A 57,671-nucleotide genomic window follows, 5' to 3' on the forward strand; every position below is an offset into this window, starting at 1 on the left:
CCATATCGGGCAATGCACTTGTTTTTATTGCTGCGAAAAATCGCCAGCAAAGTGGATAGCGAAGGCTTTGGACTCTCATGATGCAGTGGCGTCATGGACAACAGACCGGACAAGAAGCGCTTTTTAGTGCTTATCCAATACCTTACAGGCGCAACTACTTTATGCTTTCGAAACGGGGCAGGCAAGGGCAGGGAGGCGGGACTGAGGGATGCAAACGAGAACGAGACAAACAAAAAGGGATGCCGCAGCATCCCTTTTTTTCGCACTATCTGAACGAGGTCAGATTATTGCTGAACTTCTTGTACGCCAGATACGCGAACTTCTACGCGACGATCCGGAGCCAGGCAGGAGATCAGCTGAGCTTTAGCTTTCACGCCGTTGCACTTGGTGCCGGTAACCGGGTTGGCTTCGCCACGACCTTCGATGGCAACTTTGCTGGCAGCCATACCTTTGCTCACCAGGAAGTTGGCAACGGTACGGGCACGGGCTTCAGACAGCTTCTGGTTGTAAGCGTCGGAACCGATACGGTCGGTGTAACCAACAACAACAGCGTTGCCATCTTTCGGCTGGAACTCAACGATTTGCTGATACAGAGCGTTCAGGGCTGCAACGCCTTCCGGCTTCAGGGTGTCTTTGCCGAAGGCAAACAGCACGTCTGAGTTCAGAGCGAAGTTCTTCTCTACCACTTGCGGAGCAGGAGCCGGTGCTTCTTCAACAACCGGAGCAGCTACCGGAGCTACGTAGGAAGTACGGAACGGGTGGTACACCGCTTCCAGGGTAGCAACGCTCTGGTTGGAACGATATTGAACATTGTTATCGGTATGCAGGTTAGAAACATACCACATATAGCGGTAGCGAGCTTGCAGATCCAGCGCGTCGTTCACCTTGTAAGTTACACCGGCACCTGCCAGTGGGGAAACTTTAGTGTCGCTTACACCCAGACCGTCGGTGTGAGCCCAGTAAGCGCCGCCTTCAGTGAACAGTGAAACTTGGTTGTTCAGCGGAAAACGAGCGATACCGGAGAGAGTCACGCCTTGATTTTCGTAACGGTTACCATCGGTGTTGCCACGACCTGCATACTGGTAGCCCAGTTCGGTGCCCAAGGTTTCTGTGAAGTTATAACCAACGAAAGCATTTGTGGCAGTTGCATTTTCTTCACCATCTTTAACGCCTTCGACCTTGTTCAGGCCGTTGAAGTGAGTAGCACCGACACCGGCACCGAAGTAGATGTCGTCAGCGGCGTGAGCAGCAGTAGCACCCAGAGCAGCCATGGCGATGGCGATCATGGAAGGAGCCATTTTCATCATAAAAAAATCCTCGTTGAGATCGCACGTTATTCACGTGCTTCACACTTTGTAATTTATGTAAGCTGCAGGCTCCGCCGTACGGCTGGCGTCGAGTCTGGCAGATGACCCGGCAGAACCGGGTTGCACACTCTCCTGGTGTGTCGAGTGCGCTGGCATGGCACGCAATGCGTGAGAAACCACTGCCAGGCAACTGATGTCATTCCGATGACGAGGCGCACTCTATGCCGATTTTAAAACATGATCAAGCTCACAAATGAGCCTTGTGGCAAATTGTGTCGTGCCCTTAACTGGCTGTTTATTTTGATTAATTAGTGATCCAGATAGGCCCTGTGCAGTTTCTTCTCAAGCTTCATATAAGCCTGAACCCAGTCGCTATGCGGGCTGGCAGGATTCGCTCTGGCGGCAAAGACCGCGAGGTAATCTGCCTGGGTTGCGCTCTGCAGCAGGGGGGTAAATGTCATCAAGAAATGTCGGGCCAGATAGGGGTCAAGGGGCCAGATGTTGAGGATGGCGCGAGCCACAGGCTGAACCGCAGCTGAACAGATGAAGTGGCGGTGTCCCGCCTCCAGCCAGTCGGCCATCTCGCACATACCCGATTCGGGCACCAGACCACCATCACCTTGAGTGGTTGCCAGAGCAATTGCCTGACCGTTTACCGTGATGAGCTGCTCATTGTTATGCAGGGTGCCGTCGTGGCTGCGCAAGGCCAGGTCCGGGCATGACTGTTCAAGAAACAGGCTGCAGCTCTCCGGCAGGGCGGCCAGCAGTTCGCTGGTGTGGCTGGACATCAAGGCCGGAAGCCAGAATGCTTCGGCGCGATATTGTTCACCTTGCAGGCGCTGTTGTGCCAGTTCTTCTGTGCTGGATACGGGGTGCAGGCGAGAGATAATGCCGGGAAACGCCATACTTATTCCTCTTAATGGGTATCCGGCGGATTATACGAGTTATTGGGGGGGCCACAATAAAGGTTTCTTTTCGAGACTGTTTACCTGAGGCGGCTGAGCGATTACCATCCCCCCTTGAAGGCAAGGGTTGTCGCCGAAAGGCGCTCATAAGATAGAGGCTCGACCATAACGAGTCCGAACAAAACTGATACACTTGACTACGAGTCGTCGCGAAAAATAAAAGGCGGAGTAAATCCGCCAAACGGAGTATGGAACATTATGAATTCAAATATCGTCACTGTTGGCAAGAAGATCCGTCAGATCCGTGAAGCGGTCGGTTTGAGCCGTCCGAAGTTTGCAGATTTGCTGGGTGTTCCTCCCACCACGCTGAAAAACTACGAGCTGGGTTACCGTGAAGTTGGGGGCGCCTTCCTGGTTGCCCTGGCGCACCACCCGGATCTGCACAAGTTCACCCTCTGGCTGCTGGCAGACAAGAAAGTCGCCGAAATCGGCCAGATTGGCCCGGATGACCTCGCCAAGGCGTGATCATCGATGTGAATAGAAATGCCGCCTTCGGGCGGTATTTTTTTGGGTTGCCGATCGATATTTTGATCTAACACGCTTTGAATTATCCATGCAGGCCAACGAGAATAAGCGGCCCCCTGGTGGTATCTGGCCACCTGAACACTATTACATTCAGGATGATATGAGCAATCGTATGGAGTATGGGTATGAGCAGTAATGAGTTGGATAAACGTTATGGCCTGATGACTGCCATTGCGATGGTGGTCGGCGTGGTGATCGGCTCCGGTGTTTTCTTCAAGGCCGATGATGTACTGCGTCTGACTGGCGGTAATCTGGCCATTGCGCTGCTGGCATGGGCGCTGGGGGCATTTTCGATGATCTTCGGCGCGCTGGTGTTTGCCGAGTTTGCCCAGCGGATCGAAAAGTCCAACGGTATCGTCGATTATGCCGAAGCGGCATACGGCAAAATGTTTGGTTATCTGGTGGGGTGGTTTAAAGGCGTACTCTATTACGCCCCTCTTTCCGCCATCCTTGCCTGGGTCGCCGCTCTGTACACCATGATCTTGCTCGGTAGTGATAATCCGACCAACTCTGGTGCGACCTGGATACTGGCGGCTGTCTATATGACGGTCACCTATCTGATCAACTTCTACACCCCGGTCCTGGCGGGCAAGCTGCAAGTGGGCTCTACCCTGATCAAGTTGATCCCGCTGATCCTGGTTGCCATTGTGGGCACCATTTCAGGCTTGCTCAATGGTGTCACCGTGACCAACTTTGTGCAGGCTATGGATGGGATAGGAAGCACCGGAGGCACTCTGGCCACGGCCGTGGTTGCCACCGCCTTCGCTTATGAGGGGTGGATTGCCGCCGTGACCATCAACAGCGAAATTCGCGATTCCAAGAAGAATCTGCCCAGAGCGCTGGTGATTGGCACCCTGATAGTCTTTGTGGTCTATGTCACCTATTTTCTGGGGATCGCCAGCGTCTTGCCGACGGACGAGATAGTGGCGCAAGGGGATAACGCGGTAAATCTCGCGACAACCAGCCTGTTTGGCGGGACTGCCTCGACCATTTTGACCGTGTTCGTGATTATCTCCTGCCTCGGCACCCTCAATGGTCTGGTGTTGGCGACCATGCGCATTCCCTACTCGCTGGCGATCCGCAATCAGGGGCCAGCCCCCAAGTGGATGAGCCGTATCGAACCGCATCACCACATGCCAATCAACTCGGCCCTCGCGGCAGCGTTGTTGTCGGTGATCTACTCAGTGTTGTGGTACTGCAGCATCAACGAGACATTCGGTCGTTACATCGCTCTGGACGAGATGCCGATCGTGCTGATTTATGGCCTCTATCTGTTCCTCTATGTCTGGTACATGCGCACCTTTACCGAGTTGGGCTGGATAAAGCGGTTTGTGATCCCGACCTGCGCCACTCTGGGCGCGCTCATCATTCTGTATGGCGGTATCACCAATCCCAGTCTGGGGCTCTATCTGCTGGTCTCTGTGGGGGTGATTCTGCTCGGGTTGCTCTTCTACCGTAAGGAGTAACCAGGTAAGTAAGTTGAAAAAAAAAGCGCCGAATGGCGCTTTTTTTCATGTGTAAACCGCAGCATGCCGACAACTAACTGCCCAGCAACCCGAGGCGGCCCAGTTCATCCTTGAGCTGATCGAGATTGCGCTCGACGCAGGCTTCCCCCTCGTTGATGGCATCGCTGGCGCGATGAAAATCCATGATGGAGAAGCTGCCAAGGCGCGGGCAGAGCTGGATCTCCGGCGGGTCACCGGCCATCCGGGCGCGGGTGATCCGCTCCTGCATGATGTTGATGGAGCCACTCATCACGCTCCACAGACCCGGGGTGGCTGGCGCGGATTCACCGCGATTGAGCCACTGGCTGAGCAGACCGCCGCTGCCGGGTTGATCCGGCTCGTCGGTCCAGGGCTGGTGCATGTCGGTGTTGAGGTTGACCGCAATCACCACCTCGGCCCCCATGGCGCGGGCCAGCGAGATGGGCACCGGGTTGACCACGGCGCCATCGACCAGCCAGCGGTCGTTGATCCGGGTCGGGGTGAGGATCCCCGGCATGCCGCAGGAGGCGCGCACCGACTGGCGCAGCGGGCCCTGTTGCAGCCAGATCTCGCGGCCGGTATCCAGCTCGGTGGCGATGCAGGCGAAGGGGATGGGCAGGTTCTCGAGATCGGGATCCCCCAGATGGCTGGCGGCAAGGCCAAACACCTTTTCGCCGCGAAACAGACCGCCGGAGAGGGCCGGGTCGAGCAGGCTGACCACCTGCAGGCGGGTAAAGCCGCGCACCCAGGTTTCCAGCCGATCCAGTTCTCCGGCGGCATAGGCGGCACCGACAAAGCTGCCGATGGAGCAGCCAGCGATCAAATCCGGTTTGATGCCGAGACGTTCAAGGGCGCGGATGACGCCGATATGGGCCCATCCTCTGGCGGCGCCGCTCCCGAGAGCGAGCCCTACGCGGGGTTTACGTGGCACGACAGTCCTCCAAAAAAGGGGTTGAGGGCTCAGCTTACTCCGAGAGTCAGGAGGCGTCACCCTGCCATCTTTCGCTGCGGTTGCGACCGTTGGCCTTGGCCTGATAGAGCGCCACATCGGCGCGGCGCACCGCTTCGTGCAGGGGAAGGTTCTCCTGGTGGGGCAGATAGCCGAGACTGATGGTGACCTCCAGCCCGGGCTCGATGGCGGCCCAGTCGTGATCCGCTACCGCCTTTCTCAGCCGCTCCGCCAGCTCGCCGAGCTGCGTTGCATCAGCGCGGCCAATCAGCAGCAGAAACTCTTCGCCCCCCCAGCGGATCAGGCGATCAGTGGGTCTAAGCTGCTGCTGGCAGATCTGCACCAGCCGGATCAGCACGATATCGCCGACGGCATGGCCGAAGTTGTCATTGACCCGTTTGAAGTGATCCGCATCGAACATCAGGATCCCCGCTTGCAGCCGGGCCAGATCGCCCGCCTGTTCCAGCAGCACCAGATAGTGGCGGTTGAAGGCGCCGGTGAGGGCATCGTGGCAGGAGAGGTAATTGAGCCGCTGGTTGAGGCGATGGGATCTCAGGTTGGAGAGGGCGGCCAGCAGCATAAAGAGAATGGCGAGCAGGGTCGGCGTGGACTGGCAGAGCATGGCCCACACCAGCGGCAGCAGGGTGACGCTGTGCACCAGTCGCAACGGGGTATCTGGGATTGCCATGGTCAGCTGCAATGCCCCTTGTTGCCACTGGTACTCGTCGGTCGGCTCGGGGTCTTGCGGCACCACGGGCTGGTGTGCGCTGCTGGCCAGCACCTGATGGTACTGATTGAGCAGCAGATACTCACCCAACGCTGGCGCCAGCTGATTGAGCTGCGATTGCAAGCGTGAGAGCAGGATGTCCATGCTGATCATCCCTACCAGCGAGCCGTCCTTGTAGAGAGGCTGGGACATGGTGACCATGGTGCCCAGTCCGGCAAAATCTTCGTAAGGGCGGGAGAGAATGGTGTCCCGGCTTGGGTTGGGTGACATCAGCGCATCCTGCCAGTAGTGCTTGTCATAGATGCTGCGGGCAAAGCGAAACTGGCTGGAGGGGATCCAGGGATAGAGGTAGATAAAGTTGTCCACCCCGGTGAAGTAGGCCCAGGCGATCTCGCTGCCAAGGCGCTGGCTGGCGGTGGACAACAAGGGGGAGAGGCTCAGGGCCAAATGAAGTTGCGCCTCCCGCGCACTGCCGGGGGGCGGCAGCGGGCCGTCACCGGTGAGGTTGCCCGCCAGTCCGGCCGGTAAATCACCGGGGAGCTTGTCGAGGGCCAGCCCCTCTGGCAGCGCCTCGATATGGCGATAGAGCTGGCGGGTGAGCACCGACTGGGGGTCGCTGCGCAGTCGCTCTTCGGCCTGCCCGCGCATTGCCTCCAGAAATACTTCGGTCTGTTTGAAACGATCCCGCAGGTAGATGGCGCTGTTGAGGGTATCACTCTGGTAGAGGCGTTCTATCTGTTTCAGGCTTTGCCGCAAGGTCAGACCAATCAGCAGGATGACCACGGCGAACAGGAGCCAGGTCAGGCGTGTGAGAAAGCGGTGGTCAGACATTTTGGGCATAGGCAGTCAGTCGGGTTGCGAAGGAAATTGTCGTTAGTGTATGCGATGTGGCGTGAAAACAAACGGCGCGACCTGAAACAGAGTGAGCTTATCCCGCTCTTGTTACGTTTTGTCACATTTATACATAGTCACGGCATAGTCTGGGGCTAAAATGGCCCCAATCTGGATTTACCCTCTCACTCTTCATGGACTGTTCGATGAAAATGCGTATCTGGCTCGGCTTGGGCCTTCTTCTAATCGTGGTTGCCGGCGTCTGGGCGCTGCGTCACAGCGAACCCGCCGCCAAAGCACCGACCAGACAGGTCAATATCCGCACTCAAACCGTCAAGCAGAGTCTGGCCGAGCCGACCCTCAAGCTGGTGGGTAAGCTGGCCGCCAATCGATCCGTCATCATCAGCCCCGAAGTGACCGGTCGCATCGTCAAGATTGCGGTGCAATCTGGCCAGAGTGTGGCGAAGGGGGAGACCCTGATCGCGCTCGATGCGGGCAAGCAGCAGGCGGAGCTGGCCGAGCAGAGCGCCAGTCTGCGCGACGAGAACCGCAAGCTGAGTGATATGCGCAAGCTGGTGGCCCGTGGCGCCGTGACCCAATCCGAGCTGGAGGGGCAGGAGGCCACCGTGGCCCAGGTGCAGGCACGCCTCGATGCCGCCCGCTACGAGCTCTCCCTGCGTACCTTGCAGGCACCCTTTGCCGGTACCGTGAGTCTGATTGACTTGAGCGAAGGGGCGCTGGTCAACAGCGGCGATACCCTGCTGCATCTCGATGAGCTCGACAAACTGCGCCTCGATCTGGCGGTGCCGGAGCGTTACCTCTCCCTGCTGCGCCCGGGCATGGCAGTTACCGCCACCAGTACTGCCTGGCCGGATCAGCAATTCAACGGCACTCTGACCACTCTCGATAGCCGCATTTCCAACGATACCCAGAACATCAAGGCGCGGGTGATGATCCCCAATGGCAACGGCCAGTTGCGCCCGGGCATGTTGCTCAATGTGGAGCTGGCGCTGCCGGCCCAGCAGCTCACCCTGATCCCCGCCCAGTCGGTGGAGTATGCCGGTGAGCAGCGCTTTGTTTACCGTCTTGAGGCCGATGGCCGGGTCAAGCGGGTGCCTGTGGTGCTCGGTGAGACCGAAGGGGAGACCGTCTGGGTCACCGAGGGGCTCAAAGTCGGCGATCGCATCGTGGTCGAGGGGCTGGTCAATCTGCGTGATGGGGTGCAGGTGCGTGATCTGGCTGAGGTGAACGGCTGATGTGGCTCTCCGATATCTCAGTTCGCCGCCCGCTGGTGGCGGTGGTGCTCAGTGCCCTGCTCACCGTGTTTGGTCTGGTCGCCTTCAGCAAATTGACGGTGCGGGAGATGCCCGATGTGCAGATCCCCTCGGTCTCCATCACCACCACCTATGAGGGGGCCGCCCCCTCGGTGATGGAGAGTCAGGTCACCAAGCCCATCGAGGATCAGCTCTCCGGCATCAGCGGCATCAAGAACATCAACTCCATGACCCGCAAGGGGCGCTCGATGATCACGGTCGAGTTCAAGCTCGGCTGGAACATGGTGGAGGGGATCTCCGATGTGCGCGATGCCCTCTCCCGCGCGCGGCCACGGCTGCCTGATGATGTGGACGAGCCGCTGGTGACCAAGGACAGCGGCAACGGCGATGTGGCGATCTGGCTCAACTTCAGCAGCAGCCAGATGGATCGCACCGCCATGACCGACTACGCCAACCGGGTGCTGGTCGACCCCCTGAGTCTGGTGGACGGTGTGAGCGAAGTGGCGCTCTCCGGCGATCTCACCCAGGTGATGTATGTGCGGCTGCGCCCTGCCGACATGGCCGCCCGTGGCATCACGGTGAGCGATGTGGAAGAGGCCCTCAAGCGGGAGAATATCGAGCTGCCGGGTGGCGAGATCCGCAACAACTCCATGACCATGGCGGTGCAGATCGCCCGTCTCTATCACACAGCGGAAGATTTCCAGCAACTGCAAGTCACCACAGCCGCCAACGGCCAGAGCGTCTATCTGGCCGATATCGCCGATGTGGAGGTAGGAGCCAAGAACGAAGACAGCGCCTATCAGCGCAACGGCAAAGAGAGTCTGGGTATCGGTATCGTTGCCCAGTCCACCGCCAACCCGCTGGCGGTGGCGCAGGGGATCGAGAAGAAACTCGGCGAGATGCAGCGCTTCCTGCCGGAGGGGGCCAAGCTCGAGGTGGATTACGACTCCACCATCTTTATCAAGCAGGCCATCGACGAGGTGTACGAGACCCTGGCCATCTGCGCCGTGCTGGTGGTGGCGGTGCTCTATCTGTTCCTCGGGCAGGGGCGCACCACGCTTATTCCGGCCATTACGGTGCCGGTATCGCTGATATCAGCCTTTATCGGTGCCTGGTATTTCGGCTTTTCCATCAACCTCATCACCCTGCTGGCCCTTATTCTCGCCATCGGCCTGGTGGTGGATGACGCTATCGTGGTGGTGGAGAACATCCACCACCATCTGCAGCGGGGTGAACCGCCGCTGCTGGCCGCCTGGCACGGCACCCGCGAGGTGGGCTTTGCGGTCATCGCCACCACCGCCGTGCTGGTGATGGTGTTTGTCCCCATCGCCTTTATGGATGGCATGGTGGGGCGGCTCTTTACCGAGTTTGCGATCCTGCTTTCGCTCGCGGTGCTCTGCTCCTCGCTGGTGGCGCTGACTCTCACCCCGGCCATGGGCTCCTGGCTGATGCGCCCGCTGGATAAACCGAACCGGCTCACCGCCGGGCTCGATCGCGGGCTCGGCTGGCTGGAGGGGCACTATCGCCACCTGCTGGCGTGGGTGCTGCGTCGCTCCCGCTGGACGCCGCTGGTGCTGCTGCTCTGTCTGGGCGGTATCTGTGCCCTCTTTACCCAGCTGCCGACCAGCCTTACCCCGACCGAGGATCGCGGCGTCATCTATGTCTTCGTCAAGGGGGCAGAGGGGACCAGCATCGAGCGGATGAAGCGCAACATGCAACAGGTGGAGTCCGCCATCATGCCGATGCTGGGCAAAGGGGTGGTGCAGGCGCTGAGCTTCAGCACCCCCGCCTTTGGCCGTGGCGGCGATCAGACCGGTATGGTGATCATCCAGCTCACCGACTGGGCCGAGCGCGACGTCACTGCCACCGAGTTCTCCCGCTCGCTGGGTGCCAAGCTCTCCGGCATTCCCGATGTGATGATCCGCACCTTCCAGCCCGGTTTCCGCGGCGGCTCCACCGCGCCGGTGCAGTTCGTGCTGCAGGGTAACGACTATGCCGAGCTCTACCAGCAAGGGTTGGCGCTGCAACAGGCAGCGCAGGGCAGCGGCCTGATGCTGAGCCCGGATCTCGACTATGCCGAGAAGACCCCCGAGCTGCAGGTGACCATCAATCGCGACAGCGCCAGCCAGCTTGGCATTCCGGTCTCCACCGTGGCCAACAGCTTGCAGACCTTGCTGGGCGGGGCGAGCAAGACCACCTATGTGGACAGGGGTGAGGAGTATGACGTCTACCTGCGCGGCAACCAGACCGAGTTCAACGGCATCTCGGATCTCGGTCGCATCTATCTAAAGGCCGCCAACGGCGAGATGGTCAGTCTCTCGACTCTGGCCACCGTCAAGCAGGTGGCGACCGCCAACCGCCTCAACCACTACCAGCGGCAAAAGGCGATCACCCTGACCGCCGATGTGCACCCCGACCACACCCTGGGTGAGGCCCTCGATTTCCTCGATGGCTGGGCCAACGCCAACCTGCCCACCGGCATGACGGTGGATTACGCCGGTGATTCCAAGGATTACCGCGACAATCAGGGGGAGATGGTGCTGGTCTTTGGCCTCGCCCTGCTGGTGGTCTATCTGGTGCTGGTGGCCCAGTTCGAGAGCACCCTGACCCCGGCGGTAGTGATGGTGACGGTGCCACTCGGGATCTTCGGCGGCCTGCTTGGCCTCTGGCTGACGGGGCAGGAGATGAGCATCTACAGCCAGATCGGGATGATCATGCTGATCGGCATGGTGACCAAGAACGGCATCCTCATCGTCGAGTTCATCAACCAGCTGCGCCAGCGCGGGGAAGGATTCGAGGAGGCGATCATCGCAGGCTCGGTGCGCCGCTTGCGCCCCATCCTGATGACTTCGCTCACCGCTATTATCGGCGCGGTGCCGCTGATGCTCTCCATGGGGGCGGGCTACGAGAGCCGGATGGCGGTGGGGACAGTGGTCTTCTTCGGACTGTCGTTGGCAACCCTGGTCACCCTGCTGGTGGTGCCCGCCATCTACCATCTGATCGCCCGTCACGCCGGCATGACTGGTGCGCGGGATCAGCAGGTAGACGAAGCGCTGGCCGCCAAGGGGGCAGGGGAGTCACACCCTCCGGCGCCCTGATCTGCGCCTTGGCCTGAACCCAAGCGGGGGCCAGTTATCAGCCTCATCATCACAAGGGTGCCTGCGGGCGCCCTTGCTATTGCGGGCGGCGGCCTATTCCGCGGGATCTATAGGGACAAAAAGCCATCGCCCCCCTTGGCCGCAACCGGTATAATGCGCGACCCGAATTTTTCCAGGTGTTTAAAATGCAGCCGGTACCCAACCTTTTCTCCTATCCCCGCTATTGGGCCGAGTGCTACGGCACGGCGCCCTTCCTGCCCATGTCCCGCAAAGAGATGGACAAGCTGGGTTGGGACAGCTGCGACGTCATTCTGGTGACGGGGGATGCCTATGTGGATCACCCGAGTTTCGGCATGGCGGTGATCGGCCGCATGCTGGAGGCGCAGGGCTTTCGGGTCGGCATCATCGCCCAGCCGGACTGGTCATCCAAAGATGACTTTATGCGTCTGGGCAAACCGAACCTCTTCTTCGGGGTGACCGCGGGCAACATGGATTCCATGATCAACCGCTACACCTCCGACAAAAAGCTGCGCCACGACGACGCCTACACCCCGGGGGATGTGGGCGGCAAGCGGCCGGATCGCGCGACTCTGGTCTATACCCAGCGCTGTAAAGAAGCCTTCAAAGAGGTGCCGGTGGTCATCGGCGGTATCGAGGCGTCGCTGCGCCGTATCGCCCACTACGACTACTGGTCCGAGACCATCCGCCGCTCCATCCTGCTCGATGCCAAGGCCGATATCCTGATTTACGGCAACGCCGAGCGGCCGCTGGTCGAAGTGGCCCACCGCATCGCAGCGGGGGAGACCATCGAGACCATGCAGGATATTCGCGGCACCGCCGTCATCCGCAAGGAGCCGCTGCCGGGCTGGAAAGGGGTGGATTCGAGCAAGCTCGACCAGATTGGCCGCATCGATCCCATCCCCAACCCCTATATGGAAGGGGCGCCCTGCGCGGACGATGCCAGCGAAGCGGCACCCGCCGCGCAGGAAGCCCAGCCCGTGTTGGTGCAGCCGGCCAAGCCCAAGCCGTGGGAAAAAACCTATGTGAAGCTGCCGGCGTTCGAGCGGGTGAAAGAGGACAAGGTGCTCTACGCCCACGCCTCGCGCATTCTGCACCACGAGACCAACCCCGGTTGTGCCCGCGCCCTGTCGCAGGCCCACGGCGATCGCATCGTCTGGGTCAATCCGCCCGCCTTCCCGCTGGAAACCGAGGAGATGGACGGCGTATTCGGCCTGCCCTACCAGCGGGTGCCGCACCCGGCCTATGGTAACGAGAAGATCCCGGCGTTCGAGATGATCAAGACCTCGGTCAACATCATGCGCGGCTGCTTTGGCGGCTGCTCCTTCTGCTCCATCACCGAGCACGAAGGGCGCATCATCCAGAGCCGCTCGGAAGAGTCGATCCTGAAAGAAATCGAAGATATCCGCGACAAGGTGCCGGGCTTTACCGGCGTCATCTCGGATCTCGGCGGCCCCACCGCCAACATGTACAAGCTGCGTTGCAAGAGCCCCAAGGCCGAGCAGACCTGCCGTCGCGCCTCCTGTGTCTGGCCCACCATCTGCCCGCACATGGACACCGACCACAGCCCGACCATCAACCTCTATCGCAAGGCGCGCGACCTCAAGGGGATCAAGAAGATCCTCATCGCCTCCGGCGTGCGTTACGACATCGCGGTCGAAGATCCCCGCTATATCAAGGAGCTGGCCAAGTACCACGTCGGCGGCTACCTCAAGATCGCGCCGGAACACACCGAGGAGGGGCCGCTCTCCAAGATGATGAAGCCGGGCATGGGCAGCTACTACCAGTTCAAGGAGCTGTTCGACAAATACTCGAAAGAGGCGGGCAAGCAGCAGTACCTGATCCCCTACTTTATTTCTGCCCACCCGGGCACTACCGATGAAGACATGATCAATCTGGCGCTCTGGGTCAAAGAGAACCGCTTCAAGCTCGATCAGGTGCAGAACTTCTACCCGTCGCCGCTCGCCAACGCCACCACCATGTATTACACGGAGAAAAACCCGTTAAACAAGGTGAGCCGCACCGGTGGCGATGTGTTTGTCGCCAAGGGCGAGCGCCGTCGCCGCCTGCACAAGGCACTGCTGCGCTACCACGATCCGGCTGGCTGGCCGATGATCCGCGAAGCCCTGCTCGCCATGGGCAAGGGCCACCTGATTGGCAACGGCCCCGGCTGTCTGGTGCCAGCGGAAGGTCGCAACGAGCGCGCCGCCACTGGCAAGGGGTTGAAACCGGCCCTGACTCGCCACAGTAACATTGCCCATCAGCGCGGCAATGGCGCAGGCAACAAGCCGGTGGGGTCCCAGCTGCACAAAGGGGCGGCTAACGGCAAACCGGCCGCACAGGGCGAAGGCAAGAATGCTGGCCAGAATGCTGGCAAGGGCAAACCGACCGGCAAACCCGCCCACAAGGGCAAGGCGCCGACCCGTGCTGGCTCTGCCAAACCCGCTGCTCAAGGCAGCAAGCCTGCGGTCAAAGGAAATGGTGCCAAGCGACCGGCTCGGTAATATTTCCTGATTGGAAAGCGATAGAAATAAAAAGGCGACCGGATGGTTAATGCCAGTCGGTTAAGCACTTTTATGACTAAATATTCGAGATGTTGAATATCAAAAGTAGCTCCATGATTGAAGAGTCATTTTGGCTCCAACCCTTGCCCTGACTGGCATGCAATAAAAAGAGGGAGGCATCATGCCTCCCTCACTCTTTAGCCCTTATACCCTGCGGGCTGGGACTCAAATTCTCTTAACTGACTTGCATTACGACCGGATGGTCGCCTTTTTATTTAAGGTAATCATATCTGTAAATTTATTAACAATGTTTACTCACAAGGGTTCTCATCACTTATTTTTGTAACGACTAGGTCTGAGTAAACAGATGAGCGAGATATGCTTGAGCCATCGTGTAACTCGATACCAGTTGCTTGTGTACCAATCTTTATTTTATCTAGGTTTATATTTTTAAACTCTATCTCAAGGCTTTTCCCAACATGCATCTTGACTCGTCCGGATGAATATAAATCATCCATAACAGTCCTGTACTCATTATTAAAGTAACCCTTATTCAAAGCATTGCCACATACATATGTAGCTTCATAATGGCGCTCATTTTTTAAATTTTGTGGGTAACAAATTTTTCCATTGGAAAGCCACCAACCATTTTTATCCTTATCTACTTCTATTACATAGTGCGCTCTTCCGTCCGAGAATTTTTTGTAGAAAGCTTGCTCTGGTGTTTTATCAACGATATTTGTAATGTTGCCTTCTAGTTCAATATATGTAATGGCATAGGCAGGGGTGATAATAGGTAAAAAGAGTAATGGTATGTATCGCATGTTATATCCTTTTTAGAACGCCATTCTGTAAAAATAAAGAATAAACTAACTTTATTTTTGATTCTTATATCTACCTAAGGTTGGTAGGATCGAAGCTCGTGATCATCGATAGATTACAAATTTCAAGAATTTTTTATCAACTAGGTTGTAATCTGTCGCTATTGCTAGGCTTCGTATGGGTATCTTACTGTAAGTGCAGCAATAAAAGCGAGAAAAAATAACACTTACCTCCATATCTAACCACTGCTTTGTTATTACTGGGGCGACTCTGTTAAGAATAAATTATCCTAGAAGAGAAAAGCATGAGCGGTGCTGACTGCCATGACGCAGGGGGGGCTAGTATGTGGACAATGGGAATAATACTCAGCGATCGGCGTAGTGATGTTTTTTGATTAGGAATGTGTTGTAAATAAAAAGGCGACCGAAGGGACGCCTTTTTATTTGAAATATTGTTATTACTTAAAGTTAATGAATATAAGCATATGCAGATCAACTAATCCCCTAGGAATATTTTTGTTTCATTTTGTGCTTCTACTTCATTAATTAAGTCTTCCCATGGCCAAGTAATGGTTACATATTTCCTATAGAATAATAATGTTCTATCAATAGTTGTTATATCATTGGTCGCAGTATTAAACGCTAAAACCAATCCTCTTCCATCCGCATCAACCTGTAGATCTTCTAGTTTTTGAAGGATAGTTTTTAAGTTTTGCTTTTGGATTCTTGGCTGTCTCTTATTTACAATGTGAAATATTTCATCTAGGTTGAAACCGTTTAAAAGTTTGTTATCGTCAGCCATTATAATTGCAGCCATTGCATGGGCATATATACCTGTTGAGTCCTTTCTTGTTCTTATTCCTGTGGAAATATCAGTAGCAAATTTTTGGTATTTAGTATTTAGTTGTTCAGCATAACTAATCGCAGCTAGTTGGTTTTTTGTCTCATCATCTAAGTGAGTTGTTGCCCCAAGAGATGCTTCATATATTTTTTCTTCATCTAAGTAGGCTAGCGTGAGTGCTTGTAATAGACCCACATTATGATAAGCATCTGCTATTATTTGTTTCTTTATATTTGTTGAAAAGTTTATGTTTAGCGCTAAACTCCCTTTGCTTATAACTTTTTCTAGGTCGCTATCTGACCAAGAAACAGGAATTTCAATCATTCTACCGCTTAAATCTGGGTTTAGGTGTATTAATAAATTGGATTTAGTCCAAATTCCAATTATTACAAAAAAGCATTGATAGTCCCACAAAGCTTTTAGATCAAATGATATATTTTTCCTTTCTTCAACAGATAGATAATGAAAATCTTCAATAACAACTCGTCTGTTAGAATTATTTATTAATTTTGCAATAAAGTTTAAGTCATTAATGTCATGTCCTACAATCTGGCCCTTGGTTGTGTTTTCTTCTTCAATATTCAGGCCTAGTGATAATTTAAGTTGAGTAATCAGTTTTATACCTATACCACCAGATGCTTCAACCTTGCCTTTGATTGTGTTTTTAGTTGCATCCTCAATGATTAAACGTATTCCCAACTGAGAAAGGATATCTGTATAGATATCAACGTGTGTTGTTTTTAGTCTGCATTGTACAATAATTGGATCGTCTATTGTTTTTTGTCTTAACCATGACTTACCACATTTTGACTCACCTCGAAGAGCTATATGAGTTTTTCTTTTAAGTTGCCTCGATATTTCTTCATCTAGATCACCTCTATCCACATATGAATATGAAGAAACATTAGGTGATACACCGAAAACATCACTACATAGTAAGGTTGGAGCCATTTTTAATCCTCATGTTAAATTTTCAATATAACTCGCTAAAGCTAAACATAAAAATCTGGGTCGTCTACTTTTCTGAGTGAAGAGAAATATCATGAAGGATCCACGCTACGACAAGTGAATTACAGCTTCCAATATGCTCCCTTGACCCGCGCTGGCAGCAACCCATCGCAGTTCAACAGGTTCTGAATGGCCATGGTAATCCAAACGAAACTGTCGAGGCGAGCCTTAAAGTGACTTAACTATCAGAAATTAATCGTTTTTTGAGCTTGATCAGCAAATGGAGCCGGAAGGCGGCTTTATCGCCATATCCCGCTTTGGCAAGCAGGAAAGGGGTGTGAATTGGGGCGACCTGCTGGTCGCCCCTTGTTATTGCCATATCCGGCGCGTGAAGGGTCAGCCGTTATAGCTGTAGCAGCGCTTGAGCTCCTCGAAGTCGTAGTAGTGGCTACCGCTTTGGTAGGGCTGGCAGCCCGCTTTAAAGGCGATCTCCTTTTCGTTGTAGAGCATCTTGACCAGTACCTGTCGCTGCCCGTTCTGGTAGATATCCCACTGAATATTGGCGGTATAGGGGGAGACCCAGCCGCCGCGCCACTCGTTGTTCTGCTGGCTGAACAGCTGATCCGCGCTGGCCCCCTGACGGCTCCCTTCCAGCTTCATCAGGGCGGCGAGGGGGATAATGGCTTCGGCGTGGGCAAAGCGCAGGGTGGCCCGTCGGCTCTGCTCGCCCTCCACTACCTGACGCTGCACCTCGCCAAACAGGCCGTCGAGCAGCGGCTGGGCAATGGCGTAGGGGGCGCTCTGGTTGGCAAAGCTCGGCCCCTTCTCGTAGAAATCTTCCGCATCGGAGAGGTAGGAGAACCAGGCAGACTCTTCCGGGGTGAGGAACTGCTCCAGCGCCCAGGGTTCGCTGCCCTGTGCCTGCGCTTCGCGGATCATGCCGGGGCCGATGATAAAGAGGTTGTAGAGCATCAGGGCCGCATCCACTTCGTCGCGCACATAGGTCATGCCGCCATCTTCCGGGTTGACGGCGACAAACTCGACGCCGCCCGCCAGATAGTCGACAAACCCCTTGCTGTAGATACGCTCCAGCATGCTGCGGGCCATCTCTTTGGTCTTGCTCAGGTTTTTAAGCTGATCCAGCGCTCTGGCCAGCTCGGGGGCCGGGGCGATTCCGGCATCCTCGTCACCGATAAAGCGCTGGTAGCTCTCATAGGCGGGCAGGTAACGGGCGTAATCCCCCTCGGGCGTGGTCTTGTGGAAGTAGAGTTCGAACTTGTTGACCAGCTTTTTGTCGATCTTCGAGGGGTCATCCTGCGTGAGGTAGCACTGTGCCGAGTCGCTGACATAGTTCACGTCGCGCTTGAGGCTCTCCATAAAGTAGAAGGCGCTTTCGTTGGCCCTGTCCTTGCCCGAGGTGACCACTTTGATGCAGTGGGGCTCGCTGCTGTTGAGCAGGGTCGGCAGCCGCGCCGCCAGCCGGGTGGCGAGATTGGCGTGCTCCTCCTTGCCCAGCGCCGAGAGCAGGCCATAGCCCAGTTTCTGGTTGGCGGCCGTCACCAGATCGACCTTGCCTCCCAGCCCCTGCCCGAGGGTGGTGAGCGCCCCCTGACGCTGCGCCTCTTCCCAGACCAGCTTGGTCAGCACGTCATATTTCGGGCTGGAGAGGGAGCGCGAGCCGTGGCGCGCCACCATCTCGGTAAAGACCGGGCTGAACCCCTGGGGCGCTGGCTCGTAGCTCTCCGCCTGCTGCTGCGGGCTGTAGACCGCTTTGGTGCTGTATTGGTAGGCGGTTTTGCCCTGGCTGTCGGTAGACGATTCGTTCTCTGACTGGCAGCCGCCAAGCAAGACCAGCGAGACGGCCAAAGCCACATAAGAAGAGCGCGGGAAAGTCATGATGTTCCTTATCTATCCATATGAAAAATAAGTGAAAAACTCTATGGCTTGAAAATGACCGCGGGATGTCAGCCAGATGACAGGAAGGTGACTGTTGTGAATGCCATTAGTAGGGGGACAGACGTGGCGAGCATGCCCATCAGGGAGCGCTTCTGTTATCTTGGCCTGCCCGATAGATGGGCTTGGAGCCCGTTCATGACGTGTTTGGCAGGCGCAATCAGATGGCAATAAAAACGCGATCCCGCAGGGAGAAGGTGGGCAGTGGCCTTGGGCTGCTGCTCGGGATCATCGGCTTCAACCTGCTGGTGCCCTTCCTGTTTGAAAAGCAGGCGGGTTTTGATGGCAACCAGATGCTCTGGGCCGCCGTGACAGCTCTGGTCTGCTCCGAGCTGGGGGCCAGAGTGGGCAAGTGGCTGGATTGCCGGGAGCAAACGAGGGCAGGCGACTAACTCAGGAGGCGGCCGACAGGTCGCGGGTTGCTCTGAACTGGCTGGGAGTCAGGCCGGTGATGCGCTGAAATTCGCGATTGAAATTGGATTTGGTCTGAAAACCGGCGTTCATCAAGATCTGGGTGATGCTCTCATCCGTGTTCAGCAGGGCCTGCCTGGCATGGGCAATCCGATATTCGTTGATGACCCTGGGGATGCTCTGCTGGCGCACCAGATTGACGGCACTGGAGATCTGCTTTGCGGGAATGCCCAGTTTGCGTGAGAGGCGGGCCAAGGTCAGCTCAGGATCCAGGTAGCAGGCTTTCTCCTTCATCAGGTTATCGAGCAGAGCCACTATCTCTCGGGCGCGATCTTCGCTCAGCAGCGGCGCTTTCTCAGTAGGCTCGGGAACGGAGGTGGATATCTCCTCCTCTTCTGCGTCAGCGGTATTGACCCCCACCATCACCACGGCTGCCGCCAGCATGGGCACCAGCATCAGGTGACCCAGCGACAGGATATAGGGCGCCAGCTGGCCTTGGTTGAAGGCGAAGTCGAGGGAGACGGCGGCGTCGATGGCCGCCGAAAACAGCAGCATCCAGCCCGCGATATGTTCTGCCCGCCTGACCCCCTCCCACTCATTGAACGAGACATAGAGCAGCTGCTGTGTCTTATCGGAGAAGCGCACCAGCGCGATGCCGTAGCAGAGATAGATGGCGGTCAGCAGGCCATCCAGTGGCAACCAGTTGTGGGTCAGCATGCCGAAGGCAACCAGCGCGGGGCCGACGCCGTGCAGCCAGGAGAAGCGGGCGCTAGGCGCCTTGGTCCGGCTGAAGATGTGCCAGGCGGCCACCGGAATAAGCGAGGCGAGGATCGGCTGCACGAGAGTGAGCTGCGCCAGATCGAAGGTCCAGCGCAGCCCCACCATGCCGGTGGTGATGGCGCACAGCAGCAAAAAGAGGGCGGTCATTCTGGCCGCTCGCCCGAGGCGCGCTAGCAGCACGGCAGCCAGCAGTGCCAGCAGCAAGGAAACAATAAAGGGTATGGGTATGGCCAGCATCATGTATCCCGTGTGCAAAGAGAGGCCGTTGACCAGCCGCGGCATGCCAGCATAACGGCTCGGGTCAGGTGAATGAAGCCCATGATGGCGCAGGCGCGATTCGAGGACGACCTGAAACCGGTTTGAGGACGCTTTGGGGCGCTTTGCTCCCCATGATAAGGGCTCCCAATCACCATAAAAGGCAGGTATCCATGTTCTCTTTCTATTGGCTGGCGTGGCAACGCGCCCTGGATTTCTCGGGTCGTGCCACCCGGGCCGAGTGTGGGTGGTTCATGTTGTGCCATCTGCTTGTCACCCTGATCTGCGTCTGGCTGGACGTGCTGCTTGCCAACCTGGGCTGGCTGGATCTGAGCTACGGCCTGGTGAGTAGTGTGCCCCTGATTGCGCTTATCGTGCGTCGCTTGCACGACACCGGCCGCTCCGGTTGGTGGGGCTGGGTCTTTCTGGTGCCGGCCGTGGGACCCCTGCTGCTCATTTATTTCCTGGCGCAGCAAAGCGGGGCAACTAATGTTGGCAAGGAGGCATCGGCATGAGACAGGCACTCGGGTTGTTTATGCTGTGCTGCTCGCTGACGGTGGCTGCCGTCGACAATCCCCACGATTTTCCCAAGGGGGCACTGGGCCTGCTGCAGGTCGACAGCCTGACCCGTGGCGAGCTGCTGTGGATGCAAGGGCGGGTGGGGGAGGGAACCTATACCACCACGGATGCCGAGGGGCGCCACTGTGCCATCCGGGTGCCGGTGGCGGTCGGCAAAGTGGCGAGCAGCGGCCTTGGCATCGACTCCGCCGCGGGGCTGGCTATCGTCGTCATGACGCCGAGGCTCGATGCGGCGCTCAGCAAGGGGGAGCGGGTGAACAGCAGCGACTTCACCTTCTCCCGCGAGGCAGCTGACCCAGCGGCCGACGGCTATATCGTCAGCGGGATCGCGGCCGACGAAGGGTTTGTGCTGAACTCGCGGCGGCGCTGGATAGCTTGGCTGCTGGAAGACAAACCGGCACTGCGCTGTCAATAAGGCCTCCCTCGTCGGGAGGACGCGCCGGCCAGGAAAGAGCCGCTGGCCGGTGCGCTTACTGCCACACCTCCTGCCCTTTGGCATTGAGCAGGGTGTGGAAGAGATAGTGATCATCCCGATCGTAATAGACGGTAATGGTGTGGTGCTCGGTGTAATCCGCCGCCACGCCGGCCACCGTCATCGGTATTAGGATCAGCTCCCCCAGCCCCATGGTCACGGCGCTTGCCGTGGCCTGGCCATTGCCGTCAGCGCGCTTGTGGATCTTGCCGAGCACGGTAAAACGATCGCAGCCCTGCACCTTATCCTCGGTCAGAAAGGCGGCCTGCTGGCAACGCTGGGGCTCGCCCAGCTCGGCGCGAATGGTCGCGCGGGTTTCCCCCGATACCAGGGTGTTGCGAAAGCGCCCCGCGTAGTGATCGATGGCGGCGGCGCAGCCGCTTAGCAGCCAAATCAGCAGCAGCGGTGTGAGCCGCAGACAGGCGCGTATCATGGGCGAGCCCCGCCCTCTGTCATAGGCGCATCACCCCGTCGCCCGGGCTCGCTGCGATGCAAAAAGGTGGTCAGGGTATCGCGCGGCGGCGTGATGCCACACTGCACCAGAATCCGCCCGATGGCTCCTCTGTGATACCCGCCATGAGTCACCAGATGGAACAGCATTTCATCGCGGCTCATCTGCCCCTTGTCACCATCGACAAAGCGAAACGAGAGCGGGGTTCCACCCTCTTGCGGGCTCAGCGACGTGACGTAATCTACCAGCCAGTTATCCAGCTTGGTGACTGTGCTGCGCAGGGCGGTGAGGGTCGGTGTCTCCGGCGTATTGGTGGCGGTAAAACCGTGGCGTTCCCCCAGCAGATTGGCCTTGAAGATGGTATCGACCACATGGATATGGTTGAAGATCCTGAGGCAGGTGTGGTGTGCCTCGCCATATTGCTGCGCATCGAGTGTGGCGATCGCATCCAGCAGTTCGCCATCGGCCCAGCGTTTGTAGTGAAAGAGAGATTGCAGTGTCTTGTTGCTCATCGCGTCCTTGCCCTTGTCGCTTCGTGAAGTGCGGCATGTTAGCCAAAATGGGTTCAATACGAAACCCGTTCTGCTGCTGTTCTGCCCCCCGCCATACAAAAAGCCCCGAGAGCTGGCGCTTTCGGGGAAGAGGAAAAACATCGACAAGGAATTACAAAGGCATTGGGTTCACACCTGAACCGGATCAGGCATCGACATAGAGCACCTGACCGCTAATAAAGCCATCGACGGAGCGCTCAAACGCCTTGCCGACCAGGGCGCCCGGCACCGGCTGGAAGCCTGGCATCATCTCGCCATATACGTCCCACGCCTCTTCCAATACGGTCGGGTTGACCACATTGATGCGGATGCCACGGGGCAGCTCGTGGGCCACGCACTGGACAAAGGTATCGATGGCGCCGCTGGTGGTGGCATCGGCAATGGCCAGCGGGATCGGCTTGATATTGAGGATGCCGGAGATCAGGGTGAAGGAGCCGCCCTGATTGATGTAGTTGAGGCCGATATTGACCAGATTGATCTGCCCCATCAGCTTGCTCTGGATGGTGGTTTGCCACTGCTCGTCGCTCATCTCGCCAAAGGGGGCGTATTCGCAAAATCCTGCGGTATTGACCACCGCATCGAAGGAGCCCACGTTTTGGTAGAGCCGCTCGATAGACTCTCGGCTGGTGATATCCACCTGAAAATCACACCCCTCGCCGGAGCGGCTGGCGGTGATCACCTTGTGCTTGCCCAGACCACTGAGGGCGGCTTGCCCCATTTTCCCCTGAGCACCAATCAGAATGACAGTTTTCATCGTTAACCTCGCTTTGCTGGAAGAGCTGCAAGGTTAGAGAGCTACTGATACAATGTAAATCATGGGTGATTTGTATGTGATACAACTGAAATTGGTGAGGTGGGGGTGGAGAGGATAGATATCAGGCAGATGCGGGTGCTGGTGCTGCTGGTGAGATACAAGAGTGTGTCGCGGGTGGCCGAGTTGCTGGAGATCTCCCAGCAGGGGGTGAGCAGCCATTTGAAAAAGCTGCGCGACCTCTTTCCCGCCGAGCTCTTTATCCGCCAGAGCGCCGGGTTGCAGCCGACCGACTACGCCTGCGAGCTGGCTGCCAGGTTCGAGCAGATCCTGGCCGATATTGACGGGGTCTTTGTGGCTGCCCCCTTCGAGCCCGCCAGCAGCGAGCGCACCTTCAGGGTGATGGCCAACGAATATGCCCAGCTCGCCATTATCCCAAGGCTGGCGAGCGCCCTGCGCACTCAGGCGCCCTCCATCCGGCTCGATGTGGTGGACTTTCAGGCCGAGCAGCATCTGGAGGCGCTGGCCAGCGGAGAGGTCGATCTGGTGATTGGCTTTGATGCCTATCTCGACCCGGGGTTGCTGCGCGCCACCCTGCGCCGGGATCACTACTGCTGCGTGCTGCGCCGCGACTCCCGATATCTGCCGGACAACGCCCCGCAGGATCTGGCGGCCATCCCCTTTGTGCAGTTTGCCAACAGCGTCGGCAATTTCGAAGGGCAGATGAGCCCGCAGCAGGTTGCCAGCGCGGCGGTGGCGACGCTCCCCTGTTACACCTCGCTGCAAGCCTTTATGTCGGTCAATGACGTGGCGGCCTGCATTCCATCAGCTATCGCCGCCCTCGGGGATTTTCGCGTGCTGGAGCTGGCCGGAGCGCCGCAGCCGTTCGAGGTGGTGGTCGGCAGACACCGCAAAAGTCAGGGCAATCTCGCCATCGAGTGGCTGGCCGAGGTGATCAAGTCGGTTTGCGATCTTGCCATGCCCGGATAACGCCGCCGTTTGCACAGAGCTGCACACACCAGCCAGTGCGCTAACGGCAGGCTGGATCTGCGGGACAAATCCTGCGATGGTGCGGGCAGTTATCCGCTTGTCCCGTTATCGAGTGAAAAGGAGTTGAGATGCGCATTGCCATGATTGGTCTGGGGGATATCGCCCAGAAAGCCTATCTGCCGCTGCTGGCGAGCGATGAGCGGGTTACCCCGCTGCTCTGTACTCGCAATCCATCGGTGCTGGAGAAGCTGGCCCGCCAGTATCGGGTCGCCGAGTGTTTTACCGATGTGGCGGCCCTGCTGGCCAGCTGTCCCGATGCCGTGATGATCCACGCCGCCACCGCCGTTCACCGCGAGCTGGCCGAGCAGTGCCTGCGCGCAGGGATCCCCACCTTTGTCGACAAGCCCCTGTGCGACAATCTGGCCGAGGCAGAGGGGCTGGCCAACCTTGCCATCGCGCAAGATTGCGCCCTCTTTACCGGCTTTAACCGCCGTTATCTGCCCGCCATGGCCGAGGCGCGGGCCCAGCCGCTCACCGAGCTGAACTGGCAGAAACATCGCTTTGCCCTGCCCGGCAAGGCGCGGGATTTTATGTTCGACGACTTTATCCATGTGCTCGACAGTCTCTGTTTTTATGGTGGCGTGCCGGTCGGCGACTTTCATGCGGTATTGCGACCGGATACGAAGGACAGCAGCCTGTTGGCCGGGGTAAGCGTCAGCTGGCAGAGCGGCGATCGCGCCATCAGCGGCAGCATGAACCGCAGCGCCGGGATCACCGAGGAGCGCATCGATGCCTATGGCGACAATCTCTCCCTGCACCTTGAGAACTGCGCTCGCGGCAGCATCGCCCGCGACAAGCAGGCACAGATGCTTAGCCCCAGCGACTGGCAGCCGGTGCTGGCCCAGCGCGGCTTTGCCGCCATGCTGGCGCACTGGTATCAGCAGATTGAAATCGGCAAAGCGGATAGCGAGCTGATTACCTCCTACCTGCACGGCCACCGGCTGGCGGAGCAGCTGGTGGCGCTTGCTGACAAGCGGAGATAAGGCTGGCTGGAAGTCTCAGAGATATGAATACGAGGTGCGCGAAGATAGCGCACCAAACACAACGGGGGGCCGCAGTTGTGGCCCCCCGTTGTTATGGGATGAGATGCATGGGATCAGATGCACTTCACCGGTTTGGGCAGGCCGCCAATCTTGGTCGCCTGCTTGGCTGGCCCTTCCGGGAACAGCTTGTAGAGATAGCGGCTGTTGCCCTTCTCGGGGCCGTACTGCTTCTCCATCGCCTTGACCAGCGCGCGGATGGCGGGGGAGGTGTTGAACTCCAGATAGAAGGCGCGCACAAAGCGCACCACTTCCCAGTGCGGCTCCTCAAGCGTGATCCCCTCCTGCGCGGCCAGCACCAGCGCCAGCTCCTCGCTCCAGTCGTTGCTGTTGAGCAGGTAGCCCTTGGCATCGGTCTCGATGAATTGGCCGTTGAATTCCAGCTGATGTTTTTCGGACGCAGACATGGGGGCTCCTCGCTAATGGGGCTATCAGGATTGGGCGGGCATGGTAGCGCCTTGATCCCCGGTGAGCAACCGGCTCTCGTTGGCCAGATGCAGCAGCTGATCCGCCAGCTCGCTGATCAGGTTGAGCTGCTGGGTCAGCATCAGCTGCTCCTCGCTGCTATCCGGACTTATCACCGGACACTGACCTCCGATGGAGCTGGAGGGGTTGCCTGCCAGATGGCCAGCGGCCTGCTCCAGGGTGTGGCAGATATGGTGGCGCACCTCATCCAGCCCGCTGATGGCCTCCAGCTTGTCGCGATGGGCCCCCAGCGCCGAGATGTAGGAGAGCAGGGCGTGGTTGCGCCAGGTGAGGGTAAAGCAGAGCTCGAGGAAGCGGCGGCGCTTTTGCGGCTCCACCAGCATGCTCTGCCAGGCGGTGGCCAGTTCGCTGTCTGCCAGATGGGCGCTCTTGCGCGCCACCCGATAGTCGATGGACTCGTCCCGCTGCTGCTTGAGGCTCGCCAGCACCGCTGAGAGGTAGCGGGCGTTGGCCGAGAGCGAATTGGCGATAAGCGTCGGCAGCCGCTTGTACTGCCAGTCCGGCCAGAGCCAGGCTACCAGCCCGTAAGAGATCAGGCAGCCGAGCAGGGTATCGAGCAGCCGCGGCCCCAGAATGGCAAAGCCGATGCCATCGAGCAGGTTGAACGCCATCAGCACGTAGAGGGTGATAAAGCAGACCGCGGCGCTGTAGTTGTTGCGCACCTGGGTGAAAAACAGGAAGGCGGCGAGCCCCATCACCACCAGCTGAATGTGCAGCTCGGGGAAGAGCCAGAGCACCGGAATACCCACCAGTATGCCGGCGAAGGTGCCGAGCATCCGCTGCACCAGTCGGCGGCGGGTGGCGCTGTAGCTGGGCTGGCAGACAAACAGCACGGTCAGCAAAATCCAGTAGCCCTTCTCCAGATCAAAGGCTTGCAGTATGCCGTAGCCGATCACCAGCCCGAGTGACAAGCGCAGCGCGTGGCGAAACACCATGGAGTGCAAGGTGAGGTGCTGCTTGAGCTGGGTCAGCAGCGGCAGGCGGGGTGGCTTGGCCAGCGCGGGCAGCTCCTGCTCCGGCTGCTCGGGGTTTTGCAGCACTTCGGCGCTGCCGAGCAGCTGGTTGATGCTGGCCAGATTGCGGCGCAGGAACTTCATCGGCGTCAGCAGGGTTTTCGGGTAGTGCTGCTTGAGATTGGTGAACTCCAGCTGATCGCCGAGGGCCTCCAGAGTCCAGTGGATACGCTTGTTATGGGCGTAGGGCTTGTGCACCAGAATGGCGTAACCGAGCCGCTGGCACGCCTCGGAGAGCTGCAGGAACACCTCCTGAAATCCTTCCAGTACTATGCCCTGCTTGAGCTCCGCTTCCAGTCGGCTGTAGGGGTAGTGGCTGGAGGTGGCGCGCTCGTGAATTTCCAGCGCCAGCAGATAGAGGCGCAGCAGGCTGGCAAGCTCGGGGCTCGCCGGATGGCGGCGGCTCAGGCGGGCATTGAGGGCCGATTTGGTGAGGGTCAGCGCGCTCACCAGATTGATGTTGAGCTGGGCCAGATTGTGGCGAATGGCCTGGGCGCCGTGCTCGTCCGCCGGGAAGAAGCGGGATTTTTCCAGCAGGTAGCGACCAAGGGCGAAGTAGCTCTGGGCCAGTTGCTCGTGCAGGGTCTTGTAGGGCAGCAGCCAGAGCCAGATAAACGAGACCAGCCCGTACCAGAGGGCGCCAGCGCCGAGGGCCAGCGGCTGGTAGAAGAGATCCGGCGCCTTGGCGGCCCCCAGCATGGTGTAGATGGCGATGAGCAGCGAGCCGAAGCTGATGGTGGCGTAGCGGGCGCCGAGCGCCCCCACCATCACGAAGATAAAGGTGGAGCTGGCGAGCCCGATGGCAAACAGCCAGGGGGTGGGGTAGAGATACTGCACGCACAGGGACGCGAACATGAAGCAAATCAGCGTCATGGCGAGGTTTTTGAGGCGCCCCCACAGGCTGTCGTCGGTTTCGGCGATGGCGCCCGCCACTACTCCGAGGGAGAGCAGCACGGTGAGCTGGATATTGCCGGTGGCCAGGGTGAAGGCGAGCAGACCGAGAATGGCCAGCAGCACCTTGAGAGCGAAGTAGATGTGACTATCGGTCAGCAGTCGGCGTAACAAACCGGAGAATTCCATGGGCATGCTAGGCACCACCCTTGAGCGAAGCAAAATCGATGTGACTATCAATCAGCAGTCGGCGCAGCAGGCCAGAGAGATCCATCGGCATGAGACAGGTGAAACCCTTGATCGAAACGAGAGCGAGATAGTAACCCGCCAAGCGCGAAGTGGCCCTGATCCAAATCAGGGCNCCACTTCGCTTCATATCCTTGATTTACAACTTATCCTGACAGAAAGAGGAGCCAATAAAAACCCCGCCGAAGCGGGGTTTCTGATTAGTTGCGGTTGCCGCCAAGCAGGCTCAGCAAGCTCAGGAAGATGTTGTAGATTGAGACATACAGGGTGACGGTGGCGGAGATGTAGTTGGTCTCGCCGCCGCGCACGATCTGCTGGGTAGTCAGCAGGATGGCGCCGGAAGAGAACAGCATGAACATGGCGGACAGGGCCAGGCTCAGGGCGCTCATCTGCAGGAAGATGTTGGCAATCATGGCCACCAGCAGTACCCAGAAACCGACGAACAGCATGCCGCCGATGAAAGAGAGGTCACGCTTGGTAGTCAGGGCATAGGCCGACAGACCGAAGAAGGTGAGCGCGGTGCCGCCAAGGGCGGTCATCACGATCTCGCCACCACCATTGTTCATGTACATGTTGATGATGGGGCCCAGGCTATAGCCCAGCAGACCGGTCAGGGCGAAGGTGAAGACCAGCCCCATGCCGTTGTTGCGATTCTTCTCGGTCAGGAACATCAGACCGTAGACGCCGATCAGGAACACGGCCCAGTGCAGCGGCGGCATGTTCATCACGGTAGCGACCCCCGCCACCACGGCAGAGAAGCCCAGAGTGAGGGAGAGCAGCATATAGGTGTTACGCAGCACCTTGTTGGTATCGCGTACGGCACTTTGGGTGCCAGTGTAGATAGAACGGGTATCCATCTTGGGTGTCCTCTTGATGTCCGGGTGAGACGGCGAGCAGCCGCCTCGTGATCGCTGTTTGTTACTGCATGTTTACGCATTGTATGTAGAACAAATAGGGATGACGAGGAACAATTTCAAGCCACCTGCCATTTTGCTCCCGCACACTATCCCACAGGAAATATGTATTGCATATGAACAAGGGCTTAGCGTAGTATGCACCCCGTTCGGAGGGGTGGCAGAGCGGCTGAATGCACCGGTCTTGAAAACCGGCGATGGGCGACCATCCGTGGGTTCAAATCCCACCTCCTCCGCCATATTCAAAGAGAAAGCCCAAGCGGTCACCCGCTTGGGCTTTTTTGTATCTGCCGTATTTGGCATTTCAACGGACACGTCACATGGACGATAAAAATGGCTCGGGTTGTCCCTGAGCCATTTTCACCTTGAATGATGGCTTAGATCCGCCCCTGATAGCGCAGGGGGAAGCGGCCCTGACTGTCGGGCTGGCCGAGGAAGGGGAGCCCTTGCTGCATCTGCGGTGGCAGTGCCGGGCCCGGTTTCAGGGTGCCCTGGAACAGGTATTGGCCATTGGGTTGCAGCTCGAGGCGACCGCTGGTCTGCACCGCATCGGAGCCCTGCTTGAGTTCGGCCACCAGTTTGGAGTCGAGGCAGGTGAGTTTCACCTCGGGGTCGGCCAGATCCAGCTTGCCCGCCGGGGTATCGGCGCTGGCATTGTACCAGTCGAGGTTGCCGTAGAGGTTGTCACACCAGGGGGTTCCCTGGGCAAATTGCTCCACCTTGAGTTGCAGCTGGCCGCTGACGGTGAGCGGGATCGGCAGGCGCATCGGCACACGGCTCAGCAACCAGGGGGCGGGGGCATTGAGGGTCAGGTCGTGGCCGAAGGCGGCGCCATTCCAGCCGACAACGCCCTGACCGTTCAGCCCGTTGCGATCGCCAAAGCGTATGGCCACTTCGGGGGCGAAGCGCAGCAGCGACCAGCCGTTGAGATCCCAACGCAGCTGGTTCACCGATTCGCTGGCATATTGCAGCCGGGCAATCTGGCCGTTCCAGAGGGTGCCGCTCACCCCTTCCAGTTTCAGCAGGTTGGCAATGTTGGCAGGCAGCGGCAGATGGCGAGCTACCAGTGCCGCGGGCAGGGTGGCCAGCAGGAAGAGCAGATAGGCGGCCAGAAACAGGCTGGCAATCAGGATGCGTTTTTTCATTGTGGACGACTCAACTGCAAACGTCTGACCTTGACCAGACCCGGGGCCAGATCCTCGCGGGCGATCTCGATGATTTGAACCTGAATGCCGTGCTGCTCCACCAGCGTGGAGAGCCAGAGCAGCAAGTCATCGAACTGGACCGTGTCGATCCACACTTGCAGCTCCTGCGCCTGGGGTTGCAGCCGGGCAATCTTGATCTTGTGGTTGAAGGCGGTGCGGTTGACCACCCCTTCCAGGGTGCCGCTGGTGTCGATCTGGCGACCCGATCCACCCTGCATGGCCAGCACCTCTTCCCCCTTCTCCTTGAGCCAGGCGAGGGTCTGCTGCTGGTTCTGCACCTGCCGCTCCCGCTCCGCGATGCGGTTGGCGATGGGCTGCCAGACGCTCCAGTAGAAGAGACCGACCAGCAGCAGAACGCCGCCTGCGACCACCAGCCGCTGTTCCCGTGCTGTGATGCCGTGCCACCAGCCCTGCAATTTTTCCATCATGATGATTTACCCTTGAGCACCAGTGCGCCCTCTACCTTGCCCTCGGTGGTGCGCACCTCGCCTTGCTGTACCTCGAATTGCTTGCCGGCCAGCTCGCGGAACCGCTCGATCTCGGCAAAGCCGGGGGCGGTCACCTGCAGCCGCAGCTCGCGGCGACTGGCATCAAAGCGCATCACCTGTGGTTTCAGACCGGGTACTTCGGCAAAGGTGGGGGCCAGCTCGGTGAGCATCAGCAGCACGCCGTTTTGCGGGGCTTGTCCCATCTGTTGCAGATGCTGGTTCATCTGGCTGCGTACGTTCACGATGCGGCTCTCACCCGGGAAGATGCGGGTATAGACGGCGCGGATCTCCGCTTTCAGCGCTTTGTCCTGCTCGGTGAGCTGATAGAGCTGTACCCCGCGCTGGCCGAGGGCCACCAGCAGCAACAGACCCGCGGTGATGACTACCTTGCGCCACTGCAACCAGTAGCGGGCATATTCGGTCTGGGGTCGATAGGGGCCGGTCAGCAGGTTGGCGCGGCAGGTGAGGGCCCCCTTGGCCAGCAGCAGCATGGGGAGTTCGGGCTCCGCCGCCTGCCAGTTGGCGGCGGCAATGGCGGGCACCGGGGTGTGGCTGTGGATGGTGACCGGCTCCGCTTCAGTCGCCAGCAAGATGGCCAGCAGCGGCTCGTCGGCGACGATCCCCTGACAGGGGCCCTGGCGTACCAGCCACTCGCTGCCGAGTTGCAGGGCTGACCAGCCATCAGCGGCCTGTGGCAGCGCCAGCACATCGGGCAGCAGTTGCAGGCTTTTGAGGCCAGCGGCATCGAGCCAGCCGAGCCACTCGGCCATCTTCTGCCGATCCACCGCCATCAGATCCACCTGCTGGCCCTCGTGGGCCAGCACCACCAGATGGAGCTCGTCCACATCGGAGGCGATCTGCTCCTCCAGCAGGTAGGGGAGGGCCGCTGCCGACTGGCGGTTGTAGCGACCCGGCAGGGTGACGCGCCGGAAGATCAGATCGCTGCCCGGCACCAGGGTGACCACGGGGCGGCCACCGGCCCGCTCCTGCAGCTCGCCCAGGGCATCGGCCGAGGGCAGGGTGCCGGAGGCGATGATCTCCTGCTCCTGACCGGACCAGACCAGCCAGGCCACGGGTTGTTGTTTATTGGTCCCCAGTCGGATGACCAGACTTTCGCTCACGCATCTCTCTCCTGCGATACCGGTTTGCAAAGGGCGTTGTGCGCCCTGGCAACCGGTGCGCAGCCCGCAGGCTGCATCCAACATCTCTCGTACCCGCGGGCGATGGCCTGCAGGTGCGCTGTTTATTCGGCGCCGCTACTGAGGCGGCGCAGCATCACCAGTTTATTGTCCTTGCCCCGCTGGAACAGGGTTTCGAGCCAGGCCCGGTTGTCGCCGACCTCGGCCACGACTCGGGCTTCGAAGAAGTCGCTCTTGACCACCAGCGCCTCTTTCAGCCCTTTCACCGAATCGACCGGAGCGAGCATGTCTGTCATCAGCTTGCTCTCTTTCCACCCCTTCTGTGGCCGCTCGTTCAGCACCCGCTTGGCGTCATCCAGCCCGATAGTACCCAGATAGAGGGCGACCAGCAGCTCGGGGCGCTGGGGGGCAAGGGTATTGATATTGATCTTCAACTTGTCGTTGGGCAGGGTGCAGACGTAGGGGGCCAGTTTGGCATAGACCCTGGCAGTCACCCCGCGCACCGCCCTCAGCTCATCCTTGCCCAGCATCCACTGGTTGGCGGTCAGATAGGGTGGCTTGAGCCCCTCGTAATAAGCGTCCTCTGCACCAAGGCTGGAGACCAGCACCGTATCCTTGTCAGTCCAGTCACGGATGGCATCGGTGAGCTGGGCCGCCTCATAATCATCCATCGCCAGCTGCTTGAGCAGTTCGCGAAACACCTGCACCGGATAGGGCTGCTGAGCCAGCTCCTCGCCGGTCCCCGCCTTGGAGGCCACGCTCAGGCTGTTGAGGTTGAAGCAGGATTGCAGGTCGGTCACCTCGCCCTTGAGCTGGCCATCGTCCACCGGAAATACAGTGTTCTTGCGGGCCCAGTTCTGGCTGAGGTTGACCACCTCGGGATTGTCCTTGAAATCCTGCGTCAGCACCTTGCTCACCAGCGCTTCCGCCGAGAGGGCATACCACCACGCCTGTTTGCCGGTGGTGATGTTGGCGGTGCGGCGCAGCTCAAGCTGCAGGCGGCCGCTCATATTGCTGGCGATGATCACCATCACCGAGAGGATCAGCAGCACCACCAGCAGCGCCATGCCGCGCTGGCGATCGGGGGCGGCGAGATTAGCCCGCATTGGCGCCCCCTCCGTTCTGGCTGTCACCATTACCGCCATTGGTATTGCCGTTGCCGCCGTTGTTCCCGTTGTTGTTGTTGTTGTTGTTGTTGTTGTTGCCACCTTGGTCGGGGTTGCTGCTCTGGCTGTTCTCTTCGGCGCGCTGGCCGCCGGCGCCAATCAGGAATTGACGGCGAATGGTGCCGTAATCTTCCAGATCCAGCTCCACTGCCAGCCCGTGGGGCAGTACGCTGCGCTGGGTCCACTCCTCTTTCCAGTTGCCCTTGTCGAAGAAGTAGAGGCGAAACGCCGTGACTCCCGCCAGCACCGGCTGGATGCGCGGCTCGGTGCCGATCACCGGATCCGGATAGAGGTAGCTCAGGCGCTCCAGCTTCTGATCCTTGAGACGCCAGCCGACCCGTTGCAGATGGGAGCGAGGCAGCATGCCGTCCGGGTTGAGCCAGCCGCTGCGCATAAAGGCCATACCCCAGTCATCGCTCTGCTGGCCGAAACGGGAGGCCGCCAGCAGCACCTTGTTGTTCTCCCCCTCGATGCGACCGCTGCGCGGCACCATCTGGGTGATGTCTCGCTCCAGCAGGGTGAAGGCGAGCTGCAATTCGTTGAGGCGGGCCTCCTTGCGCTTGGCTGCCTCGTCGCTGGTGAGCACCCCCTGCAGCACCTGATAGGCACCCATGCTGAGAGTGGCGAAGATGGCGATCGCCACCAGCATTTCGAGCAGGGTGAAACCGGCGTGACGGACGGGGCGAGGCGTGCGGGCAACGTGCTGGGTCATCGGCTGATATAGGTCCGCATCATGGCGACCGGGTTCTCGGCCTTGGCCTCGGTGCGCACTTCCATATCGAGCGCCCGGAAGTTGTTGTCGGCGGTGGCGACGCCGCGATAGCGCCAGTACCAGGTGCTGCCCGCCATCTGCTCATCCCCTTCCACCCAGCTGTCGCCGGGCCACTTGTTCTCGAGCTTCTGTTGCACCAACTGGTTCTCCACCACCCAGGTGGCGAGTGTCTTCTGCTCCAGATAGTTGAGGGCCGAAAGGTGTTCGCTGGCGGTTTTCATTACCGCGAGACCCGCGATGGCAAAGACGGCCAGTGCGACCATGACTTCGAGTAGTGTCATACCGCGGGCGTTCATTCGCTCACCTCTTCATCTTCATCGCCGGTGAGCAGGGTGAGGCGGCCGAACTCGTCCCCCTTGACGATGCGGGTGTAGCGGGCATCGTCATCCTGCTGGGTGAAGGTGAGCACGAACGGGCTCAGCTCGCCGCCCGGGAAAATAAGCAGTTGTGGCGTGCGCTCCTTCTCGTCGCGCTTCTGTTCGGTTTTCTCGTCGGAGTCCGGCTGCCAGCCAAAGCCTTCCAGCTCCAGCGCCAGCGTCATGTTCTCGGCCAGTTGCACCGGCCCCAGTTGCTTGTCGCCAGTCAGGGCCAGCCACTTGCGATCCTTGGCCTGACGCTGCATAAACTGCCAGCCGCTATCCTCGATGCGAATGCCCACCAGCCGACCATCCATCACCGCATACTCCTGCGCCAGCTGCAAGGTCGCCATCAGGCGACGCGCCTGCTTGTCCAGCTCCCTATCCCCTCTGGCGCCTCCCATGCTGAGGGTGACGGCGGTGGCCACCAGCCCCATCAGCATGGCGACCAGCAACACTTCCAGCAGAGTAAAGCCGGATTGGCGATGAAAGGAGAGAGAGCGCTTCATGCAGTCAGCTCACAAGGAGTGCGGTGGCGACATATCACTTATTGGAAATCCTTCAGGTTCCAGTTGCCGATGTCGTCATCGGTACCGGCTTCGCCATCCAGACCCATGGAGAAGATGTCGATCTTGCCGAACTGGCCCGGGCTCAGCAGCTGGTACGGGTTGCCCCAGGGATCTTGCGGCAGGCGCTTGATGTAGCCGCCATCGCGGTAGCTGCGCGGCGCCGGATCGATAGAAGGCTTGGTCACCAGCGCATCCAGACCCTGTTCTGTGGTCGGGTAGCGGTTGTTGTCCAGCTTGTACATGTCGAGGGCGTTTTCCAGCGCCACGATATCGGAGACCGCTTTCTGCTGGTCAGCTTTCTCCTTGTTGCCCATCAGGTTGGGCACCACCAGACTGGCCAGAATGCCGAGGATCACGATGACCACCATGACTTCCAGCAGGGTAAAACCGGATTGACGACGTTTGTTCATGAGTTGCTCCGTAACGAATGAGATGGGATAGCCCATCAGAGAGTGATCACTGGGTGGGTTCGACGGGCCGCCAGCGGGGCTATCGAACGCCGGAAACTTACATATTCACCATATTGTTGAGCTCGAGGATCGGCTGCAGGATCGACATCACGATAAACAGCACCACCCCGGCCATGGAGACCACCAGCATGGGTTCGAACACCCCGAGGGCGATATTGACCTGGGATTCAAACTCCCGATCCTGGTTGTCTGCCGCCCGCTCCAGCATGCTGTCGAGTTCGCCGCTCTGCTCGCCGGAGGCGATCATGTGCAGCATCATGGGCGGGAAAATCTTGGTCTCGGTCAGCGACTTGCGCAGACTGGTCCCCTCGCGCACCCGTTCGGCGGCCTCAAGAATGCGCATTCTGGCAAAGTCGTTGGAGAGCACTTCGCCGGAGATTTTCATCCCCTCCAGCAGCGGCACCGCACTGGCATTGAGGATGCTTAAAGTGCGGGCGAAGCGGGCGGTGTTGAGACCGCGACTGACCCGGCCAATCACCGGCAGGCCGAGCAGCACCTGATGCCAGCGTCGGCGGCGCTTTTCATCGGTGAGCCACCAGCGCCAGACAAAGCTGCCAAGAAAGATCAGCAGCAGGAACCAGAGGCCGTAGGCCTGCATCAACTCGCTGGTGCCGATGAGAAAGCGGGTGGTGCCCGGCAACTGTTGACCCATGTGTTCAAACTGGGCCACCACCTTGGGTACCACGGCGGTAAGTAGGATCGAGATAACCCCGATGGCGACGCAGGTGAGCACGATGGGGTAGATCATCGCCTGCAGCAGCTTGGTGCGCATGTGCTGGCGCTGTTCGGTGTAATCGGCGAGGCGGTTGAGCACCTTCTCCAGATGACCCGACTTTTCACCGGCCGCCACCATGGAGCGAAACAGCTGGTCGAACACATGGGGAAAGGCCCCCAGCGAGTCGGCCAGCGAATAACCTTCCACCACCTTGCTGCGCACGGTCGCCACCAGACTGCGCAGGTGAGCTTTTTCGCACTGCTCGGCCACCGCCTTGAGCGCCTCTTCAATGGTGAGACCGGCCCCCACCAGAGTCGCCAGCTGGCGGGTGATCAGGGCCAGCTCAGCAGTGGAGGCGCCACGACGAAACAGGGCGAAGCGGGTCGCCTCCCGTTTCGCTTTCTCGGTGGTTTCGTTTACCTCGAGCGGGGTGAGCCCCTGCTCGCGCAGCAGTTGGCGAACCTGACGGGCGGAATCCCCCTCCATCACACCGCTCTTGCTGCACCCCTTGCCGTCGAGGGCCTTGTATTCGAATGCCGCCATCTCAATCTTCCCGGGTCACGCGTAGCACCTCTTCGAGGCTGGTCTGCCCCTTGAGGACCTTGTCGATGCCGTCACGACGGATGCTGGGGGTGTGGCCGCGGATCAGTCGCTCGATGGCGAGCTCGCCGCTGGCGCTGTGAATGGCTTCTCGCACCGCTTCGTCGATCACCACCAGCTCGTGGATGCCGGTCCGGCCACGGTAGCCGGTGTGGTTGCACAGCTCGCATCCGACCGGACGCCACACCTGCTGGTCGGGGGCCAGCTCGATGCCCATGGCGAGGCGCTCCTGCTCGGTGATGGGTCGCGGGGCACGGCAATCGGGGCAGAGGGTGCGCACCAGTCGCTGGGCCAGCACAGCCAAGAGCGACGAGGAGAGCAGGAAGGGCTCGATCCCCATGTCCCGCATCCGGGTGATGGCGCCGATGGCGGTGTTGGTGTGCAGGGTCGACATCACCAGGTGACCGGTGAGGGAGGCCTGCACCGCAATCTGGGCGGTCTCGAGGTCACGAATTTCCCCCACCATCACCACATCCGGATCCTGACGCAAGATGGCGCGCAGGCCGCGGGCGAAGGTCATATCCACCTTGGTGTTGACCTGGGTCTGGCCTACCCCTTCGAGGTCATATTCGATGGGGTCTTCCACCGTCAGGATGTTGCGATCCCGCGAGTTGATTTCAGACAACGCCGCATAGAGGGTGGTGGATTTACCGGAACCGGTCGGGCCGGTGACCAGAATAATGCCGTGGGGCTTGCGAATAAGCTCGCTGATGATGGTGCGGTTGGCCGCGGTCATCCCCAGCTGCTTGAGCTCGAGGCGCACGTTGTTTTTGTCGAGCAGACGCAATACCACCCGCTCGCCGTAGCTGGACGGCATGGTGGAGACCCGCACGTCGACGGCGCGGCCGCCGATACGCAACGAGATCCGGCCATCTTGCGGTACCCGCTTCTCGGCGATATCCATCCGCGACATCACCTTGATCCGCGAGACCAATAGCGAGGCCAGCTTGCGATGGGGGCGCAGGATCTCCCGCAGCACCCCGTCGATGCGAAAACGAATGACCAGTGCCCGCTCGAAGGTCTCGATATGGATATCGGAGGCCTCCTCCTTGATCGCCTCGCTCAACATGGCGTTGATGAGGCGAATGATGGGGGCGTCGTCATCGGCATCCAGCAGATCTTCGCTCTGGGGCAGCTCTTCGGCCAGGGCGAAGAAGTCCATCTCGTTGCCGAGATCTTCCATCAGCTGGCGTGCCTCGGAGGAGTCTCGCTGGTAGTGAGCCATCAGCAGCTCTTCGAAGGTCTCGTTGTCGAGCTGCTCCACCGCGAAGCTGCAACCCGCTACCCGCCGCACCTCCAGCAGGGCCTGCGGGGTGACGCCAGGGCGGCACTGCAGCACGGGGGCGCCGTCACGCTCAATCAGGATCACCCCGAAATTGCGGGCAAAGACAAAAGGGAGCTCGGGCAGTGGCGCAGGCCCGATGCTTCCATCCAGATGGTAGGCACTCATCAGGGCTTACTCTGCACAAACGGGGTGGTGGTCTCGACAGTGCTTTGCTGTCTGCTCCGCATCTCGTTGATCTGCTTCTGGATCTCTTTTTGCAGCTCGGGCGACACCATCACATCCTGGCCATAGGCAGGCAATACCTGACGGGCGGGGGAGGTGAGATACCCCTCCTGCGAGGCGGCATTGAGCTGCTCGGCGCGGAACAGGCTGTATTTGTTGCTGGAGACACCGGTATAGACGTCCGCATCACGCAAGATGGTTGGCCGGATAAAGACCATCAGGTTGCGCTTGGAGGTGGTGTTGGAGGTGGAGCGGAACAGATAGCCCAGCACCGGGATATCGCCAAGCAAGGGCACCTTGGAGACCTGCTCCTTGGTCTGTTCGTCCATCAAACCGCCCAGCACCACGGTTTCGCCACTTTTGACCAGCACCGCATTCTTGACGGTACGGGTATCGAAAGTGGGGCCAAGGTTGGCAGTACCGGTCGCCTGGGTCTGGGCGACACTGGAGACCTCCTGCTCGATATTGAGCAGCACCGAATCCCCTTCGTTGATCTGCGGGGTCACCACCAGCTTGGTGCCCACCGTCTTGCGCTCGATGGTGTTGAACACCTGATCGCTGGTGGTGGAGCTTTGCGAACCGCTCTGGACCGGGACCTCCTGACCGACGTTGAAGGAGGCCTCCTTGTTATCCATGGTGACGATACTCGGGGTGGAGAGAATATCGTTCTTGGTATTGGAGGCCAGCGCCGTGGCCAGCATGGCCCAGTCGCCGTGATAGAAACCGGCGGCCATGCCGTTGAACTCTTTCAGCAGACCGGCAGCGGTGTCGGTCTTGCCATTCTGGTAATCCTTGCCCGCCGCAATGGCGCTGCCGAGGGGCAGACCGGAGTTGGTGAACTGGGTGCCACCACCGTTGGCATTGCCCCACTGGACGCCAAGGGTGAGGCCGTCGCCATCCTGCATCTCGACGATGATCGCCTCCACCAGCACCTGGGCGCGGCGGATATCGAGCTTGGCCACCACCTGCTCCAGTTCGGACATCACGTCCGGCTGGGCGGTGATGACCAGCGCATTGGTGGTCTCGTCGGCTGAGATGGCCAGCTTGCCACCGCCGATACTGGCGCCACCTGTGGTTGCGCCGCCGCCCTTCTTGTCGGCCTCGATGCTGGAGCTGACCCCCTTGAGCACCTCGACCATGTCTTTGGCCTTGCCATATTTGAGGTAGAAGACCCGGGTGTTGCCCTGGCTCTGCAGGTCGCGGTCGAGCTGGCGCACCATCTGGATGATGCGGGCGCGCGCTTTCGGCTCACCACTCACTACCACAGAGTTGGTGCGCTCGTCGGCCACCACCTTGGGGGAGAGCAGCAGGGAGGCGGTGCCGCCCTGCGGGTTGCCATCCTTGTTGAGGTTGGTTACCAGCCGCACCATTTCCCCCGCCGAGGCAAACTTGAGCTTGATGATGTCCACATCCTGATCGCCTGCGCGGTCGACCCGGTTCACCACCTCTACCAGACGATTGACCACGGCGGCGCGGCCGGTGATCAGCAGCACGTTGGAGGGCTCGTAGTGCACCACGTTGCCACCACCGGCGTTGTCGTTGAGCTGGCGCAGCAGCGGCGCCAGTTCACGGACCGAGACGTTGCGCACCGGCACGACTCTAGTCACCATCTCATCGCCCATGCCCGGGTTGCTGCCATCCACCACCGGAATGGCGGAGGTCTTGGCATCCCGCGAGCGCAGCACCTTGAGCACCCCGTTGTCCATCGGCACCACGGCAAAGCCGTAGACGTCGAGCACGCTCAGGAAGAACTGGTAGTACTGCTCCTCATTGAGCAGGTCGTAGCTGCGCACGTTGATCTTGCCGCGCACCGAGGGCTCTATGATGATGGTTTTATTGAGGTTCTTGCCCACCGTATTGATGAACTCTTCAATGTCGGCGTTCTTGAAACTGGCAGAGTATTCGGTGGCCCAGGCTGAGCCCGCCATCATCAGTGCCGCTGCGATAGTGGCCAGACGCCAGCTTTTCCCTTTAGTGGTCATTATTGGTACGACTCCAAATCATTATTCTGACAAGCGCACATAGATGTCGAACTGTTCGCCCTGTCGCTCGACGGTCACTGTCATTTCCGTTGCGCCAGCCATCTGCTGCATCGCCTGCATGGCTTGCATGTTGTCCCGTAAATCCAGCCCGTTGATGCTGATGGCCAGGTCATTGGCCTGCAGCCCGCTCTGGTTGAAAAACTCAGGATTGCTGCCCGGGTTGAGGCGATAGCCGGTCATGCGGCCATCCACCTGAACCGGTGAAATATTGAGGTAATCGGTGATCTTGCCCGGATCGGCCATCAGCTCGCTGCGCAGGGAGCCAAGGGGGGCGGAGTTGGTCTGCGGCAGCGGCTTGCCATACTCCTCGCCATCCAGCATCAGGGTCTCGTCGCGGCCATCCCGCTCGATGATCACCCGATCTGGATAGACCTGCCGGATCCGCGCCTGGGTGCCGTCAATCATGTCACCGACCCCGTAGGAGTTCTGGATGCCGGACATGGCGATGATGGCGATCGATTTGGCGGGATCCGAGCTGGCCAACACCCCGTTGAGCTGGGCATTGAGCTGGGTACGCGGCGCATTGGCGGCCACGGCGGCTTTGGCTTGCGCCTTGGGGATCGCCTTGCCAAACAGCGCCAGTCGGCTCACCTCGCCCAGTTCAAGGCGCGGGTTGTTCTGGCCGTTGACCGCCACGGCGGAGGGTTGCCACGGTTGGCTGGTTTGCGGGCTTGCCAGGGTGAGCAGACGCCAGGTGAGGGCGGCGCTCTGCTGGGCCAGCATGATCAGCAGCGCCAGAAAGGCCACCTGGGTGACTCTGGTCATGGGAAGCCGCCGGCACTGGGCCAGCAGCATGGTCAAGATGTCATCCCTGAATCGTAGCGTCATATTAATCAACAAATTCCAGGCTCTGGGGCGGCTGCGTATTGTGTACGGCCAGTGGCTGCGACACAACGGGTCCGGGCGCGCCAAACCGTAAAAATGGATATTTCATCACACCGTAAACCTTTGAATGCTCACAAAAGTGTCACTCAGGTGAGGTGCATCCTGCTTGCCAGCAAACATCAGGGTACGGTGCGTACTCATCCTCGCCAATCCTGCAGCGCCTTGAGGGTAACGCTCTGTCCGGCGACCTGCAGCACTATGTATTGCTGGTCGATGGTAGCGAGCACGACCCCCGGGGCGATTTCGCTCCCCTCCCGGTATTCCCGGCCATTGAGCACCACAGCCCGCTTGGCGGGGTTGGAGGAGAACACATGAGAGCCGTAGCTCAATTGCGGCACCTGCTGGCGTACCGATTGGGGCGCCGAGCCCAGCGCCATCAATTGGGCTGGTTGCACGTTCTGGCTGGCGGCGTGTGGCGTCTCCTGCAATGGGGTTTCATTGAGGGCTTTCATCAGCTGCTCGGCCAGACTCAGCGCGGGGGTATTCCCCTGACTGGTCCCTTCGTTTTTGGCCACTGCTCTGGGTTGGGCCACCGGCTCCGGCAGGGGCGGGGGCAGTGGACGGGTCACCATTGCCTTGGGTTCGACCCGCACGAAGGGCGGAGTGATCACCTCTTTCACCTCCACTTTCTCCTCGATGGGGCGCAGGTGGAGCAGATGCCAGCCATAGTTGGCGCCCGCCCCCAGCAACAGGGCCAGGGGGGCCAGCAGCCAGCCGATGCGGCGTGGGCTGCGCTCCTCTTCCCGGGGCATGGGCAAGCCCATGGCTGGAATATGGGCGGAGAGTTGCGGTTGCTGCGCACGGCGCAGCGCCTTGAGCAGGGTAGACATCAGGAGGCCTCCTCCAGTCTGGGCATGGGTTCACCGGAGAGGGCGTTGAGACGCAGCAGGGTGTTGCTGCCCGCGATGCCATCAGGGGTGAGCCCCTGATCCCGCTGGAACTGCTGCAGCTTGTTCTTGAGCTCGCCATCGAAACGGCGCACCTTGCGCTCGGGTTGTTGCAGCGCACGGCTGAGGGCGTTGTCGAGCCACTGGATCTGGGTCTGACCGGCATTGCTGGCGATCAGGCTGACGCCCCCTTTCGGCATGCGCCAGAGCAGGGTGTAGCTGCCGCCCCAGTTGTCGCTGAGCCACTGGCGATCCACCTGCCAGCTTTGGTCACCGATCATCAGGCTGGCCTTGTTCGGCCCCAGATTGACCAGAGTCGCGTAGTAGAGGCCGCCAGTCTGGTCAGTGAGCGTGATCATGGCTGGGTACTGCAGGGCGCGCAGCTCGTCAAGGCTTGCCTCTCCCTCCTGACAGCGCAGACCGGCACGGGGCGCGTTATCGCAGGTTGCTTCGAACGGTTCCGGTTCATAACCCCAGACCCGATAGAGATTCTGCATGGCGCTGTCGGGGTCGATGGCCTGATTGATCGCCTCGGTCAGCTGCTCCTGCTGCTCGGCAGTCTCGTCGATGGTGACCGGCACCTCGACCTTGACTACCGGACGGGTAGGGAACACGCCGAAAAATTGCCAGCCCCACCAGCCTGCGGCCACCAGCAGGGCGCCTGCCAGCGTCACCATCAGACCGGAGGCCCAGCTCCCTTCGTCCCGAACGCCATTGACCTCGAAGGCGGCCTGGTTGATATCGCTGTGGACAATCTTGTAGCTGCCACGGGCGAAAGCGGCGATCAGGGCGCGGTCGCAGATGAGGTTGATGAAACGGGGGATGCCGCCACTCAGGCGATGGAGCGTCTTGATGGCGCGCGGGGTAAAGATGGGTTGTACGCAGCCTGCAACTTGCAGCCGGAAGCGGACGTAGGCATCCACATCGCTGTGAGAGAGCGGCAGCAGGTGATAGCGGGCGGTAATGCGCTGGGCCAGCTGGCGCAGCAGGGGTTGGCGCAGCATCTGTTGCAGCTCGGGCTGACCGATCAGCACCACTTGCAGCAGTTTTCGTTCGTCGGTTTCGAGGTTGGTGAGCAGACGCAGCTGCTCCAGTACGCCGGGCAGCAGGTGCTGCGCCTCATCCACCAGTACCACGCTGCGCTTGCCTGCCGCCAGGTTGGCCAGCAGGTGATCGCGAATAAGGTCGAACAGCCGCTTGATCCCGGCATCTTCGGGATAGGGGAGTTGAAACTCGTCGCAGATGGCGGCCAGTAGATCCCGTTCGGTCAGAGAGGGGTTGAGGATATAGGCGATCTCGGTCTCGGCGGGGAGCTGTTGCAGCAGGCAGCGGGAGACGGTGGTTTTGCCGGTGCCCACTTCGCCGGTCAGCAGCACAAAGCCGCCGCCATCCTGCAATCCATAGTTGAGATGAGCAAGGGCTTCGCCGTGGCGCTCGCTCATATAGAGGTACTTGGGATTGGGCGAGATGGAAAACGGGTGTTCCGAGAGGCCGAAGAACTGTGTGTACATGAGGGTATTCTTTTGTAGCCGGCGACAGATGAAAAATGTCTCCGGATGATAGCAAACCTCGCTTTCATTGGAAGCCATCATTGGCGCCGAAGGGCAAATTGCGGCCTTTTCCTGCCATCTTGTGATCCCGGTTGCGTCATTGGCACGAATCCGGATCACAAAATGACAAAAAACAGCTGTAAATAAAGGGAAATATCAATATAGGCGCGGCGTGGCAAATGCCGTCAGCATGGCGCTGAACCGGCAATGGCCAGACCTGTTTGTGTACAATTTATGACGCTGGTTGCCCTGTCAGCCATCAGGGCAAGCTGGTCGGGATGTACTTGCTCAGTGGTGATCCTGAAACTGCGCGGCAATCTCCCTGAACTGCGCCTCACAGGCGAGAAACGCCGCGACAATGCCGGGATCAAAATGGCTGCCGCTCCCCTTCACGATGATCTCCTTCGCTTCCTCGTGGCTGAAAGCAGGTTTGTAGACCCGCTTCGAGATGAGGGCATCGTAGACATCCGCTACCGCCATCAAGCGCCCGGAGAGGGGAATCGCCTCACCCGCCAGCCCTGCGGGATAGCCGCTGCCATCCCACTTCTCGTGGTGGGTGAGGGAGATCTCCCGGGCCAGCCGCAGGAAGGAGTTGGAGCCCAGCTGCGCCTCGGCGCTCGCCAGCGCATCGGCGCCGATCTGCGGGTGGCGCTTCATGATGGCGAACTCCTCGTCGGTCAGCTTGCCCGGTTTGAGCAGGATGGCATCGGGAATGCCCACCTTGCCCACATCGTGCAGCGGGGCCGACTTGAACAGCAGGTCGATGGTGGCGTCATCGAGCGGATAGCGATCCCAATCGCTGCGACTGAGGTATTGCGCCAGCGCCTTGACGTAGTGCTGGGTGCGAATGATATGGGCGCCGGTCTCGTTGTCCCGGGTCTCCGCCAGCGAGGCGAGGCCAAGGATGGCCACATCGCGGGTCAGGTTGAGCTCGTCGCTGCGGGATTTCAGCTCGCCGATCATCTGATTGGTGCTGGCGGCGATAAGGCCAAACTCGTCATCCCGGGTGACCGGCACCCGGGCGTCGAAGTCACCACACTGTACTCTGGCCATGGTGCGGGTCTGCTGGCGCAGGGATAGGCCGAGATTACGACCATAACCGTGAATAATGAGGGCGAGATAACAGAAGGTCACCGTCATCACGAAGGCGATCTCCCACAGGATGTAGTGCTGGGCATCGACCCTCGGCAGGCTGCGCCCCACAGTCACCAGCCACTCCAGATCCTTGTTGAACAGCAAGAAGAAGACGCCTCCCAGCAGGGTGAGGGTCGCCAGGGTAAAGAGGGTGAACTTGCGTGGCAGCGGCATGGCCAGCGGGTGGCTCAGTGCCAGGCTCTGCTCGGCTTGCCGTGTTCTGGCCCGATTCCAATTCCGCTCCAGGGTCAGATCGGCCGCCACCAGAAAGCCGAGGGTGGTCATCCCCAGCAGCACCTTGAGGTGACTTTCCAGCGGGAAGTCGTGGGCCAGGGCGTTGTAGCCCGACAGCAGCAGTGCCCCCAGCAGGTAGAAACCCACCTCCAGTCCAAACCCGTCCAGCCCGTTGCGCGGCAGGGGCCGCCTTGAGAGCAGCCAATTGCGCACGGCAAACATGATGGCGAACGTCACCAGGGTCGGCCCCAGCAACTGGGGCAGGGTGAGACTCTCGAGAAACGGGCAAACCTGCCAGCCATAGAGACAAAATAGTGACAGGGTTACCCCGTAGTGCAGGGCGCAGCGCCCCGTGATCCTCTGCATATTCCCACCCATGTTGCTGGTTATTGTTATGTCGGCGGGAGGCCCGCCATTACAGGCGTCGCAGCAGCAAGCTACCGATGGAGTAGCCAGCGCCAAATGAGCACAGTACGCCGTGAGCCCCCGCAGGAAGGTCGCGATTGTACAGATGAAACGCGATGATGGAACCCGCCGAGCTGGTATTACCATAGCTATCAAGAATGACCGGCGCCTCCTGCTGGCTGGCATCGTGACCCAGTAGCTTGCGACCGATGAACTGGTTCATGGTGAGGTTGGCCTGATGGAGCCAGAGCCGGCTCAGGCTCCCAGCGGGCCAGCCCTGCTCATCGAGCTGGTTGGCAATCTGGTCGCACACCAGCGGCAATACCTCCTTGAACACCTTGCGCCCCTGCTGGCGAAACAGCTTGTCGTCGCCGTAGCGGGTGCGCGGGCTCAGCCGGTTCAAAAAGCCGAAGTTGTTGCGGATGTTGTTGGAGTATTGGGTCACCAGCTTGCTGGCCACCAGTTGCCACGGATTGGCCGCCTTGCAATCGGCCTCCCGCTCCAGCAGCACTGCGGTGCAGGCATCGCCGAAGATAAAGTGACTATCTCTATCCCGAAAATTGAGGTGCCCCGAGCAGATCTCCGGATTGACTACCAGCGCCAGTTTGGCGGTGCCTGCCGCCAGCATGTCGGCGGCTGTCTTGATGCCGAAGGTGGCAGACGAGCAGGCCACGTTCATATCAAAGGCCATGCCGCTCGCCCCCAGATAGTGTTGCAGCTCGATGGCCAGTGCCGGATAGGGGCGTGGCATGTTGGAGGCGGCCACGATCACCAAATCGATCTCGCCCGGCTCGCGGCCGGCGGCGATCAGCGCCTGCTCGGCGGCAGCCACCGCCATCTCCACCATGATGGAGGGCATCTCATCGGGCCGCTCCGCCAGCAGCGGCTGCATGATGTCGGGGTTGAGCACTCCCTCTCGGCTCACCAGATAACGACTCTTGATGCCGGAGGCTTTCTCGATGAACTCGCAGCTGGAGTGCTGCTTGGCGGGAAGCTGGCCGGCATCGATGGCGGAGGCGTTCTCCTCGTTGTAGAGATCCACATACTGGTTGAAGGCGGCCACCAGCTCTTCATTGCTGACGGCAAAGGGTGGGGTATAGAGGCCTGAGCCACTGATCACGATAGAGGTCATCTTTGCTCCTCGCCGGGTGCGTTCCCGGCTTGTCGGTTTATAGGGTAGAGAGGGTTACAGCTGGTCGATCGCTGCAGCGAGACCCGCCAGGGTCAGCGGATGCATCCGCCCGCCAACCACGTCATTCATCAGCTTGATGGAGGGGTGCCAGAGCCACTCCCGTCGCGGGGTGGGGTTGATCCACACCAGTTTGGGGAAGTGCTGCTGCAAGCGGGTGAGCCACACCTGACCCGACTCCTCATTCCACTGCTCGACACTGCCGCCCGGCCAGGTGATCTCGTAGGGGCCCATGGTGGCATCCCCCACCAGGATCACCCGGTAGTCGCTGCCGTAGGTGCGCAGCAGCCGCAGGGTATCAAACCGCTCCTCAAAGCGGCGGGCGTTATCCTTCCAGACGAAGTCGTAGAGGCAGTTGTGAAAATAGAAGTACTCCAGATGCTTGAACTCGTGGCGCAACGCAGAGAAGAGACGCTGCACCTCGGCCACGTGGGCATCCATGGAGCCTCCGACATCGAAAAAGACCAACAGTTTGACCCCGTTGTGGCGCTCGGGCCGCAGCTTCACATCGAGCCAGCCCTGGCGGGCAGAACTTTTTATGGTGTCGTCGAGATCCAGCTCGTCGGGATTGCCTTTGCGCACCCAGCGTCTTAGCTTGCGCAGCGCGAGCTGAATGGCGCGCTGGCCTAGCGGCGAGTCGTCGCTGAAGTTGCGATAGTGGCGGGCCTCCCACACCTTGGTCGCCTTGCCGTGCTGCCCTTCTCCACCCATGCGGATGCCCTCGGGGTGAAAACCGCCGTGGCCAAACGGGCTGCTGCCACCGGTTCCCACCCACTTGTTGCCACCGGCGTGGCGTTCTTTCTGCTCGCTTAACCGCTGGCTGAGGGTCTCCAGCAGCTTGTCGAGTCCGCCAAGGGATTTGAGCAGCGCCTTCTCCTCTGGGCTCAACAGCCGTTCGAACTCCTTGCGCAGCCACTCATCCGGCAGGCTCTCCGGCAGCAGGGGGATGGCTTCCAGCCCTTCGTAGTATTCGGCGAAGGCGCGATCGAAGCGATCGTAGTGTGCCTCGTCTTTTACCAGCAGGCAGCGGGAGAGCTGGTAGAACTCGTCCATATCGACAGCGACCAGCCGGGCAGCCAGTGCGGCGTGCAAGTCCAGCAGCTCACGCAGGCTGCAGAGGAGCTTGTGGCGGCGCAGGTGGGTAAAAAAGTCGATCAGCATGGGTCAGCTGCCGCGCCGGGCCAGAAAGGCGAGCTTCTCGAAGAGATGCAAATCCTGCTCGGTCTTGAGCAGGGCGCCATATAGCGCGGGCACCAGCTTGCCTAGCTCGCGGGCGCGCATCGCCTCGGGGGCGATATCGTCGGCCAAGAGCAGGCGGATCCAGTCCAGCAGCTCTGAGGTGGAGGGCTTCTTGCGCAGCCCCTCTACCTCGCGCAGCTCGAAGAAGAGATCCATTGCCTCGCCAAGCAGGCTCTCCTTGAGGTCGGGGTAGTGGAGTTTGACGATGGCCTGCATCTCGGCCTTGTCGGGGAAGCGGATGTAGTGGAAGAAACAGCGGCGCAGGAAGGCATCCGGCAGCTCTTTTTCGTTGTTGGAGGTGATGATAACCACCGGCCGCTGGCGCGCCTTGACTCGCTCGCCGGTCTCGTAGACGTCGAACTCCATCCGGTCCAGCTCCAGCAGCAGATCGTTGGGGAATTCGATGTCGGCCTTGTCGAGCTCGTCGATCAGCAGCACAGGTCGCTGCTCGGCGCTGAAGGCCTGCCACAACTTTCCTTTACGAATGTAGTGGCTGATATCGGCCACTCTGGGGTCGCCGAGCTGGGAGTCCCGCAGCCGGGCCACCGCATCATATTCGTAGAGTCCCTGTTGAGCCTTGGTGGTGGACTTGATATGCCAGGCAATGAGATCGGTGCCGAGATGGTCGGCGACCGCTTCTGCCAGCACCGTCTTGCCGGTGCCCGGCTCCCCTTTGATTAGCAGCGGTTTTTCGAGGGTGATGGCGGCATTGACCGCCATCTTCAATGCATCGGAGGCGAGATACTGGCTGCTTCCTGAAAATCCCATAACGTCGGTTCCTTTGACGATTGGCTCCCGGAGTCAGGGGCCAGAGAGAATAAGCTCTATATGTTTTAATACCATATGGTTATAACGAATAGTCACTTCTCATTCAGAAACCACAGGGTAATCTTGTTTCATCGTCGTAACAAACACAGGGATAGCACCATGAGCAAAATTTTTGAGGACAACAGCCAGACTATCGGTCACACCCCGCTGGTTCGTCTCAACCGTGTTACCAAAGGCCGCGTGCTGGCCAAGATCGAGAGCCGCAACCCCAGCTTCAGCGTCAAGTGCCGGATCGGCGCCAACCTGATCTGGGATGCCGAGAAGCGCGGCATCCTGACCAAGGGTAAGGAGATCATCGAGCCCACCAGCGGCAACACGGGTATTGCTCTGGCCTTTGTCGCGGCAGCTCGCGGCTATCCCATCACCCTGACCATGCCGGCCACCATGAGCCTGGAGCGCCGCAAGCTGCTCAAGGCGCTCGGTGCCAATCTGGTGCTGACCGAAGGGCCGCTCGGCATGAAGGGGGCCATTGCCAAGGCCAACGAGATCCTCGAATCCGAGCCGGGCAAGTATGTGTTGCTGCAACAGTTTGAAAACCCGGCCAACCCGGAGATCCACGAAAAAACCACCGGCCCCGAGATTTGGGATGCTACTGACGGCGAAGTGGATGTGTTCGTGGCCGGGGTCGGTACCGGCGGCACCATTACCGGGGTCTCCCGCTATCTGAAACAGACTAAAGGCAAGGCGGTGGTCTCTGTTGCGGTCGAACCGGCCGAGTCGCCGGTCATCAGCCAGAAGCTGGCCGGGGAAGAGATCAAACCGGGCCCCCACAAGATCCAGGGGATCGGCGCCGGCTTTATCCCGGGCAACCTAGACCTCTCCCTCATCGATCGGGTGGAGAAGGTGACCAGTGACGAAGCCATCGAGATGGCTCGCCGCCTGATGGAAGAGGAGGGGATCCTGGCCGGTATCAGCTCCGGTGCTGCGGTGGTGGCAGCCAGCCGTCTGGCCGAGCTGCCGGAATTTGCGGGCAAAACCATTGTGGTCATCCTGCCGAGTGCGGCGGAGCGTTACCTCTCCAGCGCCCTGTTTGCCGGGGTGTTCAGCGAGCAGGAGCTGCAGCAGTAACTGATCGGAATCTTTCAAAACAGCGGCGCTCCCAGGAGCGCCGCTTCTTTATGGGCTAGACTCAACCCCTGTTAGTGTCACTTGATCCTTATTTTTTGGGGTAAAATAACAAGTTCCGGAGTGAGAAAAAAAGCAGACATTCCGCTCTAAATCTCATATCCTGTGCGGCGTCACGCGGTGTTTGCTGGCTGGGTATCACAAAGTAACAAAGTGTTATTTTTCGTTATAAAATAATTTCAGGCCAGTCCTGATGCGGCTTGTAGCCCAATAACTGAAAATTGCCAACCAGCGCGCCGATTACTGCACAGAAACTTGACCTGGATTAAACCATTGCGGGTCTGCTTTCGTTACTTTACAACATATCCATACTGACACGGTGGGTCAGGTTGCTTCAAAAACGACCAACCCACCAAAAAATATCAATAATATGGGGTGAAACCATGTACGAGAAGTCTGTTGTTATTACTGCTGAAAACGGCCTGCACACCCGTCCGGCAGCTCAGTTCGTGAAAGAAGCCAAAGAATTCCAAAGCGAGATCACTGTGGTCTCCGGTGGCAAGTCCGCCAGCGCCAAGAGCCTGTTCAAGCTGCAGACCCTGGGCCTGACCAAGGGTACCAACGTAACTATCCAGGCTGACGGCCCGGATGCTCAGCAAGCTGTTGAGAAGCTGGTTGCCCTGATGGACGAGCTGGAGTAATCCAGCTTTAGATTCCTCCCCCACAGTCGTTTTAATAGGAAGGATTATGATATCTGGCATTCTTGCGTCCCCCGGTATCGCATTCGGTAAGGCGCTTCTTCTTAAAGAAGATGAAATCGTTATCAATCAGGGCAAAATCTCTGCTGACCAGATTGATGCCGAGATCAACCGTTTCCTCGAAGCTCGTACCAAGTCAGCTACCCAGCTGGAAGCCATCAAAGAGATGGCCGGTCGCACCTTCGGTGAGGAAAAAGAGGCCATCTTCGAAGGCCACATCATGCTGCTCGAAGATGAGGAGCTGGAAGGGGATATCAAATCCTTCATCAAAGACAACAAGGCTTCCGCTGACAAAGCCATCTATGAGGTGATCGAACAGTACGCCAAGATGATGGCCGAGCTGGATGACCCTTATCTGCGCGAACGCGCTACCGACTTCCGTGACATCGGCACCCGTCTGGTCAAGAACGTACTGGGCATCGCCGTTGTCAACCTGAGCACCATCGACGAAGAGGTGATCCTGGTCGCCAAAGACCTGACCCCGTCTGAAACCGCTCAAATCAATCTGAAATATGTGCTGGGTTTCGTCACCGATATCGGTGGCCGTACCTCTCACACCTCCATCATGGCTCGCTCCCTGGAGCTGCCGGCCGTGGTAGGCACCAACGACATCACCGAGCGCGTCAAGAACGGTGACATGCTGGTGCTGGATGCGATCAACAACCAGATCATCATCAATCCGACCGCTGAACAGTTGACCGAAGCCAAGAAGTTCCAGGCTCAGTTCCAGGCCGAGAAAGATGAGCTGGCCAAGCTGAAAGATCTGCCTGCCATCACGCTGGATGGTCACCAGGTCGAAGTGTGCGCCAACATCGGTACCGTCAAGGATACCGAAGGTGCCATCCGCAATGGCGCCGAAGGCGTGGGTCTGTACCGTACCGAGTTCCTGTTCATGGACCGTGACGCGCTGCCGACCGAAGAAGAGCAGTTCAAAGCCTACAAAGAAGTGGCCGAAGCGATGCCGGATCAGCCGATCATCGTGCGTACCATGGACATTGGCGGCGACAAAGAGCTGCCGTACATGAATTTCCCGAAAGAGATGAACCCCTTCCTGGGCTGGCGTGCCGTGCGTATTTTCTTCGACCGCGAAGACATTATGCACGCTCAGCTGCGGGCCATTCTGCGCGCCTCTGCCTTCGGCAAACTGCGCATCATGTTCCCGATGATCATCTCTGTCGAAGAGTTCCGTAGCCTGAAAGCCACCGTAGAGACGCTGAAAGCCGAACTGCGTGCCGAAGGCAAAGCCTTTGATGAATCCATCGAAGTGGGTATCATGATCGAGACCCCGGCCGCTGCCGTGATGGCTCATCATCTGGCCAAGGAAGTGGATTTCTTCAGTATCGGTACCAACGACCTGACCCAGTACACCCTGGCTGTCGATCGTGGTAACGAGATGATCTCCGCCATGTACAACCCGCTGTCACCCTCCGTCCTGACCCTGATCAAGATGGTTATCGATGCGTCCCACGCCGAAGGCAAGTGGACCGGTATGTGTGGTGAACTGGCTGGTGACGAGCGCGCTACCCTGCTGCTGCTGGGTATGGGTCTGGATGAGTTCTCCATGAGCGCCATCTCTGTACCGCGTATCAAGAAGCTTATCCGCAACACCAACTTCGAAGATGTGAAGGCAATGGCTGATCAAGCACTGAGCTTTGCCACCGCCGCTGAAATCGAAGCATGCGTAGATAACTTTATTAAGCAGAAAGCAGTCTGCTAAGATCGGCTGCAAACAGCGACAAATCATCTCTAGGAGCTTTATATGGGTCTGTTTGATAAACTGAAGAAACTGGTTTCCGACGATAGCTCTGACACCGGCGGCATCGAAATTTTTGCTCCGCTGTCTGGCGAAATCGTGCCGATCGAAGATGTGCCTGACGTTGTCTTCGCCGAGAAGATCGTTGGTGACGGTATCGCCATCAAGCCGGCTGGCAACAAGATGGTTGCGCCGTGCGATGGTACCATCGGCAAGATTTTCGAGACCAACCACGCGTTCTCTCTGGAATCCGACTCCGGTATTGAGCTGTTCGTTCACTTCGGTATCGACACCGTTGAACTGAAAGGCGAAGGCTTCAAGCGTATCGCTCAGGAAGGCCAGCAGGTCAAGCGTGGCGACACCATCATCGAGTTCGATCTGGCCGTTCTGGAAGCGAAAGCCAAGTCTACCCTGACTCCGGTTGTCATCTCCAACATGGACGAGATCAAAGAGCTGATCAAAATGACTGGTGCCGTGACTGTGGGCGAGACCCCGGTTATCCGTATCAAGAAGTAATGCCAAGCTGGCTCACGCCAGTTGCGCAGTAAAAAACCGAAGCCTTGTGCTTCGGTTTTTTTATGGCCGCGAGTCGGCTTTCCGTTCTGATTACCACTCTATTCCGTCGAGATGACAACCCGGTTACGGCCCTGATCCTTGGCCTGATAAAGGGCCCGGTCTGCCATCATCAGCAGATAGTCGATGCCCTCCTGCCCCTTCATGCTGGCACACCCCAGACTGATGGTGAGGGATAGCTGCTTCCCCTGCCATGGCAAGCGGGTGGAACTGACATGCTGGCGCAGCTGTTCGGCGCGCCGTGCCGCCTGTTCAATATCGCAACCAGGCAGGATCAGCAGGAACTCCTCTCCGCCCCAACGGGCCAAACTCTCCCCCGGCAACAGCTGGCCAGCCATGGCGTGGGCGACGGCGCAGAGCGCGGCATCGCCCGCAGGATGGCCGTAGCGGTCATTGACCTGTTTGAAATGGTCGATATCTCCCAACACCACCGAGAGGGGCTCACCTTGCAACCAAAGGGCCTGCAGCTGTTGCTGGGCGCCGCGCCGGTTGGTCAGTTCGGTGAGCGGATCGGTGCAGGAGAGGCGGCTAACCTCTTCCACCATGCACTGCAGGTCGTGGATATCGCGAAAGGTGACGATATGGCCATCCGGGATGGCATCGGCACCCAGCTGGGCAGTGACGATAAACCAGCGCGACTGACCGCTCTTGCAGCGGATCAGCGCAGGCATTTCGGCGACCTCCAGCCCTTGCGACAAGCTCTGTTCCACCTGGGAGTGCCAGGAGTCGATGATGGTGCGGCGATACCCTTCATCCGGGTAGGCGACCTGAAACCAGGAGGCCATGTCCGGCAGATCGTCAAGGTTGTAGCCCAGCTGCTCAATAAAGGCTTTATTCAGGAAGCGGTGGCGCCGCTGCGGGATCATGTCGGGTGAGCAGCCATCGTGACGGGCAATGGATTCGGACACCAGAATAGGCAGCGGGATCACATCGAAGGAGCGAAACAGGATCTGTTGCAGTTCTCGGTCATTCATAGGAAAAGCGGCTCCACGATGCATCTTTTACATGCTTTACCATAGGTCAGACCTGTTTGGTGGTAAACCGATTTATAGCGGTTCCGCCGCCGGTTTTTCAGCCAATGGCAAAGGCGAGAAAACGGTGGAGTTGTTTGCCGTGGCCGTATCGGGTGAAAGCTGGGCAGGCTGAGGAGAAGGGGCAGAGCAAAAGGGTCAAAAAACCCACATGGTCAGGCACATGTGGGTCGGGAAAAACCAGGCAGGGTAAAACAGACACTCCCTGTGTCGGTCATCTTCAGCTCAGGTGGAGGTGGTCCATCTGCTGGAGCTTTTCGGGCCAGGGCCCCTGCTGGTGGTCACCAAATCTTCACGCGCTCGGAAGGTGGCAGATAGAGCTTGTCTCCCGGCTTGATGGCAAAGGCGCGGTAAAAGGCCGGCATATTGGCAACGACGCCATTAACCCGATACTCCAGCGGCGAGTGGGGATCTGTCTTGAGCAGAACGGCAGCGAGCTCGGGCCGGTACTTCCCTTTCCACACCTGCGCCCAGCCGATAAAGAATCGCTGCTCGGCGGTGAAGCCATCGAGCATCGCTGACTTGCGGTTGCCCAGGGCGAGCTGGTACGCCTTGTGGGCGATGGTCAGGCCGCCGAGATCGCCGATGTTCTCGCCAAGGGTCAGCTGGCCGTTGACATGCTCCCCCTTGATGGGCTCGAAACGGTCGTACTGTTTCGCCAGTTTTTGCGCTCTGGCGGTGAACTCCTTGAGATCGGCCGGAGCCCACCAGTTGTGCAAGGCTCCGTTGCCATCGAATTTGGCCCCCTGATCATCGAAACCATGGCTCAACTCGTGACCGATGACCGCGCCGATGGCGCCATAGTTGACCGCATCATCCGCCTTCAGATCGAAGTAGGGCGGTTACAGTATGGCTGCCGGGAAGACGATCTCGTTGTTGTTCGGGTTGTAGTAGGAGTTCACCGTCTGCGGATTGTCGAACCACTCCTCCCGATCCACCGGTTGATGGAGGCGGGCAAGGTGCTCGTTGTAACGCACCGTGGCCGCGCGCTGGGCATTGCCGACCAGATCATCGGGACGGATCTCGATTGCGCTGTAATCCTGCCACTGGTCGGGATAGCCGATCTTGACCCGAACCTTCTCCAGTTTCGCCAGCGCCTGCTGTTTGGTCGGGGCAGACATCCAGTCGAGCCCACCGATCTCCTGGCGATAGGCGGCGATCAGATTGCGCACCATGGTCGCCATCTGTGCCTTGGCTTCGGCCGGGAAGTAGCGCTCCACGTAGAGTTTGCCCACCGCCTGACCCAGATAGTCGTCCAGCACCTCCATGGCCTGCTTCCAGGGCTCCCGCTGCCGGGGGATGCCGCTCAGGGTCGTGCCGTAGAAAGCGAAGTGCAGGGCATTGCTCTGGCTGTCGAGATAGGGCGCATAAGTACGTAGCAGATGGAACAGGCAGTAGGATTGCCACTGCGCGATGCTGGTCTCCTGCATCACGGCGGCCAGCTTCTCCAGATAGTCCGGCTCACTGACGATGACCTCCGTTTCCCCGGCGATACCGGCCTCTGCCAGGTAGCGTTGCCAATCCAGGGGGGGCAGCAACTGACTGAGGCGAGCGATGGGCAGTTTGTTGTAGGTGAGGTTGTCATCCCGCCGCTTGACTCTATCCCACTGCAGGCTGGCGAGGCGGGTCTCCAGCGCCAGAATGCGATGAGCCTGTTCGCTCGCCCCCTCGACGCCGGCATGATTGAGCAGGGCGGTAATGAACTGCTCGTAGCTGGCCCGCACTGCCTTGCTGGCGGCATCTTCTTTCAGGTAGTAGTCCCGATCCGGCAGACCGAGACCGGATTGCTGCAGGTAGATCCCGTAGCTGTCAGGCTGCTTCTTGTCGGCCATGAACCCGATACCAAAGGGAGCGCCGCCCCCCAGCTTGTTAACACGGGCAAGGTAGATGGCCAGCGAGGCGCCATCATGGATGGCCATGATCTCGTCGCGCAGCGGCTGAATGGGGGTCAGCCCTTTGGCATCCCGTCCGGCCTGATCCAGATAGCTGGCGTAGAGATCGGCGATCTGCTGGCGAGGGGTTCCGGCCTGTTGCGGGCGCTTGAGCAGCTCCTCCAGCAACACCTTGCGATCCTCCAGCGACTTGTCCGCCAACAGATTGCCGATGGTCTGCCCCGGCATGTCATCCGGTATTTGGGTCTGGGCCAGCCAGTTGCCGTTGACGTGGCGAAACAGATCGTTCACCGCGCGCACGCTGTTATCCATACTGGCCAGATCCACCCCGGAGTGGCTGCCAGTGGCACCGGCGCATGGGACGAGGCCAAGCAGGGCCAGCGCAATGAGGCTGGCGATCATGCTGCGTTGCTGTTTCATCGTGAGAGTCCTGTATGGGGAGCCAGTAGTGAATTGGCTGTAACCGCTGGCCAATCAGCTGCGAACGACCGAGAGGAAGCGACCGTCGTGATTGAAGGTGCAGGTAAAGTCGACCGCATCATCGTCGGTCTCGTACTGGCCATAGACCTTGTATCTGTGACCGCTCTCTTCTGCCGACTCGGTGGTGATATCGCGCGGGGAGACATGGAATTTGCTGGCCGCTTCCCCCGAGCAGTAACGGGGCATCTTGCTGGTGGCCATATGCTGGTCATCGCGATCGTCATGCTGGCCATCATGCTCGTGTTTGTTATCGCTGTGCTTTTTCCCGGCGTAATAGCCAGCGGCGCCGATGGCCCCCAGCGCAGCTGCACCTATCAGGACTTTCTTGGTGTCCATATTCTGGCAGCCGCTTAATGCCAGACAGGCGGCCAACCCCATTACCATCAAGGAGTGTTTCATCTCTCGGATCCTTTCAATTATCAAATGAGCAAGTCGGTGTCAGCCGGGCGGTGGTCACAGTGCCCGGCGCTGGAATGGCGCCACTTTGCAATGGACAGGATGAAGAGGACACTCAAATAAAATTAAAAAAAGTTATAAAAATCCGGGAGCCGGAGCGAGCGCGGTATGGGGGGCGCGGTGAGGGGAGAAGGGCGCAGGTTTCATCCATGCGGTAAGTAGTGGTGTAGGGCAAGTGTTTGTTTTTAGACTTTTATTTCTCTTTATATTTTATCAAGGATGATGGCTGTCTGTTATGCGGCGGCCAGCCATGCTGGCGGTGGATAGCCGTCTCTATCTTCATAAACTGGGCATAAAAAAGCCGCTCACCTGGGTGAGCGGCTGTTGTCATCAGATCAATGCAGTTCGCTATCAGGCTGGCTGCTTGCCATCTTCTGCGGGCGGCGGCAGGGCGGCGGAGTTGGACTCCACCTTCTGCTCTTCGCCCTGCATGTTCTTGATGTAGACATCCATCTGGTTGAAGGCGATCTCGATGCCGTTCTCGCGGAACAGCTGGTCGATCTTGCGGTTCAACTCGTCCACCGCCGGGTTGCGATCCCCCAGTTCGCTCACGAAGAAGCGCAGCTCGTGATCCAGGGTGCTGGCGCCAAAGGTGAGGAAGTAGACGATGGGGGCCGGATCTTTCAGTACCCGACTGTTTTCGTCGGCCGCCTGCTTGAGCAGGGTGCGGGTCAGCTCGAGATCCGAGCCATACGCCACGCCCACCCGCACGATCACCCGGGTGACGGTGTCACTCAGCGACCAGTTGATGAGCCGTTCTGTCATTAGCTGCTGGTTGGGGATGATCACCTCTTTGCGGTCGAAGTCGGTCAGGGTGGTGGCGCGAATGCGGATCCGCGAGACGGTACCGGAGAAGGAGCCGATGGTGACGGTGTCACCGATCCGCACCGGACGCTCGAACAGGATGATGATGCCGGAGACGAAGTTGGAGAGGATCTCCTTCATGCCGAAACCGATACCGACTGACAGACCACCCGCTACCCACTGCAGCTTGTCCCACTGCACGCCCATCATGGAGAGAGCGGTGAGGGAACCGAAGCCGATCAGCACGTAGTTAAGCATGGTGGTGATGGCGTAGGCGGTCCCCTGAGCCAGGTTGAGCTTGGAGAGCACCAGCACCTCCAGCAAGCCCGGCAGGTTGCGCGCCAGTGACCAGGCACCGCCGAGCAGCAGGAAGCCGATCAGCACGTCACTGAGGCTGATGGGGAACAGCACGGCGTTGGCGCCGGTGCCTTCACTGCGGTGCCACAGCACCATGCTGTCGAGGTAGGAGAAGACCGCGACCAGATCGGACCAGAGCCAGTAGAAGGCGACGCCGAAGATCAGCATCAGCACGGTACGGGTCAGACGCAGGGACTGCTGGCTGACATCCTCCAGATCCATGGGCTGCTCTTCAATAGACTCACCACCTTCCGCATCTTCCGAAGATTTGTGCTCACGCTTGGCCACCGCACGGCGGTAGGCCAGACGACGGGCAGCCAGCTCCAGACCACGCAGGGCGGTGCGGTAGACCAGGCTCCAGATGATGATGAGGTAGAAGGATTCGATCAGACGACCGGTCAGCTTCAGCGCGGTGTAGTAGTAACCGAGCACCGCCAGCACAATCAGCGCCACCGGTGCCAGCGCCAAGGCGATGGCGATCAGCGACTTCTGCATGCTCGCCTCGCCCTTGATGCGGGCGCGGGAGATGGGGAACACCAGATAGGCGGCCAGCCCCAGCAGGGTCAGGGTCATGGCCTGGCCGATCACGTCGTTGCCCAGGGTGGAGGGTTCAACCACCGCCTTGGTCGCGAGCATGATGAGCGGCAGCAGTGGCAACCAGATGTAGCGCATGCTGTTGCGCTTGGCCTGCAGCTCCGCTTTCGGGATCCGGAAGTGGGTTTCGGCGATGCCGCCCGGGCGCATCACCGCCAGATAGACGCTGAACACCAGATAACCGAGGGCGAGGTTCAGGGTGATCTGGAACATCAGCTTGGGACTGAGCAGACCGCAGTAGGTGAGCAGCAGACCGCCAGCCAGAATGAACATGCTGCCCGGCAGGCGTTGCAGCACGGTATAGAGCAGGGCGCGCGGGGTGTGCCACTGGCTGTCCTGACGGAAACGGCCAAGGTCCTTGGTGATCTTCTTCTCGCGCTCAACCAGCGCCGG

Annotated in this window: 48 protein-coding genes, 1 tRNA gene and 2 pseudogenes (1 of these 51 cut by a window edge); 15 read left to right on the forward strand and 36 right to left on the reverse strand. The window is 59.3% G+C overall.

The window, feature by feature from the left end:
• Positions 1–284: 284 nt before the first annotated feature.
• Positions 285–1,307 carry a porin OmpA gene (gene ompA, locus AB5Y86_RS09330; RefSeq protein WP_255912193.1) on the reverse strand — a complete coding sequence of 341 codons (1,023 nt, stop codon included), beginning with the start codon at positions 1,305–1,307 and terminating at the stop codon, positions 285–287.
• 308 nt (positions 1,308–1,615) lie between these two features.
• Positions 1,616–2,212, reverse strand: a complete 597-nt coding sequence (locus tag AB5Y86_RS09335; RefSeq protein ID WP_368192697.1) for a hypothetical protein — start codon at positions 2,210–2,212, stop codon at positions 1,616–1,618.
• Between the two features lie 258 nt (positions 2,213–2,470).
• Between AB5Y86_RS09335 and AB5Y86_RS09340 the strand changes: the two genes are divergently transcribed.
• Together AB5Y86_RS09340 and AB5Y86_RS09345 are read left to right on the forward strand one after the other, a co-directional pair.
• Positions 2,471–2,737 (forward strand): DNA-binding transcriptional regulator, encoded by a 267-nt coding sequence (locus AB5Y86_RS09340; protein WP_005338367.1) that lies wholly within the window; start codon positions 2,471–2,473, stop codon positions 2,735–2,737.
• 185 nt (positions 2,738–2,922) lie between these two features.
• Positions 2,923–4,263 carry an APC family permease gene (locus AB5Y86_RS09345; protein ID WP_005338365.1) on the forward strand — a complete coding sequence of 447 codons (1,341 nt, stop codon included), beginning with the start codon at positions 2,923–2,925 and terminating at the stop codon, positions 4,261–4,263.
• Between the two features lie 73 nt (positions 4,264–4,336).
• Here the strand turns inward: AB5Y86_RS09345 and AB5Y86_RS09350 are convergent, their stop codons facing one another.
• Together AB5Y86_RS09350 and AB5Y86_RS09355 are read right to left on the reverse strand one after the other, a co-directional pair.
• A complete protein-coding gene (locus AB5Y86_RS09350) occupies positions 4,337–5,212 on the reverse strand; it encodes a patatin-like phospholipase family protein (RefSeq protein WP_005338362.1) in 876 nt (291 codons plus the stop codon).
• A 46-nt stretch (positions 5,213–5,258) separates the two neighbouring features.
• Positions 5,259–6,797: a diguanylate cyclase gene (locus AB5Y86_RS09355; RefSeq protein WP_368192699.1), complete on the reverse strand. Its 1,539-nt coding sequence runs from the start codon at positions 6,795–6,797 to the stop codon at positions 5,259–5,261.
• A gap of 197 nt (positions 6,798–6,994) precedes the next feature.
• On the opposite strand from AB5Y86_RS09355, the gene AB5Y86_RS09360 reads away from it, so the two are divergent.
• The 3 genes from AB5Y86_RS09360 to AB5Y86_RS09370 all read left to right on the forward strand — a co-directional run bounded on the left by AB5Y86_RS09360 (position 6,995) and on the right by AB5Y86_RS09370 (position 13,682).
• Complete coding sequence (locus tag AB5Y86_RS09360) at positions 6,995–8,044, forward strand: efflux RND transporter periplasmic adaptor subunit (protein WP_005338352.1); 1,050 nt, start codon at positions 6,995–6,997, stop codon at positions 8,042–8,044.
• Entirely contained in the window at positions 8,044–11,160 is a 3,117-nt protein-coding gene (locus tag AB5Y86_RS09365; protein WP_368192701.1) for an efflux RND transporter permease subunit, read from the forward strand. The genes AB5Y86_RS09360 and AB5Y86_RS09365 overlap by 1 nt, the downstream gene beginning before the upstream one ends.
• Before the next feature lie 185 nt (positions 11,161–11,345).
• Complete coding sequence (locus tag AB5Y86_RS09370; RefSeq protein ID WP_368192703.1) at positions 11,346–13,682, forward strand: YgiQ family radical SAM protein; 2,337 nt, start codon at positions 11,346–11,348, stop codon at positions 13,680–13,682.
• 311 nt (positions 13,683–13,993) lie between these two features.
• Here the strand turns inward: AB5Y86_RS09370 and AB5Y86_RS09375 are convergent, their stop codons facing one another.
• The 3 genes from AB5Y86_RS09375 to AB5Y86_RS09385 all read right to left on the reverse strand — a co-directional run bounded on the left by AB5Y86_RS09375 (position 13,994) and on the right by AB5Y86_RS09385 (position 18,188).
• A complete protein-coding gene (locus tag AB5Y86_RS09375; protein ID WP_368192704.1) occupies positions 13,994–14,506 on the reverse strand; it encodes a hypothetical protein in 513 nt (170 codons plus the stop codon).
• Positions 14,507–14,999: 493 nt separating this feature from the next.
• A complete protein-coding gene (locus AB5Y86_RS09380) occupies positions 15,000–16,295 on the reverse strand; it encodes a hypothetical protein (protein WP_368192706.1) in 1,296 nt (431 codons plus the stop codon).
• A 393-nt stretch (positions 16,296–16,688) separates the two neighbouring features.
• Entirely contained in the window at positions 16,689–18,188 is a 1,500-nt protein-coding gene (locus AB5Y86_RS09385; protein ID WP_368192708.1) for a histidine-type phosphatase, read from the reverse strand.
• A 221-nt stretch (positions 18,189–18,409) separates the two neighbouring features.
• Between AB5Y86_RS09385 and AB5Y86_RS09390 the strand changes: the two genes are divergently transcribed.
• A complete protein-coding gene (locus tag AB5Y86_RS09390; protein ID WP_041980575.1) occupies positions 18,410–18,637 on the forward strand; it encodes a hypothetical protein in 228 nt (75 codons plus the stop codon).
• Between the two features lies 1 nt (position 18,638).
• On the opposite strand, the gene AB5Y86_RS09395 is transcribed toward AB5Y86_RS09390, so the two are convergent.
• Positions 18,639–19,673, reverse strand: a complete 1,035-nt coding sequence (locus AB5Y86_RS09395) for a helix-turn-helix transcriptional regulator (protein WP_368192759.1) — start codon at positions 19,671–19,673, stop codon at positions 18,639–18,641.
• A 191-nt stretch (positions 19,674–19,864) separates the two neighbouring features.
• On the opposite strand from AB5Y86_RS09395, the gene AB5Y86_RS09400 reads away from it, so the two are divergent.
• On the forward strand, positions 19,865–20,206 hold the full coding sequence (locus AB5Y86_RS09400) for a DUF805 domain-containing protein (RefSeq protein WP_368192710.1): 342 nt from the start codon (positions 19,865–19,867) through the stop codon (positions 20,204–20,206).
• Positions 20,203–20,685, forward strand: coding sequence for a hypothetical protein (locus AB5Y86_RS09405; protein WP_368192712.1), 483 nt, complete (start codon positions 20,203–20,205; stop codon positions 20,683–20,685). The genes AB5Y86_RS09400 and AB5Y86_RS09405 overlap by 4 nt, the downstream gene beginning before the upstream one ends.
• Positions 20,686–20,740: 55 nt before the next feature.
• On the opposite strand, the gene AB5Y86_RS09410 is transcribed toward AB5Y86_RS09405, so the two are convergent.
• The 3 genes from AB5Y86_RS09410 to AB5Y86_RS09420 form a co-directional block, all read right to left on the reverse strand.
• Positions 20,741–21,175 (reverse strand): hypothetical protein, encoded by a 435-nt coding sequence (locus tag AB5Y86_RS09410; RefSeq protein WP_335838571.1) that lies wholly within the window; start codon positions 21,173–21,175, stop codon positions 20,741–20,743.
• A complete protein-coding gene (locus tag AB5Y86_RS09415) occupies positions 21,172–21,705 on the reverse strand; it encodes a DinB family protein (protein WP_368192714.1) in 534 nt (177 codons plus the stop codon). The genes AB5Y86_RS09410 and AB5Y86_RS09415 overlap by 4 nt, the downstream gene beginning before the upstream one ends.
• A gap of 184 nt (positions 21,706–21,889) precedes the next feature.
• The gene (locus tag AB5Y86_RS09420; RefSeq protein ID WP_005347588.1) at positions 21,890–22,498 is read right to left on the reverse strand and encodes a short chain dehydrogenase; all 609 of its coding nucleotides are present in this window, start codon (positions 22,496–22,498) and stop codon (positions 21,890–21,892) included.
• A 105-nt stretch (positions 22,499–22,603) separates the two neighbouring features.
• Between AB5Y86_RS09420 and AB5Y86_RS09425 the strand changes: the two genes are divergently transcribed.
• Both AB5Y86_RS09425 and AB5Y86_RS09430 read left to right on the forward strand, forming a co-directional pair.
• Positions 22,604–23,485: a LysR family transcriptional regulator gene (locus tag AB5Y86_RS09425; protein WP_368192715.1), complete on the forward strand. Its 882-nt coding sequence runs from the start codon at positions 22,604–22,606 to the stop codon at positions 23,483–23,485.
• A 128-nt stretch (positions 23,486–23,613) separates the two neighbouring features.
• Complete coding sequence (locus AB5Y86_RS09430) at positions 23,614–24,528, forward strand: Gfo/Idh/MocA family protein (protein WP_368192716.1); 915 nt, start codon at positions 23,614–23,616, stop codon at positions 24,526–24,528.
• Positions 24,529–24,641: 113 nt separating this feature from the next.
• Here the strand turns inward: AB5Y86_RS09430 and AB5Y86_RS09435 are convergent, their stop codons facing one another.
• From AB5Y86_RS09435 to AB5Y86_RS09445, 3 genes are all read right to left on the reverse strand, one after another.
• Entirely contained in the window at positions 24,642–24,992 is a 351-nt protein-coding gene (locus AB5Y86_RS09435; RefSeq protein ID WP_368192718.1) for a TusE/DsrC/DsvC family sulfur relay protein, read from the reverse strand.
• Positions 24,993–25,016: 24 nt separating this feature from the next.
• Positions 25,017–27,170, reverse strand: coding sequence for a YccS family putative transporter (gene yccS, locus AB5Y86_RS09440; protein ID WP_368192720.1), 2,154 nt, complete (start codon positions 27,168–27,170; stop codon positions 25,017–25,019).
• A 251-nt stretch (positions 27,171–27,421) separates the two neighbouring features.
• Positions 27,422–28,078 (reverse strand): Bax inhibitor-1/YccA family protein, encoded by a 657-nt coding sequence (locus AB5Y86_RS09445; protein WP_005338308.1) that lies wholly within the window; start codon positions 28,076–28,078, stop codon positions 27,422–27,424.
• 208 nt (positions 28,079–28,286) lie between these two features.
• Between AB5Y86_RS09445 and AB5Y86_RS09450 the strand changes: the two genes are divergently transcribed.
• Positions 28,287–28,374: transfer RNA gene (locus AB5Y86_RS09450), tRNA-Ser, on the forward strand.
• A gap of 138 nt (positions 28,375–28,512) precedes the next feature.
• Here the strand turns inward: AB5Y86_RS09450 and exeN are convergent.
• The 18 genes and pseudogenes from exeN to AB5Y86_RS09540 form a co-directional block, all read right to left on the reverse strand.
• Entirely contained in the window at positions 28,513–29,280 is a 768-nt protein-coding gene (gene exeN / locus AB5Y86_RS09455; protein ID WP_368192721.1) for a GspN family type II secretion system protein ExeN, read from the reverse strand.
• On the reverse strand, positions 29,277–29,768 hold the full coding sequence (gene exeM / locus AB5Y86_RS09460; RefSeq protein WP_069526321.1) for a GspM family type II secretion system protein ExeM: 492 nt from the start codon (positions 29,766–29,768) through the stop codon (positions 29,277–29,279). Before exeM ends, exeN begins: the two co-directional genes overlap by 4 nt.
• Entirely contained in the window at positions 29,765–30,949 is a 1,185-nt protein-coding gene (exeL, locus tag AB5Y86_RS09465; protein ID WP_368192723.1) for a GspL family type II secretion system protein ExeL, read from the reverse strand. Before exeL ends, exeM begins: the two co-directional genes overlap by 4 nt.
• A 122-nt stretch (positions 30,950–31,071) precedes the next feature.
• Positions 31,072–32,073 (reverse strand): GspK family T2SS minor pseudopilin variant ExeK, encoded by a 1,002-nt coding sequence (exeK, locus tag AB5Y86_RS09470; RefSeq protein ID WP_368192725.1) that lies wholly within the window; start codon positions 32,071–32,073, stop codon positions 31,072–31,074.
• 124 nt (positions 32,074–32,197) lie between these two features.
• Positions 32,198–32,845 (reverse strand): annotated as a pseudogene (gene gspJ, locus AB5Y86_RS09475) (type II secretion system minor pseudopilin GspJ); the annotation flags it as partial.
• The gene (gene exeI, locus AB5Y86_RS09480; RefSeq protein ID WP_005338301.1) at positions 32,842–33,201 is read right to left on the reverse strand and encodes a GspI family T2SS minor pseudopilin variant ExeI; all 360 of its coding nucleotides are present in this window, start codon (positions 33,199–33,201) and stop codon (positions 32,842–32,844) included. The pseudogene gspJ and the gene exeI, both read right to left, overlap by 4 nt.
• The gene (exeH, locus tag AB5Y86_RS09485; RefSeq protein WP_335820317.1) at positions 33,198–33,770 is read right to left on the reverse strand and encodes a GspH family T2SS minor pseudopilin variant ExeH; all 573 of its coding nucleotides are present in this window, start codon (positions 33,768–33,770) and stop codon (positions 33,198–33,200) included. The genes exeI and exeH overlap by 4 nt, the downstream gene beginning before the upstream one ends.
• Before the next feature lie 38 nt (positions 33,771–33,808).
• Positions 33,809–34,240, reverse strand: coding sequence for a GspG family T2SS major pseudopilin variant ExeG (exeG, locus tag AB5Y86_RS09490; RefSeq protein ID WP_005338297.1), 432 nt, complete (start codon positions 34,238–34,240; stop codon positions 33,809–33,811).
• A 97-nt stretch (positions 34,241–34,337) separates the two neighbouring features.
• Entirely contained in the window at positions 34,338–35,558 is a 1,221-nt protein-coding gene (exeF, locus tag AB5Y86_RS09495) for a GspF family T2SS innner membrane protein variant ExeF (RefSeq protein ID WP_368192727.1), read from the reverse strand.
• 1 nt (position 35,559) lies between these two features.
• Positions 35,560–37,065 (reverse strand): GspE family T2SS ATPase variant ExeE, encoded by a 1,506-nt coding sequence (gene exeE, locus AB5Y86_RS09500; RefSeq protein WP_335874514.1) that lies wholly within the window; start codon positions 37,063–37,065, stop codon positions 35,560–35,562.
• On the reverse strand, positions 37,065–39,104 hold the full coding sequence (gene exeD / locus AB5Y86_RS09505; protein WP_064338465.1) for a GspD family T2SS secretin variant ExeD: 2,040 nt from the start codon (positions 39,102–39,104) through the stop codon (positions 37,065–37,067). The genes exeE and exeD overlap by 1 nt, the downstream gene beginning before the upstream one ends.
• Before the next feature lie 21 nt (positions 39,105–39,125).
• Positions 39,126–39,959: a GspC family type II secretion system variant ExeC gene (gene exeC / locus AB5Y86_RS09510; RefSeq protein ID WP_279487300.1), complete on the reverse strand. Its 834-nt coding sequence runs from the start codon at positions 39,957–39,959 to the stop codon at positions 39,126–39,128.
• A 227-nt stretch (positions 39,960–40,186) separates the two neighbouring features.
• Complete coding sequence (gene exeB, locus AB5Y86_RS09515) at positions 40,187–40,879, reverse strand: GspB family T2SS assembly factor variant ExeB (protein WP_201944647.1); 693 nt, start codon at positions 40,877–40,879, stop codon at positions 40,187–40,189.
• On the reverse strand, positions 40,879–42,447 hold the full coding sequence (locus tag AB5Y86_RS09520) for an ExeA family protein (protein ID WP_368192730.1): 1,569 nt from the start codon (positions 42,445–42,447) through the stop codon (positions 40,879–40,881). The genes exeB and AB5Y86_RS09520 overlap by 1 nt, the downstream gene beginning before the upstream one ends.
• 327 nt (positions 42,448–42,774) lie before the next feature.
• Complete coding sequence (locus tag AB5Y86_RS09525; protein WP_368192732.1) at positions 42,775–44,220, reverse strand: HD domain-containing phosphohydrolase; 1,446 nt, start codon at positions 44,218–44,220, stop codon at positions 42,775–42,777.
• Positions 44,221–44,269: 49 nt separating this feature from the next.
• Entirely contained in the window at positions 44,270–45,391 is a 1,122-nt protein-coding gene (locus AB5Y86_RS09530) for a beta-ketoacyl-ACP synthase III (RefSeq protein WP_368192735.1), read from the reverse strand.
• 54 nt (positions 45,392–45,445) lie between these two features.
• The gene (locus AB5Y86_RS09535) at positions 45,446–46,609 is read right to left on the reverse strand and encodes a VWA domain-containing protein (protein WP_368192737.1); all 1,164 of its coding nucleotides are present in this window, start codon (positions 46,607–46,609) and stop codon (positions 45,446–45,448) included.
• A 3-nt stretch (positions 46,610–46,612) separates the two neighbouring features.
• On the reverse strand, positions 46,613–47,455 hold the full coding sequence (locus tag AB5Y86_RS09540) for an AAA family ATPase (RefSeq protein ID WP_368192739.1): 843 nt from the start codon (positions 47,453–47,455) through the stop codon (positions 46,613–46,615).
• A gap of 159 nt (positions 47,456–47,614) precedes the next feature.
• Between AB5Y86_RS09540 and cysK the strand changes: the two genes are divergently transcribed.
• The 4 genes from cysK to crr all read left to right on the forward strand — a co-directional run bounded on the left by cysK (position 47,615) and on the right by crr (position 51,607).
• Positions 47,615–48,583: a cysteine synthase A gene (gene cysK, locus AB5Y86_RS09545; RefSeq protein WP_005338267.1), complete on the forward strand. Its 969-nt coding sequence runs from the start codon at positions 47,615–47,617 to the stop codon at positions 48,581–48,583.
• Positions 48,584–49,023: 440 nt separating this feature from the next.
• Positions 49,024–49,281, forward strand: coding sequence for an HPr family phosphocarrier protein (locus AB5Y86_RS09550; RefSeq protein WP_005338266.1), 258 nt, complete (start codon positions 49,024–49,026; stop codon positions 49,279–49,281).
• Positions 49,282–49,327: 46 nt separating this feature from the next.
• Positions 49,328–51,055: a phosphoenolpyruvate-protein phosphotransferase PtsI gene (gene ptsI, locus AB5Y86_RS09555; protein ID WP_058058331.1), complete on the forward strand. Its 1,728-nt coding sequence runs from the start codon at positions 49,328–49,330 to the stop codon at positions 51,053–51,055.
• 42 nt (positions 51,056–51,097) lie between these two features.
• The gene (gene crr, locus AB5Y86_RS09560; protein ID WP_005338264.1) at positions 51,098–51,607 is read left to right on the forward strand and encodes a PTS glucose transporter subunit IIA; all 510 of its coding nucleotides are present in this window, start codon (positions 51,098–51,100) and stop codon (positions 51,605–51,607) included.
• A gap of 98 nt (positions 51,608–51,705) precedes the next feature.
• Here crr and AB5Y86_RS09565 read toward each other — a convergent pair whose 3' ends face one another.
• The 4 genes and pseudogenes from AB5Y86_RS09565 to mscK form a co-directional block, all read right to left on the reverse strand.
• Positions 51,706–52,638, reverse strand: coding sequence for a GGDEF domain-containing protein (locus AB5Y86_RS09565; protein WP_167557875.1), 933 nt, complete (start codon positions 52,636–52,638; stop codon positions 51,706–51,708).
• 338 nt (positions 52,639–52,976) lie between these two features.
• Positions 52,977–55,007: pseudogene (locus AB5Y86_RS09570) on the reverse strand (M13 family metallopeptidase).
• Positions 55,008–55,061: 54 nt separating this feature from the next.
• Entirely contained in the window at positions 55,062–55,466 is a 405-nt protein-coding gene (locus AB5Y86_RS09575; protein WP_368192741.1) for a hypothetical protein, read from the reverse strand.
• A gap of 408 nt (positions 55,467–55,874) precedes the next feature.
• Positions 55,875–57,671, reverse strand: partial view of a mechanosensitive channel MscK gene (gene mscK, locus AB5Y86_RS09580; protein ID WP_005359039.1) — the 3' portion only. The gene runs 1,533 nt beyond the window's last position; 1,797 of the gene's 3,330 nt are visible here — the last part of the coding sequence; the start codon falls outside the window, past its right edge — the gene reads right to left on this strand; it ends in the stop codon at positions 55,875–55,877.

The sequence above is a fragment of the Aeromonas sp. s8 genome, from assembly GCF_040907785.1.
Taxonomy (GTDB): domain Bacteria; phylum Pseudomonadota; class Gammaproteobacteria; order Enterobacterales; family Aeromonadaceae; genus Aeromonas; species Aeromonas veronii.

Bases quoted from the DNA above. Each gene is read 5' to 3' on its own strand.
- AB5Y86_RS09335 (WP_368192697.1), bottom strand. From the start codon at position 2,212: ATGGCGTTTCCCGGCATTATCTCTCGCCTGCACCCCGTATCCAGCACA.
- ptsI (WP_058058331.1), top strand. From the start codon at position 49,328: ATGATATCTGGCATTCTTGCGTCCCCCGGTATCGCATTCGGTAAGGCG.
- AB5Y86_RS09390 (WP_041980575.1), top strand. From the start codon at position 18,410: ATGGCAATAAAAACGCGATCCCGCAGGGAGAAGGTGGGCAGTGGCCTT.
- exeB (WP_201944647.1), bottom strand. From the start codon at position 40,879: ATGTCTACCCTGCTCAAGGCGCTGCGCCGTGCGCAGCAACCGCAACTC.
- AB5Y86_RS09575 (WP_368192741.1), bottom strand. From the start codon at position 55,466: ATGAAACACTCCTTGATGGTAATGGGGTTGGCCGCCTGTCTGGCATTA.
- crr (WP_005338264.1), top strand. From the start codon at position 51,098: ATGGGTCTGTTTGATAAACTGAAGAAACTGGTTTCCGACGATAGCTCT.
- AB5Y86_RS09430 (WP_368192716.1), top strand. From the start codon at position 23,614: ATGCGCATTGCCATGATTGGTCTGGGGGATATCGCCCAGAAAGCCTAT.
- AB5Y86_RS09340 (WP_005338367.1), top strand. From the start codon at position 2,471: ATGAATTCAAATATCGTCACTGTTGGCAAGAAGATCCGTCAGATCCGT.
- exeD (WP_064338465.1), bottom strand. From the start codon at position 39,104: ATGACCACTAAAGGGAAAAGCTGGCGTCTGGCCACTATCGCAGCGGCA.
- AB5Y86_RS09385 (WP_368192708.1), bottom strand. From the start codon at position 18,188: ATGACTTTCCCGCGCTCTTCTTATGTGGCTTTGGCCGTCTCGCTGGTC.
- AB5Y86_RS09355 (WP_368192699.1), bottom strand. From the start codon at position 6,797: ATGCCCAAAATGTCTGACCACCGCTTTCTCACACGCCTGACCTGGCTC.
- AB5Y86_RS09535 (WP_368192737.1), bottom strand. From the start codon at position 46,609: ATGCTGATCGACTTTTTTACCCACCTGCGCCGCCACAAGCTCCTCTGC.
- AB5Y86_RS09540 (WP_368192739.1), bottom strand. From the start codon at position 47,455: ATGGGATTTTCAGGAAGCAGCCAGTATCTCGCCTCCGATGCATTGAAG.
- exeM (WP_069526321.1), bottom strand. From the start codon at position 29,768: ATGATGGAAAAATTGCAGGGCTGGTGGCACGGCATCACAGCACGGGAA.
- AB5Y86_RS09370 (WP_368192703.1), top strand. From the start codon at position 11,346: ATGCAGCCGGTACCCAACCTTTTCTCCTATCCCCGCTATTGGGCCGAG.
- AB5Y86_RS09345 (WP_005338365.1), top strand. From the start codon at position 2,923: ATGAGCAGTAATGAGTTGGATAAACGTTATGGCCTGATGACTGCCATT.
- AB5Y86_RS09565 (WP_167557875.1), bottom strand. From the start codon at position 52,638: ATGAATGACCGAGAACTGCAACAGATCCTGTTTCGCTCCTTCGATGTG.
- yccS (WP_368192720.1), bottom strand. From the start codon at position 27,170: ATGCCCATGGAATTCTCCGGTTTGTTACGCCGACTGCTGACCGATAGT.
- AB5Y86_RS09435 (WP_368192718.1), bottom strand. From the start codon at position 24,992: ATGTCTGCGTCCGAAAAACATCAGCTGGAATTCAACGGCCAATTCATC.
- AB5Y86_RS09420 (WP_005347588.1), bottom strand. From the start codon at position 22,498: ATGAAAACTGTCATTCTGATTGGTGCTCAGGGGAAAATGGGGCAAGCC.
- exeC (WP_279487300.1), bottom strand. From the start codon at position 39,959: ATGCTGCTGGCCCAGTGCCGGCGGCTTCCCATGACCAGAGTCACCCAG.
- exeE (WP_335874514.1), bottom strand. From the start codon at position 37,065: ATGAGTGCCTACCATCTGGATGGAAGCATCGGGCCTGCGCCACTGCCC.
- AB5Y86_RS09400 (WP_368192710.1), top strand. From the start codon at position 19,865: ATGTTCTCTTTCTATTGGCTGGCGTGGCAACGCGCCCTGGATTTCTCG.
- exeN (WP_368192721.1), bottom strand. From the start codon at position 29,280: ATGAAAAAACGCATCCTGATTGCCAGCCTGTTTCTGGCCGCCTATCTG.
- AB5Y86_RS09520 (WP_368192730.1), bottom strand. From the start codon at position 42,447: ATGTACACACAGTTCTTCGGCCTCTCGGAACACCCGTTTTCCATCTCG.
- AB5Y86_RS09415 (WP_368192714.1), bottom strand. From the start codon at position 21,705: ATGAGCAACAAGACACTGCAATCTCTCTTTCACTACAAACGCTGGGCC.
- AB5Y86_RS09550 (WP_005338266.1), top strand. From the start codon at position 49,024: ATGTACGAGAAGTCTGTTGTTATTACTGCTGAAAACGGCCTGCACACC.
- exeF (WP_368192727.1), bottom strand. From the start codon at position 35,558: ATGGCGGCATTCGAATACAAGGCCCTCGACGGCAAGGGGTGCAGCAAG.
- AB5Y86_RS09530 (WP_368192735.1), bottom strand. From the start codon at position 45,391: ATGACCTCTATCGTGATCAGTGGCTCAGGCCTCTATACCCCACCCTTT.
- AB5Y86_RS09360 (WP_005338352.1), top strand. From the start codon at position 6,995: ATGAAAATGCGTATCTGGCTCGGCTTGGGCCTTCTTCTAATCGTGGTT.
- AB5Y86_RS09395 (WP_368192759.1), bottom strand. From the start codon at position 19,673: ATGCTGGCCATACCCATACCCTTTATTGTTTCCTTGCTGCTGGCACTG.
- cysK (WP_005338267.1), top strand. From the start codon at position 47,615: ATGAGCAAAATTTTTGAGGACAACAGCCAGACTATCGGTCACACCCCG.
- exeK (WP_368192725.1), bottom strand. From the start codon at position 32,073: ATGCGGGCTAATCTCGCCGCCCCCGATCGCCAGCGCGGCATGGCGCTG.
- exeI (WP_005338301.1), bottom strand. From the start codon at position 33,201: ATGAACGCCCGCGGTATGACACTACTCGAAGTCATGGTCGCACTGGCC.
- AB5Y86_RS09375 (WP_368192704.1), bottom strand. From the start codon at position 14,506: ATGCGATACATACCATTACTCTTTTTACCTATTATCACCCCTGCCTAT.
- AB5Y86_RS09365 (WP_368192701.1), top strand. From the start codon at position 8,044: ATGTGGCTCTCCGATATCTCAGTTCGCCGCCCGCTGGTGGCGGTGGTG.
- AB5Y86_RS09410 (WP_335838571.1), bottom strand. From the start codon at position 21,175: ATGATACGCGCCTGTCTGCGGCTCACACCGCTGCTGCTGATTTGGCTG.
- exeG (WP_005338297.1), bottom strand. From the start codon at position 34,240: ATGAACAAACGTCGTCAATCCGGTTTTACCCTGCTGGAAGTCATGGTG.
- AB5Y86_RS09525 (WP_368192732.1), bottom strand. From the start codon at position 44,220: ATGCAGAGGATCACGGGGCGCTGCGCCCTGCACTACGGGGTAACCCTG.
- AB5Y86_RS09405 (WP_368192712.1), top strand. From the start codon at position 20,203: ATGAGACAGGCACTCGGGTTGTTTATGCTGTGCTGCTCGCTGACGGTG.
- exeH (WP_335820317.1), bottom strand. From the start codon at position 33,770: ATGAAGCGCTCTCTCTCCTTTCATCGCCAATCCGGCTTTACTCTGCTG.
- AB5Y86_RS09380 (WP_368192706.1), bottom strand. From the start codon at position 16,295: ATGGCTCCAACCTTACTATGTAGTGATGTTTTCGGTGTATCACCTAAT.
- AB5Y86_RS09445 (WP_005338308.1), bottom strand. From the start codon at position 28,078: ATGGATACCCGTTCTATCTACACTGGCACCCAAAGTGCCGTACGCGAT.
- ompA (WP_255912193.1), bottom strand. From the start codon at position 1,307: ATGATGAAAATGGCTCCTTCCATGATCGCCATCGCCATGGCTGCTCTG.